The sequence below is a fragment of the Streptomyces sp. NPDC088747 genome (assembly GCF_044751025.1).
GTDB lineage: Bacteria > Actinomycetota > Actinomycetes > Streptomycetales > Streptomycetaceae > Streptomyces.
In genome coordinates, this window is the sequence record NZ_JBIVKZ010000013.1 from 228,192 (window position 1) to 285,862 (window position 57,671).

Below are 57,671 nucleotides of genomic sequence, written 5' to 3' on the forward strand. Positions count from 1 at the left end.
CTTTTCGAGGCCACCGGTCAGCTCGACGACACCTTCGAACACGAGGGCATCCACCTGCAGAGCTTCGAGAAGGGCGACTTGCTGGTCTGGGACAACCGCAGTCTCATCCACCGCGCCCGCCACACCACCACTCCTGAGCCGACCGTCTCCCACCGTGTCACCGTCCACGACGAGCGCAGGCTGCACGACGGGATACGCACCGCGTGACCGCGCACGTCGGCGACCGTGCCGAAGCCCCGCCGCAGCGGTCGTATGCCACCGACGAGGAACTGCTGGCCCGGGTGCTGGCGCCCTACAAGGCGCACTGCAAGTACCTGAGATCCGCCGAGGTCACGGCCGCCGCAGGACTCGCCTCGGCGCGCTGCGCCTTCGCGATCCCCGAGTCCTGCTACATCGACGACACCGGCCATCTGAACTCGGTCGAGGTCAACATCGCCTACAACCAGATGATGTACTACCTGGTCGCCAAGTCGGTGAAAGAGAAGTTGCTGACCGGGTTCGAGGACTGGACCCTCGACGACTTCTGGCGCCACCAGCTCCCGGACATCCTCATCGCCCGCTTCGCGTCCAACTTCCGGCGGCCCGTCAACCCCCGTGACTTCACCGGGGAGATGGAGTTCCGCTCCGTGACCCGGCGCACTCCCGGCGGCGGCAGTCCCTTCCTCCACGCCCAGACCGTGTTCCGCTACCAGGACGCCAACGGCGGCCGGAGCGACGGCGAGGCGACCCTCGCGTTCGTCAACGTCACCTGACCCAACGGAGGCAGAGCTTTCATGGAGACATCCACGGCGCCGCAGCACCAGGGCGGCAAGCTCCACCATCCCGAACTGAGCACCCTCGTCCAGACCGCGCGCTTCCACGCCGGCCGTCAGCCCGCGGCCACCGCGGTGATCTGCGAGGACCGCACCCTGACGTACGCGGACCTGCACCGCAACAGCAACCGCCTCGCGCACGCCCTCAAAGCCGCGGGACTCGCCGAGGGCGACCGGGTGGCCTACCTGGGCAGGGAGTCCGAGCACTACTACGAGATCCTCTTCGCCTGCGCCAAGACCGCCACCGTGCTGGTCCCGGTCAACTGGCGGCTCACCGCGCCCGAGGTCAGCCACATCCTCCAGGACTCGGGTACCCGACTGCTGTTCCTGGAGGAGGAGTTCGCCCCGATCGTCGAGGGCATGCCCACCGAGCCTCCCGGGACCGTCGTGCACCTGAGCGCGATCGAGACCTGGAGCGCCGAACAGCCAGACCGGGAAACGGAGTTCGACGCCAACCCCGACACCCCCCTCGCCCAGCTCTACACCAGCGGAACCACCGGCCTCCCCAAGGGAGTCGTGCTCGCCCACCGCAGCTTCTTCGCGATCCGGGACGGGCTCGCGAGCGAGCGACTGGACTGGATCGACTGGCGTACCGGTGACATCGCCCTGATAGGCATTCCCGGCTTCCACGTCGGCGGCCTGTGGTGGGCCACCCAGAACTTCAACGCCGGCACGACAGTGGTGGCGATGCGCGCCTTCGCCGCCGGGCAGGCCGTGGACCTCATCCGCGACCTCGGCATCACCACCGCCTGCGTCGTTCCGGCCATGCTGCGCATGATGCTCATCGAACCGGGGGTGAGCGCGAAGGACTTCACCACCCTGCGCAAGACCGTGTACGGCGGCTCCCCGATCTCGGAGGCACTGCTGGAGGAGAGCCTCGCGGTCCTGGACTGCGAGTTCGCCCAGATCTACGGCCTGACCGAGACCGGCAACACCGCCGTCTGCCTGCCCCCGGCCGCCCATGTCCCCGGCGGCCCGCTCATGCAGTCCGCCGGACATCCCTACCCGGGGGTGCGGGCCAAGGTGATCGACGACCAGGGCCGTGAACTGCCCCCGGGCGCGGTCGGCGAGGTCTGTCTGCACACCCCGGCCCGGATGGTCGAGTACTGGGGACTGCCCGACAGGACGGCGGAGACGCTCGTCGACGGCTGGATCCACACCGGGGACGCCGGCTACCTCGATGAGGACGGTTACGTCTTCATCCGCGACCGCATCAAGGACGCCATCCTCGTCGCCGGCGAGAACGTCTATCCCGCCGAGATCGAGAACGTCCTGGAGCACCACCCCGGCGTGGGGGAGGCGGTCGTGGTCGGCATTCCGGACGAGCGGTGGGGCGAGAAGGTGCACGCCTTCGTCGTGCCCGCCGCGGGCGACCGGCCCAGCCCCCGTGACCTGCACACCTTCCTCGTCGGGCGGCTGGCCGCGTTCAAACTGCCCGCGAGCTACGAGTTCACCGACCACATCCCGCGCAACCCGAGCGGCAAGGTCCTGCGGCGTGAGCTGCGCGACCGTTTCTGGAGCGACTCCGCGCGCAAGGTCAACTGACCGGCCCGCCCGCGCCGTTTCCGCCCCGGCGCGGGCGAACCGCCACACCACCGCACAGCACCGGCGTACCACCGGCACATCACCGGACGAGCACCGAGAGAGAGCCCCCATGCCCGAACCCCTCACCTTGGACGGCTTCCGCGCGGACCTGGCGGAGTGCCTGTTCCTGGAACCCGCCGAAGTCGATCTCAAGGACAGCCCGTTGGACTCCGGGCTGGACTCGCTGCGCATAGTCACCCTGCTGGAGCGCTGGCAGGCCGCGGGCGCCGAGGTGACCTTCGTCGAACTCGCCGAGCGCACCACCTTCGCCCAGTGGTGGCAGCTACTGTCCGAACGCCGGCAGGGAGCGGACCGTGCCGAAGCCTGAGCGCCGCCCGCTGCTGGCCGCCCAGGAGGGCATCTGGACCGGCCAGCAACTCGACGAGGACAGCCCCGCCTACAACACCGCCGAGTACCTGCGCATCGCAGGTCCGCTCGACCCGGATGTCTTCGACCGGGCCCTGCACCATGTCGTCGCCGAGACCGAGGCCCTGAACGTCACCTTCGACACCGACGGCACAGGCCGCCCCTGGCAGATCGACACCCCGGCCGGCGACTGGCAGACCCACATCGCCGACCTGACCGCCGAAACCGACCCGCACGCCGCCGCCCTGGCCTGGATGGACCAGGACATGGCCCGCCCCGTCGACCTCACCCGCGACCGGGTCTTCGGCCACGCCCTGCTGCGTACCGCACCGCGGGAGTTCCTCTGGTACCACCGCATCCACCACATCGCCCTCGACGGCTTCGGCCTGTCGCTGGTGGCCCGGCGGGTGGCCGAGGTCTACACCGCCCTCATGGCGGGTGAAGCCATCACCGGGAACGGCTTCGGCACCCTGGAGTCCGTCCGCGTCGAGGAACGGGGCTACCGCGAGTCCGCCCGCCGCACCACGGACCGGGCGTACTGGACCGACCGCTACGCCGACCGTCCGCCGGTGGCCACCCCGGCGGGCCGGTCAGCCCTGCCCGCCCGCACCTTCCACCGCCATGTCACCGACCTCGCCCCGGACCGGGTCGACACCTTGCGCGAGGTCGCCCGCCAACTGTCGGTCACCTGGTCGGAGGTGCTGCTCGCGGCCACTGCCGCCCAGTTGCACAGGGCGACCCGGGCACCGGAAATCGTCCTGAGCCTGCCGGCGATGGGCCGCCTGGGCTCGGTCTCCCTGCGGGTGCCCGCCATGGTGCGCAACATCCTGCCCCTGCGGGTGCCCGTCGCCCCCGGCGACAGCCTCCGCGACCTCGCCCCCAGGGTTTCGCGCGAACTGCGCGCCGGCCTCCCGCACCAGCGCTACCGCTACGAGCAGTTGCGCCGCGACCTGAAACTGGTGGGCGGGCAGCGCCGGTTGTCCGGGCCGGGCGTGAACATCATGCCGTTCGCGTACGGCCTGACGTTCGCCGGTCATCCCAGCACCGTGCACAACGTGTCCGCCGGACCGGTCGACGACTTGGCCGTCAACGTCTACGACCGCGGCGACGGCACCGGGCTGCGGGTCGCCGTCGACGCCAACCCCGACCTGTATACGCGGGCCGACACGGTCGGTTTCCAGGAGGGTCTGCTCGCTCTGCTGGAGGAGGCTCTCGCCGAACCGGACCGGCCGCTCGGCGCTCCGCACGCGCACGGGACCGCCCTCGTCCTGGACGGCGGCCCGCTGCCCGCACCGGCCCGCCCCGTGCTGAGCCTGATCGCCGACCACGCGGCCCACCGGGGCGGGGCCGTCGCCGTCGAGCACGCCGGAGACACCCTCACGTACGCCCAACTCCTCGGTGCGGCACGGCACATCGCCGACCGACTGAGCGCCCGGGGCGTCACCCGCGGCGATGTGGTGGCGGTCGCCCTGCCCCGTTCCACCGGCGCCGTCACCGCCGTCCTCGGCGTGCTGCTGGCCGGCGCCGCCTACTGCCCCCTCGACCCGAAGGCACCGGCAGACCGCACGGCCCGCCTGCTGGCGGACACCGCCCCGGCGCTCGTCCTGACCACCGGTGAGCGCGCGGGCGACTTCGCGGACTGTGCCGTACTCCCGCTGGACGCACCGGAGACCGCACACGTCGGCGTCACCGCGTCACAGAAGCCCGGTGCCGCGTCCGTCGGACCAACGGACCTCGCGTACGTCCTGCACACCTCGGGCTCCACCGGCCGCCCCAAGGGCGTGGCGGTCGGCCACGGTGCGCTGGCCCACTTCGTCGCCGCCGCCACCCACCGCTACGGCCTGCGCCGCGAGGACCGCGTCCTCCAGTTCGCCCCGCTGCATTTCGACGCCAGCGTGGAGGAGATCTTCCTGCCCCTGTGCGCCGGAGCCACCCTGGTGATCCGGACCGACGACATGACCGAGTCGGTGCCGCGTTTCCTCGACGCCTGCGACCGGCTCCGGGTGAGCGTCCTCGACCTGCCCACGGCCTATTGGCACGAGCTCGCCTACGCGGTCTCGACCGGCGCCGCCGCCCTGCCCGAGGGGGTGCGGACCGTCGTCATCGGTGGCGAGGCCGCCCTGCCCGAACGCGTCGAGCGCTGGCGCAAGGCGGTCGGCACCTCCGTGGCGTTGCTGAACACCTACGGTCCTACCGAGGCGACCGTGGTCGCCACCGTCGCCGACCTGCACGCGCCCGGCCTCGCCGCCGGCGACGTTCCCATCGGCCTGCCCCTGCCCGGCACCAGGGCGGCGGTGGCCGACGGCGAGCTGTACCTGCTGGGCCCCACCCTCGCCGACGGCTACCGTCCGGACGTGCCGGACGGCGCGCGCTTCGCCCCGCTCACCGCCCTCCCCGGCGCCCCCCGCGCCTATCGCACCGGGGACCTCGTCCGCGTCGGTGAGGACGGCCAACTGCGCTACCTCGGGAGGGCCGACACGGAGTTCAAGATCAGTGGGCATCGGGTGCAGCCCGCTGAGGTCGAGAGTGCTCTGCTCACCCATCCCGGGGTCCGGGAGGCGGTCGCGGCCGGACAGATCCTGCCCGACGGCACCCGGCGCCTGGTGGCTCACCTCGTGGCCGAGGGCGCGGTACCGTCCGCCACCCAGGTGCGGGAACACCTGCGGGCCCGGCTGCCGGCCGCGCTGATCCCCAGCGCCGTCGAGTTCGTCGAACGGCTGCCACGCACCAGCTCCGGCAAGATCGACCGGGCCGCGCTCCCCGAACCGGCCGCACACCAGGTCCCGGTCACCGGAAGCCCGTTGGAGCAGGCCATCACCGGCGTCTGGCGGCAGATCCTTGGCGCCGACGCCGTAGCCGTGGACGACGATGTCTTCGACGTGGGCGCCCAGTCCCTCCAGGCCATCCAGGCAGCCAACCGGCTCGGGGTGGAACTCGGCCGGGACGTCAAGGTCGCCTGGCTGTTTCAGCACCCCACCGCCGCCACCCTGGCCCGCTTCCTCGCAGACACGGAGCCTGACGCAGGGCAGCCGAGCTCCGCCCCGGCCGCGCTCCCGCCGAGCCTCCTGGCCGACGCCGAACTGGACCCGGGTATCCGCCCCGGCATCGGACGCGCTCCCGGTGACACTCCCCGGCGCGTCCTGCTCACCGGTGCCACCGGCTTCGTCGGCGCGCATCTGCTGGCCCGGCTGCTGGCCGACACGGAGGCCGAGATCGTCTGCCTGGTACGGGCGGACGGCGCGCCCGAGGCCACCGCCCGCGTCCATGCGGCCCTGACCCGGCACGGCATCACCCTCGACGCACGGGCGTCGACCCGACTGACAGCCCTGCCCGCCGACCTCGCCCGTCCCAGCCTCGCCCTGTCACGGGAAACCCTGTCCGATCTCGCCGCGAGCTGCGACGCCATCCTCCACAACGCCGCGACCGTCAGCATCATGCGCGACTACGCCACCCTGCGCGCCGCCAACACCGAGTCCACCCGGCAGCTCCTGCGCCTGGCGGCCGTACGCACGACCCCCCTGCACTACGTCTCCACGCTGTCCGTGGCACCGCCGGAGAGCCACAGCCCCGAGGTGCCGGAGGCGTTCCTGCCGCCCCACGAAGGTCTGCGCTCCGGCTACCAGCAGACCAAGTGGGCCTCCGAAAGGCTCCTGGAACAGGCGGTGGAACGCGGTCTGCCGGTCACCGTCCACCGGCTGGGCCGGGTTGTCGGGCCCTCCGGCACGGGATACGTCAACGAGCGGGACTTCCTGTGGAGCGTGCTGCGGGCGGGCATCCCGGCGGGGATCGTCCCGGAGCTGTTCGAGGACGAGGTGTGGACCCCGGTCGACTTCGTGGCCAGGTCCCTCGTCCACCTGTGCCTGCACCCGGCCGCGACGGCGCCCGGCCCGGTCTTCAACCACGCCACACTGCCCCGCGTACGGCTCGCGGACGTCTACGACCGGGTGCGGGAGTACGGCTATCCGGTACGGACCCTGCCGCTCGCACGCTGGCGGGAGTCGCTGCCCCGCTCGGCCGACGTCGCCGCCACGACACTCGCCTACTTCGATACCGCTGAACAGAGCGCCGCCACCGGTCTGCGCCTCGGCCGCGTCCACTCCGGCAACGTCCGCACCGGCCTCCAGGACAGCGGCATCAGCTGCCCGCCCATCGACCGTGACCTGGTCTTTCGCTACCTGGACCGCTGTGTGGCCGGGGCTGTGCTGCCCGCCCCCGAAAGGCTGCGCCGGCCCCGAGCCGGAATGCCCGCGAAATAGTGCGCAACTGCCGGGAACTCACAGCCACTTCGCCCCGACTACTACGACAGAAACCCTTCAGCCCATGAGCAAGTCCTCACGCAAGGAGCCCGCATGTCGATGAACCGGCCGGCCGCCGCAGCCCTGGCCGCGGCCCTCTGCCTGCTCACGGCGGCATGCGGCTCCTCGTCCGACGACCAGTCAAGCGCGAAGCCGACCGAAGCCGCGGCCGCGAACACGAAGAACGGCTACCCCGTGACGCTGGACAACTGCGGTCACAAGGAGACCTTCGAGAAGGCGCCCAGCCGGGTCGTCGTGATGAACGGCGCCTCCGTCGGCGAGGTCTCCACCCTCCTCGCCCTCGGCCTCGGAGACAAGATCATCGCCAACCAGCAGAGCTACGGCATGTCCGAGGTGCCGGGCCGGGCCGCCGCCATCGGGAAGCTCCCCACCGGGAACGTCAAGCCCAACGACGCCTACGACGTCCCCCGCGAGGCCATGCTCGGACTGCGCCCCGATCTCGTCCTGTCCACCACCTCGTACGGCTTCGACGGGAAGAACGGCTTCGCCGACCGGGACCAGCTGAAGGACGTCGGCGCCAACAGCTACGTCTCCCCGCAGGGCTGCGGCCAGGACAACTCGAAGATGACCATCGCCGACAGCTACACGCTGCTGCGCGACATGGGCAGGATCTTCGGCGTCAGTGACAGGGCCGAGAAGCTGATCGCCGCCTCCGAGAAGAACATCGCGGCGGTCTCGTCGAAGGTCAAGGACGAGAAGAAGCCGAAGGTCATGATCCTCTTCACCAACATGTCCATGGGCAGCAACGACTTCAGCTCGGTCGTGGCCAAGGGCATCTACAACGACATCCTCGCCAAGGCAGGCGGCAGCAACCCGTTCGAGAACGCCTCCAAGACCTCCTTCGCCGACCTGAGCAAGGAGAAGGTGGCCGCCACCGACGTCGACGCCCTCGTCGTCGTCGCCTACAACGACCCCGACCCGGCGGCCTACGCCGAGAAGCTGCTCAAGGAGTTCCCCCAGTGGCCGGCCGCCAAGAACCACACGTACGTGACGCTGTCCGACTCGATCTACATCGGCCCGAGCAACGACCTGGCCGTGGAGAAGATCGCCAAGACGCTGCACCCGGACGCCTTCTGACCCGGTTGAGGCTCCCGCTGGCGTTCACGCTCCTGCCCGTCGCGCTCGTCGCCACCATGATCGTGGCGGTCAGCATCGGCGCGGTGAACATACCCGTCGGTGACGTGTGGAGCATCGTCCTCCACCACGTCACCGGCGCGGGAACGGCGCCCTCCGACCCGGCGCTGGACCAGATCGTCTGGAACTTCCGCACCCCGCGGGTGGTCCTCGCGGCCCTGGTCGGCGCCGGCCTGGCCGTGACCGGAGCAGTCCTGCAGACCGTGGTGTCCAACCCGCTGGCCGACCCCATCGTGCTGGGCTTCTCCTACGGCGCCACACTCGGCGCGGTCCTCGTCATCACCCTGGGCGGCGGCGCCGCGCTCGCCGGGCTCGGGGTGTCGGCGTCGGCCTTTCTCGGCGCGGTCGCCGCGGGCGCCCTGGTGTTCGCGCTCGGCCAGCGGCGGGGACGGCTGTCACCGGTCCGGCTGGTGCTGGCGGGCGTGGCCATCGGCTACGTCTTCCTCTCCGCGACCAGCTTCGTCCAACTCCAGGCCACACCGACCGAGTTGCGGACGGTGATGTTCTGGATGCTGGGCAGCGTGGCCGGAGCCGAGTGGGACCAGATTCCCACGGTCACCGTGGTCGTGCTCGTCACCACCACGCTCCTGACCCTGTTCGGCCGCCGCCTCAACGTCCTGCTGGCCGGCGACGAGTCGGCCACCGCGCTCGGCGTCGACGTCAACCGGCTGCGGGCCATTCTGCTGGTCCTGAGCGCGCTGCTCACCGGCACGGTCATCGCCGTCGCGGGCAGCATCGGCTTCGTCGGCCTGATGATCCCGCACCTGGTACGCCTCACCACCGGCGCCGACCACCGCAGGCTCCTGCCCCTGACCGCCCTGCTCGGTGCCGTCTACCTGGTCCTGGTCGACCTGCTCTCGCGCACCCTGAACCGCCCCAACGAACTGCCGCTGGGCATCCTCACCGCACTGCTCGGCGCCCCCTTCTTCCTGTGGCTGCTGCGCCGCAACAAGGGTTTGGACTGACCGTATGAAACTGACCGTCGACCGGCTCCACGTCACGCTGGACCGCAACCCGATCCTGCGGGATGTGAGCCTGGAGGCCCGCAAGGGCGACATCGTCGGCCTCGTCGGCCCCAACGGCAGTGGAAAATCAACCCTGTTGCGTACGGTCTACCGCTCGCTGCGTCCGGCGGACGGGGCTGTCAAGGTGGGCGAGGACGACGTGTGGGCGCTGTCCCCCCGTGCCGCGGCCCGCCGTACCGCAGCCGTCCTCCAGGAGGCGGGCGGCAACACCACCGGTCTGACCGTCACCGAGATCGTGGCCCTGGGCCGTGCCCCTCATCACGGTCTGCTGGGCCGTGACGGGGCCGAGGACCACGCGGCCGTGTCCGACGCCATCGACCGCTGCGGTGTACGGCCGTTCGCGGACCGCGACTACGCCTCCCTGTCCGGAGGCGAACGCCAACGCGTTCTGCTGGCACGCGCGTTGACCCAGAACCCGCAGCTGCTGGTCCTGGACGAACTCACCAACCACCTCGACATCCGGGCCCGGTTCGAGCTCCTCGACCTCATCCGCGCCACCGGGATCACCACCCTCGCCGTCCTGCACGACCTCGACCTCGCCGCGCGCCTCTGCGACCATCTGGTCATCCTCCACGAGGGAACGGTGGCCGCGGCCGGGCCAGTCCTTGAGGTGCTCACCCCGGAACTCCTCGCCGATGTCTTCGGCGTCCGTGCGCGCACCGAGCGGCACGCCGACGGCATCGTGCGGATCACGTACGCGGCCCGCCCCCTCGCGAACGGTGAGCGTCAGGAGACGAACGGTGGGAGCGTGGACGACGACCAACGCCTCGCCGAGCCCGCCGACCGCCAACGACGTTGTAGAGCAGGTTCGTGGGTGTCACGGCCGGGCTCGGCACGCCCAGCACGCTGACCTGAACGGGCAGCAGGAAGACCGCTCCGGAGACGCCTACGGGCGCGGTGGTGACCGATATCAGCAGCCCGGTGGCGAAACCGAGCAGTCCCGTCGAGCACTCCACGACGTATCCCTCAGCACTCGTCGACCTGCACCCGGAACAGGCTCCCGATCAGGCATTTCCCGTTCTCGTTCTCGTGAACGATCCCGCACTGATCCAACCGCCTCGTGAGGCGGGGAACAACTGCCGTCCTCCCCCGTGACTCGTGAGCAGAGCCGGCCTGGCGTTCGCCTGGCTTGCGGTCAGGTACGGGTGTTGAGGTAGTGCACTTCCGGGTCCCACCGTTCCCGTGCCGGGTTCCTGCACCACTGGCACAGCGGGTAGCCGCCGGATCCGTACCGGTGGGTCTTGCGCCGGCAGCCGGCGCAGAGACCGACCAGGTCGCCGGGGCAGGCCAGTGCGCAGGGGTCGGGTTCGCTGAGGGGCGGCGGGGGAGTGGTGGTCATCGGCGGGGCCTCTGCTCTGGATGATCAGCGCAAGTTGCCCAGTTGGGATGCCCTGCAGACGGGCAGGGCCACCTGGCCGCGGCGCTGACGCCGTCACCTGGACGACGGACGGGCGGTTCCGGAACGTGTCGACTGCCATGACGGCCCGGAGTCTCTCGTTCCGGCTCACCCGGCGGGCAAACGGGCGGCCCCCGACCGCACGTCGGCGCGGGTCCGGGGCCAGTGACACCTGTCGCGCCGAGGCACCGGTTCGATGCCTCTTCGGTGCGCAGGACCGCAGAGCCGGTCGGCTACGAGGCGGTCTTTGTCCCGATGCCGTGGGCGAGGAGGCTCTCGGCAGTGTCCTCGATGGTGTCTTCGATAGGGCGCGCTCGCCATCCGAGCAGCTTCTCCGCCTTGGTGCTTGTGGCGTCGAGATCCCGGCCGAGCTGGTGCTTGAGCAGTCGCAGTTCCGGGTTCACGATGCTCAGCGTGCGTGCGGCCCAGAGGGGCAGTTCGCGGGTCGGGGCCTTCGCGGCGCGCTCACCGAGGCGGTCGTGCAGGATGCGTGCGATGTCGATGACACGCAGGCTGTGCCCGGCGATGGCCAGGAAGCGTTCGCCGGCGGCTGCCGGATCGGTCATCGCGCGCAGGTGCAGATCCGCGACGTCGCGTACGTCGACGAAGCCCATCCCGAAGGGAGGGCACGCAGGAACCTGTCCTTCGAGCATTCGGCGGACCAGACGCAGGGATGGCGGGTCGTCCAGGCCGAGCAGGGGTCCAAGGACCCCCACGGGGTGAACCGCCGCCAGTTCCAGGCCGCCGCCTTCGTCCTGGACGAACTGCCAGGCGGCGCGTTCGGCGAGGGTCTTGGACCGCTGGTAGGGCGGGATGTCGGTGTCGACGTCTGTCCAGTCCTCCTCGGTGAACGGGGTGGAGCGCGGGGGGTGCCCGATCCCGATGGCGCCGAAGGCGCTGGTCAGGACGGTCCGGCGCACACCGGCGTCGCGGGCTGCGCGCAGCACCCGCAGGACGCCCTCGCGTGCCGGAACCACCAGGTCGTCATCGTTGGCCGGTGTGTGGCGCAGGGTCGGCGAGGCGACGTGGAGGACGTAGTCGCAGCCGGTGACGGCAGCGTCCCAGCCGTCGGAGTGTTCGAGGTCGGCGCGTACGACCGTGAGTCGGTCGTCGTCGAACGGTGTGGCCGCGTGCAGCCAGGACCGCAGCGCCGGCTCGCGCCGCAGGTCGCGGACCGTGGTGCGGACGGTGTGCCCAGCATCCAGCAGGGCCTGGATGCACCAGCTCCCGATGAAGCCGGTTCCTCCGGTGACCAGTACTCGTGTCATCTGTCTCTCCTCATCTCTCGACTCGTGCGGTAACTCGTGCGGTAAGCGGTGGCAGCGGGTGCGTCGCTCGGTGGCGCTGGGCGGCGGCCACGCTGCTTCCGAGGAGCGCGTGGCCGATCATGATCGGGTAGATCACGGCGCGCTCGAACAGGCCGATGTTCCACATCCAGCCCGTGAACACGTCGGTCATGAAGAGGGGGAACGCGATCAGTCCGGCGGTGCCGAGAGTGATGCTCGCGATCGACCGGCCCCTGGTGAGACCGATGCGGGTTCCGCCGGCTCCGACGACGATCGCCATGATGTTTCCGGCGAGCATGACGCCCTGCGCGCCGAAGGTGTGGAAGGCGATCAGGCCGTTGTCGACGTTGGCGTTGGAGCCCTGGAAGATGCCGACGAGCGAGACCCCGACGCCGGCGAGGACGGCGAGGATCATGATGATGATCGGGCGGGCGCCCTTGCGCGGGTCGAACACGAGGAACGCGCCGACGATCAGGAGGCTGCCGTAGATCACCCAGCCGGTGTCCATGACGGCGCCGAGGAGGAGTGGGCGACCTGCCCGAATGCGCTCTGCGGCGGGCCGGTCAGGCCGAGGTGGCTGACCCAGGTGTCCAGGGGCGAGTACGGCGGGTCCTGCCATGCGGCGGCGGTGGGGAGCTCGGCGGCCCAGGACACGAGCGGGCCGACAAGGATGAGGAGGGCTCCGGCGCGGCCAGCGGCGCCGGAGCGGACGATGGGATTCACGCGAGAGCCATGCCGGGCACGCGTCGGCGGATGGCCTCCATCTCGGCCTCGTCCGAGACGCCCTGCCAGTCGTAGCGGGGGGTGTACGGGGCTTCCAGGGCGCGCACGTCGTCGTCGGTGAGGTCGATGTCGAGGGAGGCCACGGCCTCGTCGATCTGCCGGACCGAGCCGGCGCCGACCAGCGGCGCGGTGACGACCGGCTGGCGTCGCAGCCAGGCGAGCGCGACCTGCGCGCGGCTGACGCCGTGCGTGGCGGCGACCTTCCCGACGGCGTCGATGATCGCGTGGTTGGATGCCTCCTCGGCCGGCGAGTAGAGCAGGTCCGCGTAGGCGCCGTCCGTCTCGGAGCGCACCGTCGAGCGGGCGTCGTTCCATGCGCGGGTGAGGCGGCCGCGGGCCAGCGGCGACCAGATGATGGTGCCGACGCCCTCGTCCAGGCACAGCGGGATCATCTCGCGCTCCTCCTCACGGGCGAGGAGGTTGTAGTGGTCCTGCATCGACACGAACCGCGCCCAGCTGCTTTCCTTCTGCAGGCGCAGCGCCTTTGCGAACTCCCACGCGTGCATGGACGAGGCGCCGAGGTAGCGGACCTTGCCGGCCTTCACGAGGTCGTTGAGTGCTTCGAGGGTCTCCTCCCAGGGGGTGGAGTGGTCGTTGCGGTGGATCTGGTAGAGGTCGATGTAGTCGGTGCCCAGGCGGCGCAGCGAATGGTCGACCTCGGTCATGATCGCCTTGCGTGACAGCCCCCGTCCGTTGGGTCCCAGCCGCATGGGGTGGCGCAGCTTCGTGGCGATCACCACTTCGTCGCGGTCGGCGAAGTCCTTGAGCGCCCGGCCGAGGATCTCCTCGCTGGAACCGTTGGAGTACATGTTCGCGGTGTCGAAGAAGTTGATCCCCGCCTCCAGCGCGTGCTTGATGAGCGGGCGCGCGTCCTGTTCGCCCTTCGACCAGACGGGGTGCCCGCGGTCGGGTTCGCCGTAGGTCATCGCGCCGATCGCGATCGGGGATACGTCGAGGCCGGTCGTGCCGAGCTTGATGTAATGCATGACGCTCCTTAGAGTATGTGGAGAGCTCTCCAAATAACGTAGTGGAGAACTCTCCACTTAGCAAGGTGAGGTTCTGTGGTCCGCTCGGACGCCCGCGAGAACAGGGCGCGCATCCTCGCCGCCGCACGCGAAGCACTCGCGGCGGACGGCAGCACGTCGATGAACCAGATCTCCCAGCGCGCGGGAGTCGGCGCGGGCACCCTGTACCGCAACTTCCCCACCCGCGAATCGCTGGTCCTGGCCGTCTACCAGGACGAGGTGGCACGCATCACCGGCACCGCTCCCGACCTGTTGGCCCAGATGCCTCCACTGGAAGCACTCCGCCACTGGACGGTGGACCTCGTCGAGGTCATGCGCAGAAAACACGGCCTCGGCGACGCCCTCGGCCCGGGCGCGCACCAGGCGATCAGCGAGCAGAGCTACGGGCCGGTCATCGCCGCGATCACCCAGCTCCTCGACGCAGGCAAAAGGGACGGAAGCATCCGCCCGGACGCCGACCCGGGCGACTTCCTCCAACTCACCGGCGCGCTGTGGCGCGCAGCGTCCACCCCCGAGGACCGGGCGCCCCACATGCTCGCGCTCATCCTCGACGGACTCCGCACGCACCGGTAGGCACCGTGCACGCGACAGTGCCCGTCAGATGAACGACTCTTCTGCGGAATCAGATTCGTCAAGCTCGCGTTGCTTTGCCCTGTCGGACGCCGATGACCGGTAGGAGCTGAGCTGTGCCGGGTGCCGTGATCTGCCGGGGTGTCGGCCCGGCCGGGGGCGGGGTATCGGCGAGTCCGCCGAGGAACCGGTCGATCGCGGTCTGGCCATGAGTGAGGGCGGCTTGCTCGTCCTCGGTGAGCGGGATCGAGACGGCCATCCTCTGCCCGTCTTCCGAGAGGCATCGCACCGCCCCGGGGCTCAGCTTGTCACTGGCTGGCATCCATTGGGTCAGAACGAAGCCCACCCAGCCGCGCATGCCGGCAGGCCGAGCGGCAGGTGACGACCGAACCCGGAGGCTCAGATAGGAGTTTTCCCCGGTAACTACGTGACAACCGCGACACACAACCGCGAACAACCGTGGATGTCAGCGGACCATCAGCGCAGGTGACGGGCGCAGCAGGCCCAGGAAGATGACCGTCCCCAATTGCTTCGGGACGAAGAGGTCGTGGGGTCAAATCCCGCCACCTCGACAGCTGAAACTCCAGGTCAGGCCCGGTACTGAGAGATCAGTACCGGGCCTGATTTGCGTTGGGGGCCAGACCAGCCGGTAGCCGACCTCCGGGAACAGACACATCGCGAGCAGGAAGTAGACGCCGACCCGCGATGGCAGATCCCGTAACCGGCGCTGCACGCACCGATTCCCATCCAGCACGGCCTCGACGAGGTCGAACGGAGACCTCCGTCAACTCGCCCAGATGGCCGGGCGCGAACCGGCCTTGAGTAACGGTGAACTCACGGGCGACACTTGCCAGGCCGGGTGGTAGAGCACAATGGCGCGTGGGCAGCGGTACTTCTCAATGGCCGGAAAGTCTTGGCGGACTGGCCGATCATCCCGCCCAGCACTCCGACCCTCGGCGCTGGCGCCGAAGACGACGGGCGCGGAGTGCGTGGGGCGGTGTGGATCAGCCTGAGGTGTCCTATTCGCAGGACGACTGTCGTCATTACCAATCGGCGAGCCTCATCCACGAGTCGCGATAGGGCTGTTGCGGGCCATCGCCTTGGCCGGTCAATTGAGAGAGGCAACTGCGGCAGTCCAGCACGAGGACGTGGTCGGGGCCCAACGCCTCGGAGACATCGGCAAGCAGTGCGTCGAACCGAGTGATCGCCGCTTCCTCGTCCCCACACGAACCGGTCCACAGGGCGGCCTCGAAGCGGGCGTTGAGTATCACCGGATGTACGGCGGGAGTACCGTCGTGCCTGTCTGCGATCACGGCTTCGGCGATCCGCAGGGCCTGTTCAGGTTGTCCGGCCTGGCCGGTGACGTGTGCCAGGCCGGTGCGCGCCGCGAGGGTGAGCAGATGCTGGGCACCGAGGATACGGGCGTGGTCGGCCGCGACGCTCTCGAAGAGGGGCAGGCCGTGGTGCTCGGTGTCACCCGCGATCATCGTCCAGTAGGCGAGATTGCGCCGCACGTCCAGGATCAGCTCCACTGAGCCCAGACCTTTTCCTATGAGGTGGTCGTCCAGGGCCTCCCAGAGGCGTACCGCGCCGTCGGCATCGCCGTCGTAGCCTGTCCAGACGGCGACCTCGAATCGGCAGGACAACGTCGTCGGGTGGTTCTCTCCCAGGAGGCGGATACCGTCGGCCTCCGCCTCACGTGCCAGCTGAAGTGCCAGGGCCGTATCACCGGACTGCCCTGTCGACCGCGCGACGACGATGCGCGGGGTAAGTGCCTCGCCGGGGCTGAGGACAGCGCTGTCGGCGACCGCCTGCCGGGCGATCTCAAGCGCCTCGGAGTGCCGGCCGGCCAGACCGGTCATGAACGCCAACTGGTCTGTCAGCCCGACGAGTTGCGTCGACCCGACGTTCGCCGCGTCGGCGCGGGCGACGGCGATGGCCGATCGGAGCGTGTCCATCGCGGTATCCAAGTCGCCCCTGACCAGGCCCTGGCACGTCGCGACACCTATCGCCGCCATCACATGTCCCCCGTGGAGGGCCATGACGAAAGCGGCTTCTGCGTGATCCCACTGCTGATACCAGTCGTAGGCGGCCCATCCGAGGTAGGCGGCCTCCGCCGGCTCCGCCTGGCCGATCAGCTCCCGCCAGGTCTCCCCAGGGATGGGCGCCGGGGGCAGGTCGGCATCGACGACGTCGGGAAGGTAGTCGAAAGCCACGTAATGATCGGGGCCCTCGGGCATGAGCAGGCCCGTGGTGGCGTACACGGCCCGCGTGGCCCAGTCGAGGGCTTGCTCCCAGGACTCCGGCCGCAGCCTGGCACCGCCGCGTTGTCGCAGGTAGGGCTCGTGCAGAATCCGAAGAGCCGCAGGTGTCAGGCCACGGTAGAACCCTGCCCGCCGGGCGTCGACAGCCGCGGCGACGATGGCGGCCCCGCGCGGATGAGTGCTGGGCGCCCACCCGTCCTGCCAAGCCGCGAGCAGTTTAGGGCCGGCCGCCAGGTACTCGGCCAGTCCGAACTGGTCGCAGTGCTCCAGCGCAGCGGCAACGCGCGGATCATCGGCGAACGCCCGCGCCCGCTCCACCTCAGCAGCGGTCCAGGTCCGGTCGATCCGAATCTCGGTCGCACGGTCCAGAACCTCGCGCTGCTCCCGGGCCATCTCGGCGCTTGTGGCATCGCCGGACATGCCGTCTGTGAGGAAATGGGCACGCTCCTGCGCCCGCATGGTGGCGAGGACCACGACATGTCGGGTGCCATCACCGAGAAGCCTCTCCAGCAGATGCGCCGTCAGCCCGTCGCTGCCCAGATACTTTTGAAGGTCATCCAGCCAGACGACACAGCGCCGTTCCCGCTGAACGACTTCCACCGCCGCACGGAGTCCCGGCCGGTTCCGGGGGCGGATGAACGCGTGATCGGGCAGGCACGCGCGCATCGCTTCGAAGGCCGCACGGGACTTCCCCGCTGTGGACTCACCGACGACCACGACGAAACCCCCACGCTGTACGGCTCTTTCCAGTTCCGGGCTTCGGTCCCTGCGGACGAAGGGAGGTGTACGGGCCGGGGACGGGACGCCGGATTCATCGGATTCCATGGGCGCGGCAGCGTAGACGCCAACGCGGACAGGATCGGCAATCTCCCGGACACGGCGCCCGCCCTGGTCGTGGAAGAACAGTTCATCGGCGAGCCGACGGGACTGCTGGGCATCAGTGTCGAGCCTGCTGGTGGCCCGGGTCGACAACACTCCGACAACCACACCAACACCCGCGACCAACACAGAACCTGCCGTACCTGGCCAGACATCCGCCACGGCCGACAGCACGGCGGCGATCACCGCCGCCACGACCACGAGCCCCCAGCCCCCGATACGCAGCCAACGTGAACGGACTCTCCCCATCGCGCCCCTCGTGACCTACCCAGCGCCGAAACCATCCGATCGTCGAGTGGTCTCCCTCCAGCGAGTATGAAGACTGCCGACGAGATGAACACCGGAGTTACCAGGATGACGCTTCACGGAATCACGGCCAGAACCAATTACGTGACGCTCCACACCGGGAATTCGTCCTGATCTCCGAGTGCCAGGGGCTCAGTCGGGCGTGGAGGGAGGACCGGGATGCCGAGGGCGATGGGGTTGCGGTGGGCGAGTCGCGCGGCGTCTGGCTTCGTTGTAGCGCTCCGAGACGGCTTCCCCCACCAACTGGGTGGGAACGCCGCACCGCAGCGCGGGCAGAAGATCTTCTCCAGGTGGGCGCCGCGGAAGACCACCTCGACGCTGTCATGCCACTTGGCTTCGAGGCCATGGTGGGCGTCGTCGTCGGGAAGCATCCCGGACAGCACGGCCGCAGCACGATCCGCCGCATCCTTGCTCGGCTGCCAGTACGGGTCAGTCGGAATGACCGTCAGGTAGTTGTCACTCATCGCCAGCCTCACCGTGCCCGCTCTTCATTCACCGACCCGGCGAACCTATCCGGTCGCAGCACTAGGCAGACCGGTAGCGCCAGGCGTTCTCGCGGCCGTCATCACGGTGCAGATGTTGAGGCTCATCGGTTTTGGGCGTGGCTGTCCGGGGCGATCGCCTGCTTACCGGCGCGGCCCTGATGCCTATCCGAAGATCGGCAGCGCCCGGCACCGACGAGCATCGATACCGACCGCCTTGATCCCTCGTTGGTGTTGGTGGGACGAGCCCACTACACGGTGACCTCTCGTTGCCGTCGGGAGGACTTGAGGCAGCCGCGGCATAGCCGAGAAGGCCAGAGCTCTCACTCCGGAATGGTCAGACCGAACTCACGCAGCTGGGGCAGACAGGTGTCGAGACAAGCCTCCACGGAGATGGCGTCCGTGCGCACCAGTAGGTCTTCGTGGAACGGGGCCCCGCTTGCGACGAATGTCCACGACTTCGTCCCGTCGCGCATGCGCTCGGCATCAGCCTTGAACAGAACCGTGACCCCCTGCTCGGCCAACGACTCCATGACCCGCACCACGTCCACCGAGGCCCCCTTGCGCCTGTAATCGAACAGCCAGCAGAGCTACAGGAAGCCAACCCAATGTTCCGGCCGCGATACCCCGCTGACTTTGGCTGAGGCTGGGTGGTGGTTCTCCTCTGGCGCTGTCGAGGTGGAGGTCGTGGCTGGCGATGATCAGAGCAACGTCGTGTCCAGGCTTGGCCAGAAGTTTCGCGCACGATCGGCCGCAGGGGGAGTTGGCCCCCGGCTCCCTCCTGCGACCAGACGATCTATCAGTTCGGTACGCCGAGGACGGTGGTCCACCAGATGCCGGGTGAGGTGTAAGAGGTGGCGGTTTGCAGGACCACTCCGAGCACGGCACAGGCTGTCGAGATTGCCGCTGTCCAACCAAGCCCGACGTCGCCGTGGTCATCGAGCTTGGGGAGGATGACTGGAGTGATGAGCACGAGCCCGGCGCAAAGGCCCCAGCCGATAGGCACGAAGAAGATGCCGATCATCCAGCACAGAAGCCCTTGCCAGAATGGAGGCACCGAGGTGATGAACACGGTGAATCCTGCCGCAGTGAGGTACGCGAAGGCAGGGCCGGGCAGGTACAAGAGAATGCAGGCGCTGCCGCGGGCCACCGCGGAGACGTGCTTCGGCGGCAACGGCTTCCTGAGTCTCAGGTGGGACTGGTTGCGGGGGTTCAGCGTTGCCCGACCGGATGGGCACAAGGAGAGAGGGATTCTGGTCTGGCGCCGTTGATCCGATGACCTCCTGGGCGGCCTTGAAACCGGTGCCTACGAGCTCTATCTGCCTTGCATTTTCGGCGGCGGGCGCATCTTCCATCAGGACTTCTATCTGCCTGGCCCGGATGGCGAGCTCGAGTTTCAGCAGCCGGGCTTCCTCCCGGGCCTGGTCGAGTTCCGCCGTGAGTTCTCGGATCATGACACTGGCTGCTTCGAGGTGCCTGTCACGGTCTTTCAACTTCTCCCGGACTTTGCGTAGTTCTCTTCTGGTCTCCTCGACCTCTCCATGAAGAAGGTCGATCTGGTCTTGCAGCGAGCCTCCCCGGTGGGCAGCCGAAGAGTGCAGCGCGCGAAGCTTTTGAACGAACTGCTCATCCAGGGGGTGGCCTTGGGCGGAGGCAAGGGCCACCAACCGATTCCGGAAGTCCACGGGAGCGACGCGCTGGCCGTTGAAATAGCGGCTGACCGAGGCCGCGGACGCGTGTGTCGCTTTGGCCAACGTTCGCGTAGCGAGAGTGGCGATGCCGACGTGCATGAGCTGCCGAAGAAGAAGGCCGCGGCCAGGAAGACGGCCACGAAGTCGGCGAAGAAGGCGGCCGTCAAGAAGACCGTCGCGAAGAAGACGCCGCGGGCGGCGAAACGCGGCGCGTGAACTGGCCGGTAGCTGTTCTCACCCTTACGGATGTTGTGTCCTGGGGTTCTGGCCGGGCTGATGCGGGAGGGCTTGATTGCTGTGTCCGGAACGTCAAGGAGGCTGAGTGCCTCACCACCCGCTTCGCCGGTCGGCTGCGGTGCGGGGTAGGGCGAAGTGTTCGAGCAGTAGCCCCTCCCGGACGGACCAGGGGCAGATCTCGACCTTCTTGGCTCCGCACGCCTCCATGACCGCCCGTGCGATCAGCGCTCCGGCCAGGGACTGCTCAGCACGGTGTCGGGAGATGCCCGGGAGTTTGGCGCGGCGGGACGGATCCGCACCGGCCAGCAGAGAGACTGACGCGTTTAGCTGAGGAAGTGCCAGTTGCCGTCTGGCCCGTGGTGCTCTTCCTTGGCCGGCGGCGAGTCGGGAGAGTTGTTCGAAGGTCTTGGAGCAGGCCAGCACCCGCCCTCCGGGTTCGAGCTGCGGCAGACCAGGTACGGCTTCCAAGGACCGGCTCAAGTGCTGCCGGATCTCGGCCAGGCGGCGCGGGGAGGGAGCGATGCCGCCGGGAAGCCAGTCCCGGGTGATCCTGCGGGCGCCCAGCGGCAGCGAGTGGACGGCGCGAGGCTGTTCCCCGATGCCGGAGGCGATCTCCACCGTCCCGCCACCGATGTCCAGGACGAGCAACTGCCTGGCTGTCGGGCCTGCCCACTGGCGGGCGGCCACGTAGGCGAGGCGAGCCTCTTCTGCGCCGCTCAGCACCCGTAGACGGGTACCGGTGGTGCGTGCCACACGGGCGATGATCTCGTCGCGGTTGGGCGCGTCCCGGATGACCGAGGTCGCGAACGCGAACACCTGCGATCCGTGCAGACGCGGGTGGTCGGCGACAGCCTCGGCCACTGCCCGCTCGACGCTCTTCATGCCGACCTTCTCCAGCCGTCCCTTGTGGTCGAGGGTCTCGTGCAGTCTCAGCCGTATCTTGCGGGAGAACACCGGCTCCAGCACCGTACCGGCGTGTCGCTGCACCACCGTAAGCAGAGCACTGTGGCACCCGACATCGAGCACACCCGCCTGCCGCATTCCCTCATCCTCCTCCTGGCCCCGCGCTCGACCGGATCTGGTCCTTCTCCGATCCTCCGACGGTCCTGGCGACGCCGCGACGAGGAATCCAGTCCACTGAGGGAGCCTATCGTCACCACTCGTGCGACCTCCGCCAGTGGTGCTGCAGGCGGTGGACGGGGGCGTCGCCTTCACGGCTGATCTTGGTGGTTGAGGTTCGGTTGCTCGCCGGGGGTGAGTCGGCTCTCGAAGGCGATCTGGACGGCGCTGTCGATGCGCTTCAGGGCGGGGCCTCGATGGGCAGGCGTCCGCAGGCCTGACGGCCTTGCGTATCCGCGCATTGACGGCGGCCCGTTCGGCGGAGGCGTCGGAGAGAGTGCCCTTGTCCTCCGGACGCGATGGCGTTCGCCGAGCAGATGATGGTGCGGATCTCGACGTCGCAGGAGAGGAAGGGCACAGACTCGGCCCAGGCGCTCTCCCTGCACGTTATGTGGAATCTGGTGCCGCAGGATGCGTCTCGTATCCTGCGGCGTTCCTACGTACTGAGGAGATCCGTTGGGCAGCGGTGGTACCGGAAGGAGAAGTGGCCGGCCCCCAAGAGTTGGGTCGACGCTTCAGAACGCCGTCGTGGAGCACGGAGCCAGCCTCGGAATGGACGTCGAAGTGGTTGACCGAGACCCGGAAGAGCGGGGATCTCACGTCGCGAGAAGACGCTGGGTGGTCGAGCAAAGCACCGGTTGGATCATGATGTACCGTCGCCTCGCCCGCGACTAGGAGACCCTCAGCACCAGCTCCGAAGTCATGATCCACATCACCTCGATCGGCAACCTGGCCAAGCGCATAACGGACGATGCCACGCCAACCTGGCGAGGAACCCATTAGGGATACAGGTCAATACACCTAGATCAAATATTCTTTCAGAAAGGCCCCGTGTAATAGCGCTTCCTGGATTCGACCTCGGCTTTCAACAGAGGGCCGGCGAACTTCTTGAAGCGGAGCCACGGTTGGATGTAACCGAGCAGATGGTCCGTGATGCGGACACTCACCATTTCTGTCACGGCGGGCCTTCCGCTTCCGAGGAGGCGTTCGATCACGGTGGCGCACCGGCGGGCCAGATCCACGTCGAGTTCGTCGTTCGCGAAGAGCTGCCCGAAGGCGCGGCCGACGAGGACATCGCTGGCCAGCTGGTACATGCCTACACCATACGGACTGCCGGCGGTGTCCAGATCCGCGCTGAGGCGCCTCTCCTCCTCCTCCAGTGCGGTGATGAGGGAACGGCCTTCCGGAAGTTCCTGCCAAAGCACTTCGCGCACAAAGCGGTGGCCGCTCAGCTCCGGGGGCGAGCCAGTCAAGGACATTCTCCTGCCGAAAGGGTGGTCCGGTGGAGCTGGAAGACTCCACCGGACCGGACGGTCATTCGAGCATCAACGCTACGCGATGTCTCTTGGGTCGGGACAGTCGCCCATCGAGCAAGACGTATCGCCTTGCACCGCCGATTTGACCCCCTCGTAGATGAAGAGCAGATCGCCGACGATTCCCAACGCGCCCATGACCCTGGGCAGTTTCGGCTCGTTCGTCAGGCGCGGTTTGCCCACCACCCTGCCGTTGTACATCTTCGCCTCCCAGGTCGCACCAGTGATGGAGGCCATCGAGGGTGACGCGATCGTCTCGTTCACCGCGACTCGAACCGAGCTTGCGATGTCCGAGTTGCTCTTGAGGACTTGGGTGATCTTTCCGCCTGTGTCCTTGTGGTCCAGCGCGCCGAAGATCTCCTTGGCCTCGCCCAGCGCAATTTTGCGGTCCTCCGGTGTCAGGGCCGTCTCTCCCTTGCGGTCTGCCTCAAGGAGCTTCTGCAGTCGCCTCAGCTGGTCGGCGGCATCCGCGATGTGCCATTTCCCAACTGTCTGCTCCCCCGTGTCCAGCTCGCTGATGAGTGCCGTGGCAACCTTGCCGTTCCCGACCTCGGGAACTGAACCCGGCTTGATGTAGATCTCCGCGAGGATCCTGCGAAGTTCCTCGTGCTGGACTGCGGGCGCCTTGGCCGCCTTGGTCAGGTTGACGCCCTTGCCGCTGGCAGTCGTGGGCGGTGTGCCGCTGCAGCGGCACACGTTGGGTCCGGCGCCGCACTCCTCCCAGCCGCCCTGGCAGTCCGCCAGCCGCAGACCCGTCGGATCCGCGAAGTTGACCGGGTCGTTGTTGCTGTAGCTGTACGCCGACATGCTCTGCGGGTCATCCGGCACGCTCAGCGGGTCGGGACTGAGGAACCGCCCCAGCGACGCGTCGTACATGCGGGCACCCAGCAGCGACAAGCCCGTGCTGTCGTCCTCCGCCTTGCCGAGGAAGCCGCGGTCCGTGCCGGCGGCCAAAGCCGTGCTGCCACGCTGCTCACCAAAAGGCTTGTAGCGGCGGCGCTGCACCGTGCCGTCCGTCGCCTGGACAGTCAGCTGGCTGGAGGCCTGGGTGTCGGACAACAGCCAGGTGAGCTTGCCGTTGGTGGTGGTGTTCGACGTGCGCATCGCCAGCGAGGCGCCGCCCGCGTTGTAGTAGCGGGTGGCGGTGAGCCCCGTGCTGGTCTTGTGCACCTCCTGGCCGTCCAGGTAGAGCACGTTCTCGGCCGGGCTGGTGCGCAGCAGGACACTGCCCTCGGCGTCGTGGACATACGTGCTCGTCTCGTCCCCGGTCTGCTTCTCCTGTGTGACGCTGCTGACCCGGTGCAGCGCGTCCCACACCAGTGTGGTGTCCACGCCGCTGACGGTGCGGGAGGTCAGTTGGCCGACGCTGTCGTAGCCGTAGCCGTCCGTGCCGCCCGAGGACTTGACCACGCTGGTGACAGCATGCGGGCGGGCCGTGTCGGCGGTGTACGTGGACTCGTCCGCGCTGTAGCCCGGGTAGTGGTAGTCGCGGGACACCGTGCTGCCTGCCGCCGAGACCTTGGTTGTGACGGACTGCAAGTTGCCGAGCGAGTCGTAGCCGTAGGAGTTCTGGTAGGGGTCCGCCCCGGAGAAGTCGGACTGCGGGGTGGTCGTGCAGGTGGTCGCCGCGGTCGTCCATGCACCGGTGAGCCGGCGCAGGTCGTCGTAGGTGTAGCACTGCTGCTGACCCGCGTTGTTCTCCCGGACAGCGGTGATCAATCCGCCGCTGTTCCTGGTGTACTCGTCGTCCTGGACCGTGCTGGTAGTGCTGCCGGTGGTGGTACGGCTGGTCAGGGTCTTGAGCCAGTCGGTGCCGCGTGTGTCGTCGTACGTGACGGCGCGGGTCACGGTCGCGCCGGTGGCCGACGTGCCCAGCTGACGTGAGGTCAGCCGGCCGTAGTCGTCGTAACTGGCGTTGTTCAGGTAGGTGGCCAGCGGGCTGGCGACCTTGCGCAGCAGTCCGTAGGCGTCGTAGGTGGAGGTGACCGTCTCCTTGGGCAACACCCCGAGGTCGGGTTGGTCGACGGCGGTCAGGTGGTCGGCGAGGTCGTAGTGGTAACTGGTCGTGTAGCTCTTGTCCAGGCCCGAACCGTCTGCGGGGACGGTCAGGGTCTTGGCTGTCACACGGCCCCGGGCGTCATAGCCGCCGATGGCCGACGTGTACGCCTTGCCACCGCTGTGGCTGACGGTGCTCGCGACCTGTCCCTTGCCTCCGGGGGCGGTGTCGTAGGCGACCTGGGTGAGCAGCGTGGAACCCTGCGAAACCGTCGTCAACCGGTCAAGGGAGTCGTACTGTTTGACGACCGTCTGACCGTTGCCGTCGAGCTCGGTCTCGATATTGCCGTTGAGATCGTAGGACGTGGTGATCTTCCCGGTATCGGGGTCCTCACTGACCAGGCCCTGCCCGGGAAAGTTGTAGGTGTAGTGAGTGGTGTTGCCCTTCGAGTCGTGAACGTACTTGAGCTCGCCCTTGCGGGTGTACTCGTACGTCGTGGTGTAGCCGGCCGAGCCGTTGCGCTCGACCGTCTTGATCTTCTGGCCGTACACGTCGGTGTAGGTGTCGGTGGACTGCCCGACCGCCGGCTTGACCGTGGTGACGTCCGCGCCGGTGTACGTCGTGACGATCTTGCCGGCGGCCTGCTCGAGTCCGTTGACCTGGATCTGGCTCAGAGTGGTGCGCCCGGCCCAGTCCACGACGACGTCGTTGTAGGAACGCAGGCTGGAGACCGCCGGGTTGACCGGGCCGTCGGTCACCGCTCCGGTGCTGTAGAAGGGTGCGGACGAGCCGGCCACGTTGCCGGAGGAGTCGTACCGGGTGGCGGTGACCGTCCGGCCGGTGCCGTTGGGGGCCGGTACCTGCACCTCCCGGGTCCGGCCCAGTCCGTCCAGGTAGGTGACGGTGGTCAGATCGACCGTAGCGCTCTGCGCCGCCTTGGATGTCACGCGGAGTATGTCGCCCTGGGCGACGTCGGGCACACCGGTGCTGCTGTCCGCCGTGCGGATGTAGTAGCTGTACGACAGGGACGCATGTCCGTCCGGGGCGGCTGCGGCCTCGGTCGGCTTGAACACCTTGGTCAAGCGGCCCACCGCGTCGAAGACCTGCTGGGTCTCGTTGCCGTTGGGGTCGACGACCTTCCAGGGCTGGCCCCAGAACCGGGAGTAGTAGGTGGTCGTGGACATCGGCGTGCCGGCGCCGGAGTCGTCCGGGTCGGGAGTGGTGACCTTCACTCCGTCGACTGGCCACGAGGTCACCGGGGCGTAGCTGGTGGTGGTGAGCTTGTTCTTGCCGTCCCAGGTCTTGACGCGCCGGCCTGCGGCGTCGAACTCCGCCTTGTTGGTGCGGTACGTGGTGGCGTCCGTGTACGTGCGCGCTTCGGTGGCGTTGCCGTCGGTCAGGGCGGTGTCGTTGCCGGCCAGCGAGGTCGCGCCGTCGTAGAGCGTGGTGATCCGGCGGTCGAGGTGGAGCGTGTCCTGACCGTTCGCCTGGTCGGTCGCCTGCGCGCTGCATGACACGTTGTAGTGCCGCTCGTCGTCCTGGTAGACCATCCACCGCTTGGTGCCGGTGGAGTCGTCGGTCAGGTCGGACGTGTTGTAGCCACGGCCGTACTCGGTGCACTGGTTGTCGGAGACACCCGCCTCTCCCTGGTCGTCGACGCGCAGCGGCAGACCGAACGTGGTGGAGGCCGCCTCGTTGTCGTCGTACTCGTTCTCGACGCGGTGCCGACGCCAGGTGGACTTGTCCTCGGTCGACGTGGAGATCTTGGTGTACGTGTCGGTCGCGGATTCGCGGACGAAGCGGGCGTCGGGAAGGCCGGTGTACTGGGCGGTGTTGTGGACCCAGTATTCGTGCCAGGCGCGCTCCTGCGAGGTTCCGGCGTCATCCTGCTTGGAAGTCTCCAGGACCTGGCCCGCGAGCCAGGGCGAGTCGGGGTACGCCTTGTTGTCGGAGTCCTTCACGGCCACGCTGCGGGTGGCCGCCGGATCGGTCTTCGAGGTGCGGTCGCCGTCCAGGCCACGGTAGAGCCAGTGGTAGGTGGCGTGCGCGTTCTCTTGCGCCCCGGTGCTGACCTTGACCTTGCCGTAGCCGCGCCAGTCGGACCAGCTCTCGTTCTGATCCTTTACCAGCGGGTCGGCGGTGAAGCGCCAGCCGGGGGCGCCGTCGTACTCGTACGTGGTGGTCATCATCGGGTCGCCGTCACCGGCGTCGCCGGGGTCGATGTCGACCTGTCTGACCACGAATTTCTTGAACCAGCCGGTACGTTCCTCGGTCTCGCCCTCGGGCGTCCACTTCTGCCAGAAGCACTCGTAGGCGTTCTCGGGCTGCGAGGGCAGGTTGTTCTCGTCGCACTGCCGGTCGACAGTGCCATTCTCATCGGTGGCGTGCCCGTAGGTGACGGCGACCGTGGATCCGGTGTCGGTGAACACCTTGTTGACCCGGCGGAAGTTGAGCTCGCCGTCGCCGACCTTGTTGTCCTGCCATTCGCCGTTGAAGTTGATGGTGGGCAGGGTGATGTCGTCACCGGAGTAGCCGCGGCGCTGGATGTAGTCCAGCCACAACTGGTCCCCGACCGCGCCGGACGGGTCCATCAGCGCGTACTTCATCTGGTACTGCTGGACCAGGTCCCAGCCGGAGGTATTGGTATCCCGGACGTTCACCTTGATGTCCCAGAGCAGGTCGCGCTGGAAGAACGTCGGGTAGTACGTCTTGCCCGCACAGGCGGAGTCGTCGGAGCTGCCGTCGCAGATCAGGTCGACCGGTACATCCGGGTACGACTCCGGTTTGGAGTCGATCGACGGGCAGGCGGTGGTGACCGGGTTGCCGAGCGGGTCCTTTTCCTCCATGCGCTCGACGCAGCGATTGACGTGCTGGAAGTCGACCATGGCGGGCAGCTGTGCGCCCGATATCTGAGAGGCCCAGCCGTAGTCGATACGCTCCAGATAGGAACCGGCGTCGTACTTGCGGGCCTTGTCGGATCCCGCGACCGAACGGTAGTAGTTCGTTTCCTTGGCGTAGAAGTAGGAGTTCTCCACCTCGTTCGGGGTGACCACACGGTCGAGGTTCCAACGCCAGGCCTGGTTGCAGTAAGTCGGCTGACCGCCGTTGTAGCAGGGCTCACCCGGGTCGTCGCCGATGACCGGCACCGTCAGCACGGAACGCGTGGGCTCGCGGACGTTGTCGTTGTTGAGTCGCTCGGTGCGGCCCCAGCCGAAGTAGTAGCGGGTGCCGTCCTGCGTGGTGATCACCCAGAACTCGTCCGAGTTGTCGGGGTTGGCCGGGCTGCCCTTGAGGTGCTGGATTTTCCAGCCCGCGTCACTCTGCAGATGCCAGGACCCGTCGCCTGTACCGTCTTTCACCAATTGGCTGGTTACACCGTTGAGGCTGATGTTGTACACGGCGCCCGACGGATCGTCGGTTGGGTTCGGGGAGGCCCAGCACAGGTCGCCCCACTGCTGGTTCTGGTCGGGACCGTGTCCGTCCTCGATGCAGTTCTTGTACCGGCGCTCGACATATCCGACGTTCAGGTCCCACCCCGTCCCCACCCAGGAAGCCTGGTTGTTCGAGGCGGACGTACGCCCGTCGATACCTTGGGAGTTGTAGCTCAGGGCCAGGTCAGGCGCGACACCCATCGGCGGTTTCGGCACACTGATAGGCACCTGGTATGTGAAGGCACCCGAGCCAAGGCCCACTTCCCACTTGCCGGTCGGGTCCATCGGAGTGGCCCGGTAGTCACCCGCGTCCGACGACGAGCCCGACGTCAACGCGTACACCGTCGGCTCGCCGAGCGCGGCCATCCCGGAGTACGTGGCCACCTCGGGCGCCGCCGAGACCGTCGCCGTCACCGTCTGGCCCGCGGCGTCGTTGCGTTGACCGGCCACAACCTCGCCGTCCGAGCAGCCCGCCCTGCTGGGCGTGGTGACAGCACACCGGGGCAGCTTCACCAGGCGCAGTCGAGAGCCGAACCCACCGCCGTAGGCGTGGGCAAAGCCGGAGTAGTCGATCGATACTTCGAGCGGGCCGGCTGTCGCCGTCCCGTCCGCCCGAACCACAGTGAGGCCCACACCCACGCCGCCAACCGGGGCGATTTGCTTGCGGTCCAGAACCTCGATGCGCACTTTGGCCGGGCGCATGATGCTCTCCTGGCCGCTTCTGGCCGCAGCCTTGCTTGCCGCCGCCCTGACCGACACCACTGCGGGAGCCGTGTCGGTCGGCTTGATACCCCGGGCTGCGGCAGTGCGCGCTGGCACGTCGACCGTCGCTCCGCCGCCCTTCGGCCACACGACCTTCGGGGCCTTCGTCCGCGTCGGCTCCGCCGGCGCGTCCACCCCCTTGTCCAACTTCTGTGACGGCACGGGCGGTTTGTTCCCGTCCGGCAATGCCACGGCCGCCGTAGGCGTCATCACGACAGCGGTCAGCAGCCCTGCCAGCAGCCCCTTGGCTGCCAACAGAGCTGTGCCACGAGACTTGTTGAGTCTCACATCCCCCACCCATGTCCGGTCCCACCCATCACGGGTCAGCGATCACCAACCCGCGACCATCGCACGTGCGTTCCCATGAGCAACTGTACGAAGGCTGTGGAGAGATCGGACTTTAAGTGGAGTTCCTTCCCTGGTCCAGACCCAAGTGACACGTCAGCAACAGCAGCCCCAATAAACATCAAAGGCCTGCCAACTTTCTCACTGGAAAAATGTGAAGCGTCTCTGCCAAGATCACCTCCAGTCCGTACACAGGTCCGTCACGCCCAGCACGAAGAACCGCAAGGTGTAGTGACCGGCCATTGGGGAGGGTTGGACATGAGACGTGCCCGAAGCACCGCAATCAAACGCGTCGGCACCGTATTTGCGGCCACAGTCGTCACCTGCGGCCTCGGCATGGCTACCAGCAGCACACCGGCGTTCGCGGCCGAGACCGGGCCGGTCTTCAACCAGCCCAACGGCACGATCGCAGAACAACAAGCCATCCGCACCACGTTCCTCGACGTGATACGAAACGCGGAGCCCGGCGGCACCCTCAAACTGGCGATGTACCACTTCTGGGACAGCACGATCGCCCAGGCATTCGTCGACGCCCATGCCCGCGGCGTCGAAGTCCAGATCGTGCTGGACAGCAGCGAGACATCCTCGTCCCACGACGACGGGGTCACTTACCCCATGCTCCGTGACGCGCTCGGCACGAGCACCTCGTCGCCGTCCTTCGTCACCACTTGCCCGGCTGGCGTCTCCTGCAACTCGACCGTGAACCCGTCGATCAACCACAACAAGTTCCTGATATACGACTACGACAACGGCGCCTACTCCACGGTCGTCCAGTCCTCCTCGAACCTCTCACCGTCCAGTTACTCGAAGTTCTGGAACGACGCGATGGTCATCGACAACGATCACGGGGCCTATCTCGCGTACACCGCCTACTTCGACAAGCTGAAGGCCAAGAACCCGGCGAACTGGGCCTACCTGACCCCCACTCCATACAGCCCATACGCCTACTACTTCTTCCCCCGCCCCGCCGACGACCCACGCCCCGGCGACACCGTGACCGGCATCCTCGACAACGTCACCTGCACGTACACCGAAGACGGCGCGACCAAGCACTCCACGGTGCGTGTGGGCATGTACAAGTTCACCCGGCAGGCGGTGGCCGACAAACTGAAGGCAATGAAGACGGCCGGCTGTGTTGTCGACATCGTCTACACCGAGATGGACAGTACCGAGTCCACGGGCAGCGCCGGGACCTGGGAGAAACTGCACTACACCGGGGGCCCCGTGCTGCGCTGTTTCAGCTGGGACGACGACGGGGACGAGGCAACCGACGCCAGCCCCACGCCCCGCCAGATCATCCACTCCAAGTTCCTGCTGATAGAGGGCAAGTACTCGGACAAGACCGACCGCAAGGTCATGTGGACCGGCAGTCACAACTACACCGGCCCGGCGCTCACGAAGAACGACGAGTCCCTGCTGAAGATCGACGACACCTCGGTCTACAGCGCCTATCTCGCCCGATACACGGCTGCCCGCACCGCGGCCAAGCCCGGCACCAGCGACAACACGCCCGCCTGCAAGGGCGTCACGACCACCCCCGAAACCTGATCACAGGGCCTTCCAGACTGGCGCCCCAAAACTCCGTCGGCCGAAACTGTGCGGCTCTGGCCCGGATTCTCCGAATCCCAGGAACGGAGCTGATGGACATACGGTGCCTTGCGTGCGGCATGTCCGCTTCCGCCGCAGGGCCAGACGGCTTGGGTGAGCGGCTCGCGGAGCTCTGCCCGGTCGTCCAGGCGCTGCCGCCGTCGGCGGCCCTGGTGGAGGTCAAGGGTGCCCTGCGCTACCGCCAAGTGGACCCGCGGAGGCTGGCGGAGATCGTGCGGCTGCGGAGGGTCACCCGCCTCGGTGTCGACGTGCGGATCGGGATCGGGCCGACCATCACCGTCGCGGCCACCGCATCCCGGCAGATCACATCGCCCGGTGGCATCCTCGCCGTCGAACACGACCAGGTCGCCGCCTGGATGGCGCCGCTGCCCGTGGAAGCCGTCCATGGCATCGGCCCCCGCCAGGCAGCCATCCTGCGGAACCACCGGTCTCACGCTCAGGGGCGAGGATCTGGTCGACGTCGATCAGGTTGCGCAGCAGATCAGCCTGGCTACGGTGTCGACAGCGTCGGGGTACTCGCCGCGCTGCCGTCGGCCACTGTGCAGCGCAGAACGGCCTCACGAACATTCGCTACTCTCCGCGCAGGCCAGTGCCCCCGCCTGCGCCTCAGCAGTAGCGCTTTCGCGGTCAACGCCCGCGGATCGCAGGAATCGGGACGCGGCTCATTCTCCCCAGATTCTCCCCAGCGACCTTGAAGGCCTCGTCGGAGCCTGTGACGAGGGCCGCCCTGTCGCGCGGAAGCGCTTCCTCGGGCAATTACTCAGAGCCAGTCTTTCCGCTTGAAGATAACGTACAAACTGGTACATACAATGGCCATCAGGAGGAGCGCGAACGGATATCCGAACACCCAGTGCAACTCCGGCATGTGGTCGAAGTTCATCCCGTAGATCGTCCCGACCAGCGTCGGGGCGAAAAGGATCGCCGCCCAGGACGAGATCTTCTTGATCTCCTCGTTCTGTTCGAAGCCCGCTTCCGCCAACGCGCGCATCTCGGCGTTCTGTTGCTGGGTGACCAGGGTGGCGTTGACGGTGAGGATCTCGGTGAGGGCCTGGCGGAAGCCGTCGACGCGTTCGCTGGTGTGGGTGACGTGGTCGGCGACGTCGCGGAGATAGCGCTGGAGTTCCTCGTCGGTGCGGTACTTGGCGAAGCCGGCCATCAGGGCGTGCAGCATCCCGACCAGTGGGCGGGTGGCGCGCTGGAACTCGACCATCTCCCGGGAGAGTTCGTAGATACGGCGGGACACCGCGGGGTCGCCGCGGAAGACCTCGGTCTCGATCTCGTCGATGTCGTTCTGGACGCCGGACACGACCGGCACGTAGCCGTCGACCACGGAGTCGAGGATCGCGTAGAGCACCGCCTCGGGGCCGAGTTTCAGGAGCTCCGGGGTGTCCTCCATGCGGCGGCGCACCGCCGAGAGGTCCGGCGCCGCGCCGTGCCGGACGGTGATCAGGAAGTCAGGGCCCACGAACACGTGCAGCTCGCCGAAGTCGACCTCCTCCACCGCGTCCAGATAGCGGGCCGCGCTGAGGACGACGAACAGCGTCTCGCCGTACCGCTCCAGCTTCGGGCGCTGGTGTGCCTCCATCGCGTCCTCGACCGCGAGCGGGTGCAGGTCGAACTCGGCTGCCAGGGAGAGGAGTTCGTTCTCCGTCGGACGGGCCAGGCCGATCCACGCCATGCCGTCCGGCTGCTCGCGCAGCTCGCGGAAGGTGTCGGCGAGGGTCTCCGGGGTCGCGACGCGTACCCCGTCACGGTAGAGCGCCGCCTGTACGACGCTGCCGGCGTCGTCGGGTTCCGGCGGCGCCGGGTCGGAGCGAGGCGTCGACGTGGGGGCGGGCGGACCGGCCGGTGGGGTCAGGGCCCGCCTCCAGACCGACTTCCTGGCACCCTTCGAGGCCGGTCGGACACGTCGCTCGGGCATCGCGGCTGCCTCCCCTGTCGTCTGTCCTCGTGTGAAGCGTGCCGCACGAGGCGTGCGCGTGGTCGAACGTACGTCTTGGTGATCACCGAGCAGGATATACGGGTCAAATGTCCTCGGCGCGAGGGTAGGACGGCATCAAGGGTACGGATTCCCCGCGAAACGCGGACAGAACCTGTCCGCAAGCCCCGCTAACGTGCGGAGCATGACGACGAAGACCTCCGCGGCCCCCGTGCTCGGCCCCCGCGCCCTGAACCGTGCGACCCTCGCCCGGCAGCTCCTGCTGAGCCGGTCCGAGCTCGGGGTGAAGGACGCCGTCGAGCACCTCCTCGGTCTCCAGGCGCAGAACGTCAGGCCGCCGTACTACGCGCTCGCCGCCCGCCTGGACGGCTTCGCCCCCGAGGCGCTGTCGCGGCTCATGGCGGACCGCGAGGTCGTCCGACTCGTCACCATGCGCTCCACCATCCACACCCACACCGCCGACGACGCCCTGATCCTGCGCCCGCTGGTGCAGGCGGCGCGCGAGCGGGAGCTCAACCAGTTCCGCAAGGGGCTCGAAGGCGTCGACCTGGACCGGCTCGCCTCGATCAGCCGGGAGCTGGTGGAGACCGAGCCGCGCACCATGAAGCAGCTGCGCGAGGCACTGCTCGCCGAGTGGCCCGACGCCGACCCGTTCGCGCTCTCCGTCGCCGCCCGCTGCCGGCTGCCGCTCGTCCAGGTCACCCCGCGCGGCCTGTGGGGCAGGAGCGGGCAGGTCGCGCTCACCACCGCCGAGCACTGGCTCGACCGCCCGTCCGAGCCGGCGCCCGCCCCCGACGCGACCGTGCTGCGCTACCTCGCCGCCTTCGGGCCCGCCTCCGTCAAGGACATGCAGACCTGGGCGGGCCTGACCCGGCTGCGTGAGGTGTTCGAACGCCTCCGGCCAGGGCTCCTCACCTTCCGCGACGAGAACGGCGTCGAACTCTTCGACCTCCCCGACGCGCCCCGCCCCGACGCCGGCACCCCGGCCCCGCCGCGTTTCCTCCCCGAGTTCGACAACCTGCTCCTCTCGCACGCAGACCGCTCCCGGCTGGTCTCCGCCGACCTCAAGGGCCGTACCTGGAAGGGCAACCAGGCGTACCGCGTGCTGCTCGTGGACGGTTTCGTGGCGGGACTGTGGCGGCAGGACGAGGAGGTGCTGACCATCGAGCCCTTCGGCACGCTCACCAAGTCCCGGCGGAAGGAGGTCGTGGAGGAGGCCGAGCGGATGGCCGGGGTGATGGCAGGGGCGGCGGGCGGCCCGTCGGCGTCGTCCGCCGACATCCGGTTCGGGACGGTCGTCAGGTAGGGCTCGCAAGCCCGTGCCCCGCGGACTCAGTCCCGCCCCGTCACCGCCACCGTCACGCCCAGGCCGATCATCGTGCAGCCGCCCGCGCCGCCGATCAGCGAGAGGCGGCGGTCGGACCGGGCGAACCAGCTGCGCGCGGCCGAGGCGGTCAGGCCCCACAGGGTGTCCGTGACGAGGCCGATGGAGATCGGGATCAGGCCCAACAGGAGCATCTGCAGGGGGAGTCGGCCCGCCGAGTGGTCCACGAACTGGGGGAGTACGGCGACGAAGAAGACGATGCCCTTGGGGTTGGTGACGCCGACCAGGACGCCGTCGAGGACCGTACGGAGATCGCCGCGGGCCGGGGCTTCCCCGGCCTTCGGCGTGATCGCCGAGGCGCTCAGCTCCTTGCGGTGCCGGAACGCCTGTACGCCGAGCAGGACGAGGTAGGCGGCCCCGGCCAGCTTCACGGCGAGGTAGAACGTCACCGAGCGCTCGACCAGCGAACCGATGCCGACGGCGACCGCGACGACGAGCAGGTACGAGCCGACGACGTTGCCGAGGGCGGTCGCGACCGCGGTGCGCCGGCCGTGCGCGAGGGCCCGCCCGATGACGAACAACACGCTCGGGCCGGGGATCACGATCACCAGCAGCGACATCGCGGCGAAGGCCAGGAAACGGTCGGTGGACACCATGGGGGCCATTCAAGCAGCCTGCTCGCGGCGACGGGCTCGCGAAAGGACGGATCTGCCGCGCGGGGCCCGACAGGCGTGTGCCCGTCGGCGGTTCGGGCTGTGGGGGAAGCCGACCGCCGACGGGCAGGTAGTGGAGAGGGGGCGCTGCGGGCCGCTCGTGGAGGCCCGCAACGCCCCCCGGCTAGCACCTGAGGGGTACTCAGGAGTTCATCGGTGCAAGCGGGTTGCCCCGCGGATCAGGAGTTGACCTGCGTGGTCACCAGGCTGGAGAAGGTCGTCAGGCGGGTGTAGACACCCGGGTAGCCGGCCTCGGCGCAGCCTTCGCCCCAGGAGGTGATGCCCGCCAGGACGCCGCCGATGAGCAGCGGGCCGCCGCTGTCGCCCTGGCAGGTGTCGACGCCGCCGGAGGAGTATCCGGCGCAGACCATGTCGCTGGCGATGAAGTCGGAGCCGTACGAGCTCGCGCAGCTGGTGTTGGAGACGATCGGGACGGTCGCGGTCCGCAGCTGGTTGGAGGAGCTGCCGTTCGCGGAGGTGGTGCCCCAGCCGAGGACCCGGGCGGTGGCGCCGGTCGCGTAGACGCCGGTCTGCGAGGAGGTGACGTAGGACGCCGGGGTGTACGACATCGCCGTCGACAGGGTCAGTACGGCCACGTCGTCGCCGTTGGTGGCGTCCGTGTAGCCGGGGTTGATCCAGATCTTGCTGACTCTGCTGACCGTGCCGTTCGTGCCGTTCAGGTATGTGCGGCCGCCGACCACGCGGACGCTGCTGGTGGTCTCGCCGACCATGCAGTGGGCGGCGGTGACGACCTTCGTGGGCGAGACGAGCGTGCCGCCGCAGAACTGGTTCTGCGAGGCGTCCGTGATCTGCATGACGAACGGGTACGCGGTCGTGGTGGTCGTCGTGCCGCCCACGATGGGCTGGGGAGCGGCGACGGCACCGGGTGCGCCGAGCAGTGCCGTCGTGGCGGCGGCTGTCGCCACGCAGAGCGCGGCGGTCTTCTTGGCGCGGTTGAGCCCGAACATGGTTCTCCTCGGAGTTTGCCGGTGGGGGGACGCGCGGGTGTGGGGGGTGCTGCACGGCGCCGGTGGGGCCGGTGCCGTGTGCCCGGGCGAGCGGCACTGGGATCAGGCTAGAAGCGGTGACCCTCCATCTCCAATGAGGGAACCCCCTAGTGGAGTTGGGGGAGGGATAACCCTTGCTGTGGGACAGCTGGGTTTAGCTTGTGATGCCGTCCGGTTGGTCCGGTATCCGGGCCGACGTCCAGTCCCGGCCTCCCCGGACAGAACCGGACGTCAGCCTGGCAGAACCGGACGTCAGCCCAGTCAGAACCGCACATCAGCCCGGACGGTGCCCGACCGCCAGCCGGACTATGTCCACCCGTGAGCGGATCCCCAACTTCCGGTACACCCGGGTCAGCGTGGCCTCCACCGTCTTCACGCTGATGAACAGGCGCGCGGCGATCTCGCGGTTGGTGGCGCCCTCCATGACGAGCGAGGCCACCTGCCGTTCGGTCGCGGCGAGGCTGTCGAGCGCGGCGGACGCGAGGCCGTCGAGGTCGCCGGAGGCGAGCAGGGCAGGCGCGGGAAGCGCCGCGGCGGCCACCTCGACCTGCCGCAGCCACGGCAGGGCGCGGCAGCGGCGGAAGAGCCGGGTCGCCTCCTCGTACGAGGTGGGGCCAGGCGTGAGAGTGCGCAGGCCGGCGAGCGCGTACGCGGCCCTGGCCTCCTCAAGTCCGTAGCCCAGTTTGCCGAGCCGGTCCTGAGCCGCCGTCAACTGCCGGATCGCGGCGACTTGTTCGCCGCGTGCGGCGCGTACGAGGGCCTCGACGCGGTCGAGTACCGCGAGCACGCTCTCGCGGCCCAGCCGCAGCGCCCGGTGCCGGGTCTCGTCGATGACGTCCTGCGCCTCGGCCTGTTCGCCGATCCGCACCAGCGCCTCGGCGAGATCCCCGTGCCAGCGTCCCCGGGCCGGGTCGACGACCCCGAGGCCCTCCTCCAACTCCCGTACGCGGCGCAGTGACTGGACCGTCGCGGGCGCGTCGCCCGCCACGAGCTGAGCGTGTCCGAGGGCGCCGAGCGCGCGCGACAGGTACATCAGGTCGCCGTCCTCCTCGGCCCGGTCCACGGCCTCCCGGGCCAGCGTGAGGGCCCTGTCCACATCGCCGCCCGCGGCCTCGGCGAGCGAGGTCAGCATCGCGGTGGCCGCCTCGCCGATCCCCGTGTCGCGGGCCAGCCGCAGGCTCTCGCGGGCGAGGTCGAGCGCCCGGCCGCAGTGTCCGGAACGCAACTCGGTCTCCGCCAGGGCGCGCAGGAAGTGCACCTCGCTCTCGACCATCCCGCGCCGGCGCACCTCGCGCAGCAGCGCGGTGAGGGTCGTCCGGGCCTCGGCGAGCTGGTCGCCCATGATCAGCCAGCGGACGCGGGCGGCACCGGCGCCGTTGTGGTCGCAGGCCACCCGGGGGTCCTGCGGTTCGCGCATCGCCCGCTGAATGGTCGCCGGGGCGCCCGGGTGTCCCATCAGGGTCTCCATCTGCGCCTGGAACGCCAGCGCGAGGAGTTCGGTGGGCCGGTCCCCGGCACGGGCCGCGAGCCCCGCGGCGCAGGCGGCCTCCTCGCGGGCCTTGCTCATCTCGCCCTCCACGAGCAGGGCACGCCAGGCCAGTTGGTAGCGGACGACGGCGAGCAGCCGGGGGTCCTCGCCCGCGTCCGCGAGCGCCTGCGGGAAGACGGCGTCGACCTCCGCCATGGCCTGCCCGGCGGCGTCGATGACGATCATCCAGGCGCGTACCCGGTCGGCGGGCGCGGTGGCACGCGTCAGCACCTGACGGGCGATGTCCCGTGCGAGGTCCGTCTCGCCGGCCGTGAGCGCGTCCTCGGCCGCCTGGAGCCTGCGCTCGTCGGGGCCCGGCACGGTGTCCGGCGGGGTGTGCCGGGCGGCGAGGAGTCCGAGTCCCGCCGCGATCGAGGGCGCGCCCCGGTCCCGGGCCACCGCCGCCGCCTCGCCGAGCCGGGCGGCGACCCCCGGGTCCGTACCCGTGGCGGCCAGGGCGAGGTGCCGGGCCCGCTCGATGGGGTCGGAGGCCGCGGTGGACAGCGCGGCGTGCGCGGCGCGCCGCTCCTGCGGGCTCGCCTCCGCGTACAGGGCGGCGGACACGAGAGGGTGCGCGAACCGGATGACGGGGGCCTCGCGCTCCGTCGCGAGCAGACCGAGCGCCGCCGCCGAGGCCGTCTCCGCCTCGGCGTTCTCGCGCCCGGCGGCGTGCAGCAGGGCCAGCGTGGGCCGCGCCCCGGCGCTCGCCACCAGCAGGGTGCGGCGGGCTTCCAGTGACAGCATCTCCAGCCGGTTCAGGACGAGCGCGCTCAACGAGGTCGGCACCGGCAGGGGTTCACCGGGGCTCGGCGGGGTCGGACTCTCGGCGAGGGCGCGGCCCAGTTCCAGCGCGAAGAGCGGATTGCCGCCGCTGGTGCGGTGGATGTCCCGCACGATCGAGCGGGACAGACCGGTGTAGCCGCGCCTGCCGAGGAGTTCGGCGACGTGCGCGCGGGAGAGCGGGCTGAGCCGCACGGCCAGGGTGTCCGGAGGGGACGCGCGTAGATAACGGTCATGCTGCTGCCCTTGCGGTTCCGTTTCGGTGCGTACGGCGCACAGCATCCGTACGGGCATGCCGCCGAGCCTGCGGGCGGCGAAGCCGAGCAGTTCGGCGCTGGCCGGGTCCAGCCACTGGAGGTCGTCGGCCACGATCAGTACGGGTCCCCGCGCGGCCAGCGCCCGGAACGCCGACAGGACCGCGAGCCGCAGCGCGAGACCGTCGCGTTGCAGGGTGGATTCGCCGCGGCCGGTGAGCGCCGACTCCAGGGCGGTGCGCTGCGGTCCCGGCAGCCGCTCGGAGACCTCGTCGGCGACCAGGCCGAGGAGGTCGGCGAGTGCGAGGAAGGGGAGATGGGATTCGGACTCGGTGGCGGAGCAGCGCAACACAGTCCGTGCGGATTCGGTGTATTCCGCGACCAACGCCCGCAGGACGGTCGACTTTCCTATTCCCGCGGGGCCGTGCACCAGCACACTGCCGCCGCCGGAGAGCTGTTCACGTGCTCCCGCGAAGAGCTCCTCCTGGCCGATGACCAGGTCGGGGCGGGGTCTCGCAGGTTCCTTGAAGTCCCCTCGCACGGTCACCGCTCCCCTCGTGTCGTGTCCTGACCAATATTAGGCAATGTCCCATTGAATTTCGGACGGTCGGGACGGTGAGGGAAATAACAACCTGGCGGTATAAGGCATTTCAGTGTGTCGACGCTTGAATGAGAAAGCGCCAGGAATCCGTCGGCGGTTACGGCAGGAGCCCGGCCCGGCGTGCCGCGACCACCGCTTCCCACCTGGTGTGGGCACCGAGCCTGCGCATCGCCGACCGCAGATATCCCTTCACGGTCTCCGGGCGCAGCCCCAGCCGCTCAGCCGCCGACGCGTTCGTCGCGCCGGCCGCCACACACGCCAGAACGTCCAGCTCACGCGGTGCGAGGTCGACCGGCCGGGAGTCCGCGTCCGGTGACACCGCGCCGGCCAGCCGCCCGCAGACGGAGAGGAGTTCGCCCCGCAACGCCGGGTCGAGGATCCGCGGTGCCAGCGCCCGCAGCGCCCCGTGGGCCTCCCGCACCTCCTCCCAGGCGGCGACGTCCGCCGCGGGGCCCGGATTCCGCGCGAGGGCCAGCAGCGCCTGCGCCTCGTCCCGTACGACGAGTGCCTGTTCCACGTCCCGGGCCGCCTCGACCGCCGCGCCGAGCGTGCGGTCGCCCAGCGGCTGGGCCGTGCGCAGGGCGCCGTACAGCACACCGCGCACCCGGCGCCGTACCACCACCGGGACCGCGAGCACCGAGCGCAGCCCCTCCATGGCGACCGCCGTGTCGTACTCGTGGCTGATCTGCCGGGAGGAGGAGTAGTCCGTCACGGCGCACGGCCGGGCGAGCGCCACCGACTTGCCGCCCAGGCCGTTGCCCGTCGACACCGCCAGCGCGCGGAGCGCGGCCGTCGCCGTCCCGCTGAGCTGGCTGATACGCACCTGTTGGCGCCCCGGCTCGACCAGGCCGCCGAAAGCGACCGGCAGTCCCGTGGCGCGCCGCAGACGCGCCAGTGCGCCCCGCACCTCCACTGCCTCGGCTGTGTCAGCTGCCACTGTTCGCCCCTTCGTCGCGGCGCACCCCCGTTCGGGGGTGGTGAGACCTGCATCACGGCATACACGATGGTAGGCGGCTGTCCGGTGACGAGGAGGACACATGACGGTGACGACGAGCGCGACGGAGCGGTTCCGCGCCGCACGGGACTTCCTGCTGGCACACCGCGAGGACTACGCCACGGCCTACGAGGGCTTCGAGTGGCCGCGCCCGGAGCGCTTCAACTGGGCGCTCGACTGGTTCGACGTCATCGCCCGGGACAACCTCCGCACCGCCCTGCACATCGTGGAGGAGGACGGCGCCCGGACCCGCATCTCCTTCGCCGACATGTCGGAGCGGTCGGACAGGGTCGCCAACTGGCTCGCCGCGCAGGGCGTCCGCGCCGAGGACCGCGTCCTCGTCATGCTCGGCAACCAGGCCGAACTGTGGGAGACGGCCCTCGCCGCGATGAAGCTGCGCGCCGTCGTCATTCCGGCCACCACCCTGCTCGGCCCCGCCGACCTGCGCGACCGGGTCGGACGCGGCCGGGTCCGGCACGTGATCGCCCGCGCCGAGGACGCGGAGAAGTTCGACGGGGTGCCGGGCGACTACACCCGGATCGCGGTCGGCGCCGCGCGCCCCGGATGGCGCCCGTACGAGGAGGCGTACGCCGCCGACGCCGCCTTCGAGCCCGACGGCCCCACCCATCCGGACGACCCGCTGATGCTCTACTTCACCTCCGGCACGACGGCCCGCCCCAAGCTCGTCGAACACACCCACCTCTCCTACCCGGTGGGCCATCTGGCGACGATGTACTGGATCGGGCTCGGGCCCGGCGACGTGCATCTGAACATCTCCTCGCCCGGCTGGGCCAAGCACGCCTGGTCCAACCTGTTCGCGCCGTGGAGTGCGGAGGCGACCGTCTTCATCCACAACTACACGCGCTTCGACGCGGGCCGTCTGATGGCGGAGATGGACGGCGCGGGTGTGACGACCTTCTGCGCGCCGCCCACCGTGTGGCGCATGCTCATCCAGGCCGACCTGTCCCAACTGGCCACGCCGCCGCGCGAGGTGGTGGCCGCGGGGGAGCCCTTGAACCCCGAGGTCATCGAGCGGGTACGGCGGGTCTGGGGCGTCACCGTCCGCGACGGCTTCGGGCAGACGGAGACCGCGGTCCAGGTCTCCAACAGCCCCGGGCAGCCGCTGAAGACGGGCTCGATGGGACGGCCGAGCCCCGGGTTCCGCGTCGTGCTGCTCGACCCGGTGTCGGGCGCGCCGGGTGTCGACGAGGGCGAGATCGCGCTCGACCTCTCCACCCGCCCCGTGGGCTTGATGACCGGCTACCACGGCGACCCGGACCGTACCGCCGAGGCGATGGCGGGCGGCTACTACCGCACCGGCGACATCGGTTCCCGCGACGCCGACGGATACATCACCTACGTGGGCCGCGCCGACGACGTGTTCAAGGCCTCCGACTACAAGATCTCCCCCTTCGAGCTGGAGAGCGCTCTGCTGGAGCACGAGGCGGTCGCCGAGGCCGCCGTCGTGCCCGCCCCGGACGAACTGCGCCTGGCGGTCCCCAAGGCCTACATCGTCCTCGCCGCCGGCTGGGAGCCGGGCCCGGACACCGCCAAGGTCCTCTTCGAGCACTCCCGCACGGTCCTCGCGCCCTACAAGCGCCTGCGCCGACTGGAGTTCGGCGACCTCCCCAAGACCGTGTCCGGCAAGATCCGCCGCATCGAGCTGCGCGAGGCCACGGCCGCGGGCTCCGACGCCGAGTACCGCGAGGAGGACTTCCGGTGAGCGGGCCGTCGTACGCGCACGGCACGGGCACGACCGCGCTGCTGGGCGACACGATCGGCGTCAACCTGGACCGGGCCGTCGAGGCCTGGCCCGACCGGGAGGCGCTCGTCGACGTGCCGTCCGGGCGGCGTTGGACCTACGCCCGGTTCGCCGCGGACGTGGAGCGGCTGGCGTGCGCGCTGCTCGCCGAGGGCGTCGCCAAGGGTGACCGTGTCGGCATCTGGGCGGTCAACTGCCCGGAGTGGGTGCTCGTCCAGTACGCCACCGCCCGCATCGGCGCGGTCATGGTCAACATCAACCCCGCCTACCGCACCCACGAGGTCGAGTACGTCCTGCGGCAGGCCGGGATCTCGGTGCTGTTCGCCTCCCTCAGCCACCGGACGAGCGATTACCGCGCGATGGTCGAGGAAGTGCGGGGCTCCTGCCCGGAGTTGAGGCGGACCGTCTACATCGGGGACCCGGGCTGGGACACGCTGCTGAGCAGTGGGACATCCGACCGGCGGGACGAACTCCGGGACGAACTCCGGGTCCGCGAGGGCGAGTTGTCCTGCGACGACCCGATCAACATCCAGTACACCTCGGGGACCACCGGCTTCCCCAAGGGAGCCACCCTCTCCCACCACAACATCCTCAACAACGGCTATTTCGTGGGCGAGTCGATCGCCTACACCGAGCAGGACCGGGTCTGTGTCCCGGTGCCCTTCTACCACTGCTTCGGCATGGTGATGGGAAATCTGGCGGCCACCTCGCACGGCGCCTGCCTGGTCGTTCCCGCGCCCTCCTTCGACCCGGCGGCGACCCTGCGCGCGGTCCAGGACGAACGGTGCACGTCGCTCTACGGCGTACCGACCATGTTCATCGCGGAGTTGAACCTCCCCGGCTTCGCCGAGTACGACCTCTCCTCGCTGCGCACCGGCATCATGGCGGGCTCGCCCTGCCCCGTCGAGGTGATGAAACGGGTGGTCGCCGAGATGCACATGGCGGAGGTGTCCATCTGCTACGGCATGACGGAGACCTCGCCGGTGTCCCTCCAGACGCGCCGGGACGACGACCTGGAGCACCGCACCGGCACGGTCGGCCGGGTCCTGCCGCACATCGAGGTGAAGGTGGTCGACCCGGTGGACGGCGTGACGCTGCCCCGCGGGTCGGCGGGCGAACTGTGCACCCGCGGCTACAGCGTCATGCTCGGCTACTGGAACGAGCCCGAGAAGACCGCGGAGACCGTCGACGCGGGGCGCTGGATGCACACGGGCGATCTCGCGGTGATGCGCGAGGACGGGTACGTCGAGATCGTCGGACGCATCAAGGACATGATCATCCGCGGTGGCGAGAACATCTACCCGCGCGAGATCGAGGAGTTCCTGTACGCCCATCCGAAGATCGCCGACGTCCAGGTGGTCGGCGTACCCCACGAGCGCTACGGCGAGGAGGTCCTCGCCTGTGTCATCCCGCGCGACCCGGCCGACCCGCCGGCCCTCGACGAACTGCGGGCCTACTGCCAGGGGCGGCTGGCGCACTACAAGATCCCGAGCCTGCTGCGGATCCTGGAGTCCTTCCCGATGACGGTGTCCGGAAAGGTGCGGAAGATCGAGCTGCGGGAGTCGTACGGGGAGTGAGGGCGGGGAATGGGCGTGAGGGCGGGAGGGAGAGCGGGGTTCAGGCGCCGGCCGCGATGAGTTCGTCGGCCGGGCTGTTCACCGGCTGGGGGGTGCCGGTCAGGTCGAGGACGAAGAGGGGGACGCCGAGGGTGTCCGCGCGGGAGCGGGCGTCGTCCGCGAAGCCCGAGAGGGAGAAGTACACACACTCCGCGGACTCCGTCATCGCCGTCAGCCACAGGCACTCCACGTCGCGCAGCGAGGCGGGGCGGACCGTGGGATCCACCTGGGCCAGGATTCCGCGGGCGGCCAGCCCGATGCCCGTCGGGGGCCGCTGGTCCGCACGTCTGATGTCCCGGTAACCGAGCCAGCGCAGATACAGCGCGGCGGCGGTGACGGCGTCCCGGGCGGTACGGATGGTGACCGGCTGGAACGCCGGGCGCGGCACGGGCGGGGTGTCGTCGTGCGGGTGCTCCGGGTGCTCCGGGTGCTCCGGGTGCTCCGGCTCCGGGGTGCGGGCCCGCTGTGTGCCGGTGTCCGGGACGGCCACGACGGCCGTGTCCTCGACGGCTGTGTCCTCGAAGGCCGTGTCCTCGTCGGTGTCGTGGGTCGCCTCGGCGACGCCGCCCGGTGTGAGCGGCGCGCGCAGCGGACGGCGTACCCCTCGAACCGGTATCCGCAGCTCCGTCCCGCAGGAGCAGCCCAGCTCGGGCGCGGGCCACTGGTCCTCGCGGCCGCAGGCCGAACAGCGGACGGTGACCCAGTCCTCGTCCCAGGTGCGGTGGGTGACGGCCGCGGGTTCCGCGAGGCGGTCGAGCGGCGGCGTGACGGGCGCGCCGCACACGCAGGGATAGGACAGCGCCGCGTACAGATGCTCTCGGCGGCAGGCCGGGCACCGCACCGGCACGCTCTCGGCCATGGCCCACTCCAGGACGTCAGGTCGCTCTCGGACAGCGCGTCCATCGTCCTCCAGTGAGGGTGCCCGCGGCAGGGAAACGACCGGACAGCCACCGCTGGATCCGGCCGCACCCGCTCTTGACGGCTCTCGGCACCCCGGCCTACATTGCTTCCAGATAGTAGAAGTTAGTTTCCGCAATACGGAATTCGGACAGGGAAGCCGCTGCGGAACCGCAAACGGAATCAACAGCTCTCCGCGGGCGCGACGGGAGCGCGAATCCGACAGCCGAAGCAGGAGTACTCCATGGCTCGTATGACCGCTGCCCGCGCGGCAGTCGAGATCCTCAAGCGCGAGGGCGTCAGTGACGCGTTCGGCGTCCCGGGTGCGGCGATCAACCCCTTCTACGCGGCCCTCAAGGCCTCCGGCGGGATCAGCCACACCCTCGCCCGCCATGTCGAGGGCGCCTCGCACATGGCGGAGGGCTACACCCGGACCCATCCGGGCAACATCGGCGTCTGCATCGGCACCTCGGGACCGGCCGGCACCGACATGATCACCGGGCTGTACTCCGCCACCGGTGACTCGATCCCGATCCTCTGCATCACCGGCCAGGCACCGACCGCCGTGATCCACAAAGAGGACTTCCAGGCGGTCGACATCGCCTCCATCGCCAAGCCGGTGACGAAGATGGCGATCACCGTCCTCGAACCGGCCCAGGTCCCCGGCGTCTTCCAGCAGGCCTTCCACCTCATGCGCTCGGGGCGTCCCGGCCCGGTCCTCATCGACCTGCCCATCGACGTCCAGCTCGCCGAGATCGAGTTCGACCCCGAGACCTACGAGCCGCTCCAGGCGTACAAGCCGGCCGCCACCCGTTCCCAGGTCGAGAAGGCGATCGCGCTGCTCAACGAGTCGGAGCGTCCGCTGATCGTCGCCGGCGGCGGTGTCATCAACGCCGACGCGGCCGAACTCCTCGTCGAGTTCGCCGAGTTGACGGGTACGCCGGTCGTGCCGACCCTGATGGGCTGGGGCATCCTCCCCGACGACCACGACCTGAACGCCGGCATGGTGGGCCTGCAGACCTCGCACCGCTACGGCAACGCCACCTTCCTGGAGTCCGACTTCGTCCTCGGCATCGGCAACCGCTGGGCCAACCGGCACACCGGCAAGCTGGACGTCTACACCGCGGGCCGCAAGTTCGTGCACGTCGACATCGAGCCCACCCAGATCGGCAAGATCTTCGCCCCGGACTTCGGCATCGCCTCCGACGCCAAGGCCGCGCTGAAGCTCTTCGTCGAGGTCGCGCGAGAACTGAAGGACGAGGGCAGGCTTCCCGACCGCGGCGAGTGGGCCGCGTCCGCGCAGGAGAAGCGGGCGACGCTCCAGCGCCGTACGCACTTCGACGACATCCCGATCAAGCCGCAGCGGGTCTACGAGGAGATGAACAAGGCCTTCGGCCCGGAGACCCGGTACGTCACCACCATCGGGCTCTCGCAGATCGCCGGCGCCCAGATGCTGCACGTCTACCGCCCGCGGCACTGGATCAACTGCGGTCAGGCGGGCCCGCTCGGCTGGACCGTCCCGGCCGCGCTCGGCGTCGCCAAGGCCGACCCCCAGGCGCAGGTCGTCGCGCTCTCCGGCGACTACGACTTCCAGTTCATGATCGAGGAACTGGCCGTCGGCGCCCAGCACCGGATCCCCTACGTCCATGTCCTGGTGAACAACGCCTACCTGGGCCTGATCCGGCAGGCGCAGATCGGCCTGGACATCAACTTCCAGGTCAACCTGGAGTTCGAGAACATCAACTCGCCGGAACTGGGCGTCTATGGCGTCGACCACGTCAAGGTCGTCGAAGGCCTCGGCTGCAAGGCGATCCGGGTCACCGACCCCAGCGAGCTGGGCGCCGCGTTCGAGCAGGCCAAGAAGATGGCCGCCGAGTTCCAGGTCCCCGTCGTTGTCGAAGCCATCCTGGAGCGTGTCACCAACATCGCGATGAGCAGGACGAACGACATCAGCAACGTCGTCGAGTTCGAGGAGATCGCGACCGAGCCGGGCCACGCGCCGACCTCGATCAGGACGCTCAAGGTCTGACGCGCGCCGCTCTCGATTCGCCCGTACGACCGTGAAGGGGCGGCTCGCCCGATGGGTGAGCCGCCCCTTCCGCATGCCATGGCTTCCCCCGCCCATGGCATCCCCCGTCCGGGGCCCCGCCGCCCCCGGGGGTCGTTCCGCCTCCGTCGGCTAGAAGGCCGCCCCCGCCGCCCCGTGCCCGCCGCCGCCCGGGTTCGGCGAGGACCGCTCGCCGTCGGCCGCCCCACCGCGCCCCAGCAGCCCCGCGTCCTGGGCGAAGCGCGGCGCCAGGACGGTGAGGGCCTCGTCGCCGTGGAGGGCAACCGCGTACAGGATGTCCTCCGTCGAGAGTCCCTCCCGCCCGCCGGGAAGGGGCAGTTGGGCTCGCAGGTCGTCAAGTGTGCGCCGGGCGGCCCGGGTCCGGCCGCGGGGGAAGCCGCGCAGCAGCCCCGCCGCGATCAGCTCGGCACGCAGTTCCGCCAACGACGTCCGGACACGCGGCTGCTCCAGCAGATCCCGTATCCCCGCCGGACGCCGGTGGAGGGAGACGTGTACCGCCTTCTCCAGCGGGCTCCCCGAGCGCGTGGCCACGCCGGAGGTCCGCAGCGTGCCGCGCCGTGCGGGATGGGCCGAGCCCTCGATCAGCAGGGCGAGTGCGGCGACCTTCAGGGCGGTGAGCGGGCCGCCGCGCAGCAGCGCGAGTGAGTGCGGGTTGAGCCGAACCGGTTCCGGACCGTCCATCGTGACCCCCAGAGTGAGGCCCGCCGCCCCCGTGCCGGCGGGCCTCATGTGCCGAGAATGTGCCCACAAGCGGGGGAAGTTGAAGCCCCCGGTGCAGTGTTCAGAGCTTGATTTGAGGGTTCCGTACGCCCGCTACGCCCGGAGCCGTAGGCATCCGGCGCGTCCCCGGCAGGTTTCCGGCGGGTCTCCGTGGCCGGGGCTCACTCCCCGGGGTGCTCCGACAGGCCGGGCCATTCGTCGGGTCCGCCGCCCTGCCAGTCGATGATGTCGCTCTCCTCGACCTCGATCGCGTCCAGGTCGTGACCGACGTCCGCGCGGCGCAGGATCTCGACGACGTCGTCCAGGTGGTAGGCGACACCGAGCGTCTCGTCCCCCATGGTGACCCGCCGCGATCCGTCCAGGCCCGGGGTGTGCACGACGATGCTGGGATAGTCCATCTCCCCAGGCTGCTGCGCCCCGGCCCGATCCGCACCCCGAGTGCACGACGAAGCGCCGGGTACGGGGCCGTCCGTACCCGGCGCTCCGTACCCGGCGCTCCGGCCGGACGAGCTCTGCGGTTGTTGCCGTCCGACGGCGCGAGGCTGGGCGCGACAGGACATTCGCGCCGCCGGACGGAGTCGGTGGGGACGGGTTCGGTGCCGGTGGACCGGCCCGAGCCGGTGGTCCGGGCGTGTCCTCTGATCCGGAGGGAGCCGGTGGTCCGGAGGGAGCCGGTGGTCCCGGCTCGGCCGGTGGTCGTGCTGTGCGGCTGGGACCGCGGCGGATGCGATGGAACCGGGGCGGCCTTCCCTCAGGTCGAGAAGGGAGCCCCGGAACCTTGACCACCGCACTGGCTCACACACCGCCGCGGTCCTCGGCCTGCCCGTCCGCCGGCCGTGTGGCCACCCCTCATCCGGGTCCACGCGGTCGGCGGCGGGCGCGCGTCCGGGATCAGACCTCCCGTCAGATCCCGTACGCAGCCTGTGAGTTGGAGGTCAGTCCTCGCGCAGGGCGTGGACCGCCTCCGCCACGCGCCTGCCGTACTCCGGGTCGGCGGCGTGGAAGTGGGCGAGGTTCTTCTCGATCACGTCGTCGCGGGAGACCTGGGAGAGGCCGCCGGCGATGTTCGCGACCAGCCGGGACTTCTCCTCCGCGGACATCAGGCGGTACAGCTCGCCCGCCTGGAAGAAGTGGTCGTCCTTGGTGTGCAGGGGAGCCTCGTGCGTGCCCGTGTGGCCGTTCACCGCGAGCGGGGACGACAGCGGGCGGCCGGTCTCGACCGGGCCCCCGTACGAGTTGGGCTCGTAGTTCCTGGCATGCCGGCCCTGGGAGTTGACGGCCATGAGCCCGTCACGGCCGTAGTTGTCCGCGGCCGTCGCCCTCGGGGCGTTCACCGCGAGCAGCGTGTGGTTGACGCCCAGGCGGTAGCGGTGCGCGTCGGCGTAGGCGAACAGGCGGCCCTGGAGCATCTTGTCCGGCGAAGGACCGATGCCCGGAACGAAGTTGTTCGGGGAGAACGCGGCCTGCTCGACCTCGGCGAACACGTTGTCGGGGTTGCGGTCGAGCACCAGTCGGCCCACCCGCCGCAGCGGGTAGTCCCGGTGCGGCCACACCTTGGTGAGGTCGAAGGGGTTGAAGCGGTAGTCGGCCGCCTCCGCCGCCGGCATGATCTGCACGTGCAGGGTCCAGGACGGGTTCATCCCCCGTTCGATGGCCTGGAGCAGGTCCGTCTGGTGGGAGTTGGGGTCCCTGCCCGCCAGCTCGGCGCCCTGCTCGCTGGAGAGACTGCGTACGCCCTGGTTCGTCTTGAAGTGGTACTTGACGAAGAAGGCCTCGCCCTCGGCGTTCGTCCACTGGTAGGTGTGCGAGCCGTAGCCGTTCATGTGGCGGTAGGAGGCCGGGATGCCGCGGTCGCCCATCAGGTAGGTGATCTGGTGCGTCGCCTCGGGGGAGTGCGCCCAGAAGTCCCAGACGTTGTCCGGCTCCTGCCTGCCGGTGAACGGGTCGCGCTTCTGCGAGTGAATGAAGTCGGGGAACTTGACCGGGTCCTTGACGAAGAAGACCGGGGTGTTGTTCCCGACGAGGTCGTAGTTCCCCTCCTCCGTGTAGAACTTCAGCGCGAAGCCGCGGGGGTCACGGACCGCGTCCGCCCCGCCGAGGTTGTCCGCGACCGTGGAGAAGCGCAGGAAGACCTCGGTGCGCCTGCCGACCGACTTCAGGAAGTCGGTGTGGGTGAAGTCCGTGACGTCGTCGGTCACTTCGAAGTAGCCGTACGCCCCGGAGCCGCGGGCGTGCACCACCCGCTCCGGGATGCGCTCACGGTTGAACCGGGCGAGCTTCTCCAGCAGGTGCTGGTCCTGGAGAAGCAGCGGGCCGCCGACGCCGGCGGTGGCGGAGTTCTGGTTGTCGGCGACCGGAGCGCCGGACTCGGTCGTAAGCACGCGCTTCGACATCGTGACCTTCCGTACGAGGATCAGCGGAAACCTTCTTCCGCTTGGTGGAGCTTCCGCTGGGTGGAGCCTAGGTTCGGGGCGAACCGGACGTCAACAGTTTGTTGAAGTGGTGGGCATGGATCCGGGCCACGGCGGCGCATGGGCGCGACAGGACAGGTGTCAGCGCCGCCGTGGCCCGGAAGTCTCGAAGGGGTCAGACCTGGGCGCCGGAAAGGCGCTCCACGGCCCGCAGCAGGGCCGAGTGGTCCAGGCCGCCGTCACCCTGCGCGCGCAGACTGGCGACCAGCTGGGCCACCACGGCGCCGACCGGCAGGGCCGCGCCGACGTTGCGGGCGGCGTCGGTGACGATGCCCATGTCCTTGTGGTGCAGGTCGATTCGGAAGCCCGGCTTGAAGTCGCGGTTGAGGAAGTTGTCCTTCTTCCGCGTCAGCACGGTCGAGCCGGCGAGTCCGCCGTTGAGGACGTCCAGGGCGGCCGTCAGGTCCACGCCCGACTTCTCCAGGAAGACCACGGCCTCGGCGCACGCCTGGATGTTCACGGCGACGATCAGCTGGTTGGCGGCCTTCACGGTCTGGCCCGAGCCGTGCGGACCGCACAGCACGATGGTTTTGCCGAGGGCGTCGAAGACCGGCGCCGCCTCGTCGAAGTCGGCCCGGTCGCCGCCCACCATGATGGACAGCACGGCCTCGACCGCGCCGGCCTCACCGCCGGACACAGGGGCGTCCAGCACCCGGATGCCCTTCTCCGCGGCGGCCTTCGCGAGGTCCACGGAGGTCTGCGGGGTGATGGAGGACATGTCGATCAGGAGGGTGCCGGGCCGCGCGTTCTCCAGGATGCCGTCGGGGCCGTACGCGATCGCCTCGACGTGCGGGGACGCGGGCACCATGGTGATCACCACGTCGGCGTCCCGCACGGCCTCGGCGATCGAGCCCGCCGCGGTGCCGCCGGCGCCGGCCAGCCGCTCCAGCTTGTCCTTCTCCAGGGTGAAGCCGGTGACGTCGTATCCGGCCTTGATCAGGTTCTCGGACATGGGGGAGCCCATGATGCCGAGACCGATCCACGCGACCGACGGGCGGGCCGGGTGGGGGGAAGCTGCGGGGTTGCTGCTCATGAGGGTGCCTCTCTGACTGCTGCGATACGTCGGTGAGTTGCCGCTCAGCGGGCGGCTCGGGCCGCCCGGGGCAGCCACTCGAAGGACTCGGCGCTCGGCCGGTCGCCCGGCTTGTACTCCAGGCCGACCCAGCCCTCGTAACCGGCCTTCGTCAGCTGGTCGAGGAGGTCCTCCAGCGGGAGCGAACCGGTGCCGGGCGCGCCGCGGCCCGGGTTGTCGGCGATCTGCACATGGCCGGTCCTGGCGGCGAACCGCTCGATGACCGACGGCAGGTCCTCGCCGTTCATGGACAGGTGGTAGAGGTCCATGAGGAACTTGGCGTTGCCCAGGCCGGTGGCTTCGTTGACCTTGTCGACGATCTCGACGGCGGCCGGGGCGGTGACCAGCGGGTAGAGCGGCGACTCGGGCTTGTTGAGGGCCTCGATCAGCAGGATCGCGCCGATGCGGTCGGCCGCGCGGGCCGCCAGTACCAGGTTCTCCAGGGCGAGTTCGTCCTGCTCGGCCGGGTCCACGCCCTCGACGCGGTTGCCGTACAGGGCGTTGAGCGCACGGCAGCCGAGCGACTCGGCGAAGTCCGCGGCCACGTCGATGTTGGCGTGGAACCGCACCGACTCCTCACCCGGGATCGACAACGCGCCGCGGTCCGGGCCCGGCAGCCGGCCGGCGTAGAAGTTCAGCCCCGTGAGCTGGACGCCCGCGTCCTCGATCGCCCGCTTGAGGGCGTCGAGCTCGGACTGCTCGGGGGTGGGGGAGTCGACCCAGGGCCACCAGAGCTCGACCGCCATGAAGCCCGCTGCGGCGGCGGCCGCGGGGCGCTCCAGGAGCGGGAGCTCCGTGAAGAGGATCGACAGGTTGACGTTGAAGCGCTGGTCCGCGAATCCCATAGGGGGTCGGCGCTCCCTTCCGTATCAGCGGGGCGGTGTGCTGGCGGTTCTGGCTGATTCCGTATTGCGGAAGTTCGTTTCTGCTTAATGGAAGATTGCCGCCGTGTGTCGGGGGTTGTCAAGAGGGGGCTGCCGGAAAATCGACGGCGCGCAGTAGGTTGAGCGCGTGCGATTGAGAGTGGAGTTCACGACCGAGCCCTTCGACCTCGACGAGGCGCCGCCGCACGCGCTGGTCGCCCGTGAGGTGGTCGAGTCCGCCGAGCTGGACGCCGTGGACGTCGGCCCCTTCGGCAACACCGCGGAGGGCGGCGCGGACGCGGTGCTCGGCGCGGTCGACGCGCTGCTGCGCAGGACCCTGGAGGCGGGTGCCACCCGGGTCTCGTTGCAGGTGAACGTCGTCGAGGAGGGGAAGCGGTGACCGCGTTCGGGGACGACCCCTTCGTCTCGGCCGTCAAGCCGCTCGTCGACGCCATGGGGGGCGAGATGCTGCCGCCGGACCAGGCCGGCCTCGACGACGTGGTGCTGTCCTGGGAGGGCGCGGACGTCGTCGCCGTCCGCCTGCCCCAGCTCGCCGACTCGCTCGATCACATCCTGGCCGCCCTGGAGCGCAAGCGGGGCAAGCCGCTGGCCGACCTGGACCGCAAGGCCAAGCAGGAGGTCGTACGGATACTGGAGGCGCGCGGCGCCTTCTCCGTGCGGCACGGCGTGGAGACGGTGGCGAGCGCCCTCGGGGTGAGCCGCTTCACCGTCTACAACTACCTGAACCGTGAGAAGGGCGTCTGACCAGGTACGACACACCTGGAAGCGGCCGAGTCCGGTCCCCCGTCGGCCCCCGCCGCCCGTAACGTCCGGGCGGCGGTTTTTGTTACCCGAAGTTTTCAACAAAGTGTTGACGTGATGTTTCCGAGGGCGTTAGCTATCCGCAGCCCGTCCAGCAACAAGGCCACGGAGGCTCCCGTGACTTCGAGTTCCTCGACACCGGGCCTGGCCCGGTTCAACGCCATGGAGGAGCACGCGGCAGCCGCCGCCCTCCACGAGGCGTGCGCCTCAACGGCATGGGGGAGCGCACTGCTCGCCCGCCGCCCCTTCGCCAGTCTCGCCGACCTGCTCGCCACGAGCGACGCCGTCATGGCCGGGCTGACCGACGCGGACCTCGCCCAGGCGATGGCCGGACATCCGCCGATCGGCCGGCCCAAGCCCGGGGACCCGACCTCCTCCCGGGAGCAGCGCGGTATGGCCGGCGCCTCCGAGGCGCTCAGGGAGGAGATGCTCGAACTCAACCTGGCGTACCAGGAGAGGTTCGGACACGTCTTCCTCATCTGCGCCACCGGCAGGACCGGCGAGCAGATGCGCGACGCGGCCAGGGAACGGCTCGGCAACCCGCCGGAGCGGGAACGCGAGATCGTCCGCATCGAGCTGGGCAGGATCAACCGCATCCGGCTCGGCAATCTCGTACAGGAAGACGACGCATGAGCACCGACCGCACAGCCTCCGTGTCCACGCACGTCCTGGACACCAGCGTCGGACGCCCCGCCGGGGGTGTCGCCGTCTCACTCGCGGCCCGCGCCGGAACCGCCGCGGACTGGCAGGCGCTCGGCGGCTCCGCGACCGACGCGGACGGCCGGTGCAAGGACCTTCCGGCGCTGCCGGAGGGGACGACCCACGTACGGCTCGACTTCGAGGTCGAGGCGTACTTCGAGAAGAAGCAAGCCGATGCGCAGCAGGACGCCCCCGCGAATCGGGACAGCGGTGCGACCGGAGCGTTCTTCCCCGAGGTGGCCATCACCTTCGCCGTCAGGCCGGGCGAGCACTACCACGTACCGCTGCTGCTCAACCCGTTCGGCTACTCCGTTTACCGAGGGAGCTAGCAGACATGACCGACAACCCCCGCCCTGGGCGCCCTGTGATCCTGGGACAGAACCAGTACGGCAAGGCCGAGAACCGCGTCGTCAAGATCACGCGGGACGGCGACACCCATCACATCAAGGACCTGAACGTGTCGGTCGCGCTGAGCGGCGACATGGAGGAGGTCCACTACTCGGGCTCCAACGCGAACGTCCTGCCCACGGACACCACCAAGAACACGGTGTACGCCTTCGCCAAGGAGCACGGCATCGAGTCCGCCGAGCAGTTCGGCATCCACCTCGCCCGGCACTTCGTGACGAGCCAGGAGCCCATCAAGCAGGCGCGGATCCGGATCGAGGAGTACTCCTGGGAGCGCATCGAGACCTCGGACGCCAACTCGAGGTTCATCGGCGCCGACGAGGTCAAGCACTCCTTCGTACGCAAGGGCCAGGAGACCCGGGTCAGCCAGATCACCTACGACGGCTCGTCCTGGGAGATCATCTCGGGCCTGAAGGACCTCGTCGTGATGAACTCGACCAACTCCGAGTTCTGGGGCTACGTCAAGGACAAGTACACGACGCTGCCCGAGGCCTACGACCGCATCCTCGCCACCCAGGTCTCCGCCCGCTGGCGCTTCAACTGGTCCAGCGACGACCAGCAGATGCCCAACTGGGAGAAGTCCTACGACCAGGTCAGGAAGCACATGCTCCAGGCCTTCGCGGAGACGTACTCGCTCTCCCTCCAGCAGACCCTGTACCAAATGGGCTCGCGGATCATCAACCACCGCGGCGAGATCGACGAGGTCCGCTTCTCGCTCCCGAACAAGCACCACTTCCTGGTCGACCTGAAGCCGTTCGGCCTCGAGAACGACAACGAGGTCTACTTCGCGGCGGACCGGCCGTACGGCCTCATCGAGGCGACCGTCCTGCGTGACGGCCTCGAACCGCGGATCCCTGTCGACCTCACCAATCTCTGACCCCTGCCCGGTGCCCCCGGCCGGCCGGGGGCACCCCCTCCTTCGGCACCCGTGGCCTCCCCGCCGCGGCACTCAAACCTCCAGGGTCCTGCCGTGCCCACCCCCGAGAACGAAGAAGGACGCACCATGGCAGCATCGGCGGAAGTCCAGCGGATCGTCATCGAGAACTGTGCGATCGCGACGGTGGACGCGGGCGACACCGAGTACGCGACGGGCCACGTCGTCGTCGCGGGCAACCTCATCGAGTCGCTCGGCGCGGGCAGCGCCCCGCAGGACCTGGAGAACGTCGTACGCCGCATCGACGGCACCGGCCACCTGGTGACCCCGGGCCTGGTCAACACCCACCACCACTTCTACCAGTGGATCACCCGGGGCCTCGCCACCGACCACAACCTCTTCAACTGGCTGGTCGCCCTCTACCCGACCTGGGCGCGCATCGACGAGCCGATGACGTACGCGGCGGCGCAGGGCTCCCTCGCCATGATGGCCCGCGGCGGAGTCACCACCGCCATGGACCACCACTACGTCTTCCCGAAGGGCTCCGGCGACCTGTCCGGCTCGATCATCCGGGCCGCGCGCGAGACGGGCGTCCGCTTCACCCTGGCCCGCGGCTCCATGGACCGCAGCGAGAAGGACGGCGGACTGCCGCCGGACTTCGCCGTCGAGACCCTCGAAGGGGCGCTCGCCGCCACCGAGGCGACGGTCGACGAACACCACGACCCCTCCTTCGGCGCGATGACGCAGGTGGCCGTCGCACCCTGCTCGCCCTTCTCCGTCTCCACCGAACTGATGCGGCAGGGCGCCGAGTTGGCCCGCCGCAAGGGCGTACGGCTGCACACGCACGGCTCGGAGACCGTGGAGGAGGAGCAGTTCTGCAAGGAACTGTTCGGCATGGGCCCCACCGAGTACTTCGAGTCGACCGGCTGGCTCGGCGAGGACGTGTGGATGGCGCACTGCGTCCACATGAACGACTCCGACATCGCCGCCTTCGCCCGTACGAAGACGGGTGTGGCCCACTGCCCGTCCTCCAACGCCCGTCTGGCGGCCGGGATCGCACGCGTCCCCGACATGCTCGCGGCCGGCGTCCCGGTCGGCCTCGGCGTCGACGGCACCGCGTCCAACGAGTCAGGCGAACTGCACACCGAACTGCGCAACGCGCTCCTCGTCAACCGCCTCGGCGCCCACCGCGAGGCTGCCCTGAACGCCCGTCAGGCACTGCGCCTCGGCACCTACGGCGGTGCTCAAGTCCTGGGCAGGGCGGCCGAGATCGGCTCCCTGGAACCCGGCAAGCTCGCCGACCTCGTGCTCTGGAAGCTGGACACCCTGGCGCACGCCTCGATCGCCGACCCGGTGACCGCGCTGGTCTTCGGCGCGGCGGCCCCGGTCACCCTCTCGCTCGTCAACGGCCGTCCGGTCGTCGAGGACAGCCGGCTCCTGCACGTCGACGAGGACGCCATCGCCCGCTCCACCCGGGAACAGGCACAGCGTCTCGCGCGTATCGCCGCGCGGGCCTGACGGTCCGGCCCGGCCCGCGTCGCCGCGCGGGCCGGACCAGGTCCCGCCTGACGCGCGTCGCCGCGCGGGCCCGACGGTCCGTGACGCGCCCGGCGTACAGGCCTGAACGCCGGGCCGGCGCCCATCGCCGTACAGGCCCGGACAACCCAAGATCTCCGGCCGAGGGGGACGGCCCCCGGCCGGTAGCCGTGGACCCGAGCGGGGTCCATGGCGGCCGTCGCCGGGGCGCGCATGGACGTGCGCGCCCCGGAACGGTCCCCGTTCCCCCGAACGGCCTCCGTCCCGGTCCCTCCCCCCGACCAGGCATCGCCCGCGCGGGGGGACCCATGACCGCGCATCACCTCCCTGAACCCCGCGTCAACGCCGACGTGTAACCGACCGGAGGAGCCGCCGTGGCCGCCCAGCAGCCCGAGCCCAGCACCGATGCACAACCAACTGGCCAATCCAAGCACCCAGTTGACGAGAAGCTCCCGCCCCTGAAGATGGCCACCACCGGCCTTCAGCACGTCGCCGCCATGTACGCGGGTGTCGTCGCGCCACCGCTGATCGTCGGCGCCGCCGTCGGTCTCTCCGCCACCGAACTGACCTTCCTCACCGGCGCCTGCCTGTTCACCGCAGGCCTAGCCACCTTCCTCCAGACCCTCGGCATCTGGAAGATCGGCGCCAGGCTGCCGTTCGTCAACGGCGTCACCTTCGCGGGCGTCGCCCCGATGACCGCGGTCGTCGCCTCCACCGACGACAAGAGCGACGCGCTGCCGGTCATCTTCGGCGCCGTCATCGTCGCGGGAATCCTCGGGTTCATAGCCGCCCCCTTCTTCAGCAAGGCGGTCCGCTTCTTCCCGCCCGTCGTCACCGGCACCGTGATCACCCTGATCGGCGTCTCGCTCCTCCCGGTCGCCTTCGGCTGGGCGCAGGGCCCCGACCCTGCCGCGCAGGACTACGGTTCGCGGACCTACCTGGGGCTCGCGGCCGGCACCCTCCTCATCGTGCTGGTCCTGCGCCGCTTCACCCGCGGCTTCGTCAAGCAGATCGCCGTACTGCTCGGCCTGGTCGTCGGCACGCTCCTCGCGATCCCGTTCGGCGTCACGGACTTCGGACCGGTCGCCGACGCGTCCGTCGTCGGCTTCCCGACCCCGTTCCACTTCGGCGCACCGCAGTTCCAGATCGCCGCGATCGTCTCGATGTGCGTGGTGATGGTGGTCTCGATGACCGAATCGACCGCGGACATGCTGGCGTTGGGTGAGATAGTCGAGCGCCCCGCCGACGAGCGGACCATCGCGGCGGGCCTGCGCGCGGACACCCTCGGCTCGGCGATCAGCCCGCTCTTCAACGGGTTCATGTGCAGCGCCTTCGCACAGAACATCGGCCTGGTCGCGATGACGAGGATCCGCAGCCGGTACGTCGTCGCCACGGGCGGCGGTTTCCTCGTGCTGATGGGCCTGTGCCCCATGGCCGCGTCCCTGATCGCCGTCGTACCGCGTCCGGTGCTCGGCGGCGCGGGCGTCGTCCTGTTCGGCTCGGTCGCGGCCAGTGGCATCCAGACCCTCGTACGGGCCGGCCTGGAGAAGGACAACAACGTCCTGATCGTCGCGGTGTCGCTGGCCGTCGGCATCATCCCGATCACCGCGCCGGAGTTCTACCACGCCTTCCCGGAGACGGCGAAGATCGTCCTGGACTCGGGGATCTCGACCGGATGCGTGGCCGCCGTGCTCCTCAACCTCGTCTTCAACCACCTCGGCAAGGGGCAGGACGCGGACGACGTGACCCATCCCATGGAGGCGGGCGAGGAGATCGCCGGGCAGCGCAGCGGGGCGATGGCGCGCTGACCCGGCCGGACCGTCCGGCGAACGCCGGACCCTCGCACGGACCGGCCGGGTCCGCCTGTCCCGCCTGTCCTTGTCCGCCCCGCCGACTGTGACGCGCGCCCGGGTTCAGGTCCGGGCGCGCGTCCCAACGACCGCGCGGCGAGGGCGAGTCGGCCTCGGCGCGACCGTGCGGCGGAGGCGAGCCGGCC

General features: G+C 69.4%; 47 protein-coding genes and 2 pseudogenes (1 of these 49 only partly in view). 23 read left to right on the top strand and 26 right to left on the bottom strand.

Annotation, left to right across the window (positions count from 1 at the left end):
- The 8 genes from ACIP79_RS28400 to ACIP79_RS28435 form a co-directional block, all read left to right on the top strand.
- On the top strand, window positions 1–207 hold the 3' end of the coding sequence (locus ACIP79_RS28400) for a TauD/TfdA dioxygenase family protein (RefSeq protein ID WP_401227640.1). The gene continues 684 nt to the left of window position 1, outside the view; only the last 207 of its 891 coding nucleotides appear in the window; its start codon lies beyond the left edge, outside the window; its stop codon occupies window positions 205–207.
- Window positions 204–752 carry an FcoT family thioesterase gene (locus ACIP79_RS28405; RefSeq protein ID WP_401227641.1) on the top strand — a complete coding sequence of 183 codons (549 nt, stop codon included), beginning with the start codon at window positions 204–206 and terminating at the stop codon, window positions 750–752. Before ACIP79_RS28400 ends, ACIP79_RS28405 begins: the two co-directional genes overlap by 4 nt.
- 21 nt (window positions 753–773) lie before the next feature.
- Window positions 774–2,357, top strand: a complete 1,584-nt coding sequence (locus ACIP79_RS28410) for a long-chain-fatty-acid--CoA ligase (RefSeq protein WP_401227642.1) — start codon at window positions 774–776, stop codon at window positions 2,355–2,357.
- 109 nt (window positions 2,358–2,466) lie between these two features.
- A complete protein-coding gene (locus ACIP79_RS28415; RefSeq protein WP_401227643.1) occupies window positions 2,467–2,724 on the top strand; it encodes a phosphopantetheine-binding protein in 258 nt (85 codons plus the stop codon).
- Window positions 2,711–7,018: an amino acid adenylation domain-containing protein gene (locus ACIP79_RS28420; protein ID WP_401227644.1), complete on the top strand. Its 4,308-nt coding sequence runs from the start codon at window positions 2,711–2,713 to the stop codon at window positions 7,016–7,018. The genes ACIP79_RS28415 and ACIP79_RS28420 overlap by 14 nt, the downstream gene beginning before the upstream one ends.
- A 93-nt stretch (window positions 7,019–7,111) precedes the next feature.
- A complete protein-coding gene (locus ACIP79_RS28425; RefSeq protein ID WP_401227645.1) occupies window positions 7,112–8,155 on the top strand; it encodes an ABC transporter substrate-binding protein in 1,044 nt (347 codons plus the stop codon).
- A 56-nt stretch (window positions 8,156–8,211) separates the two neighbouring features.
- A complete protein-coding gene (locus ACIP79_RS28430) occupies window positions 8,212–9,177 on the top strand; it encodes a FecCD family ABC transporter permease (RefSeq protein WP_401227715.1) in 966 nt (321 codons plus the stop codon).
- Between the two features lie 4 nt (window positions 9,178–9,181).
- On the top strand, window positions 9,182–10,087 hold the full coding sequence (locus tag ACIP79_RS28435) for an ABC transporter ATP-binding protein (protein WP_401227646.1): 906 nt from the start codon (window positions 9,182–9,184) through the stop codon (window positions 10,085–10,087).
- On the opposite strand, the pseudogene ACIP79_RS28440 reads toward ACIP79_RS28435, so the two are convergent.
- From ACIP79_RS28440 to ACIP79_RS28465, 6 genes and pseudogenes are all read right to left on the bottom strand, one after another.
- Window positions 9,987–10,193, bottom strand: a pseudogene (locus tag ACIP79_RS28440) (sulfite exporter TauE/SafE family protein); the annotation flags it as partial. The gene ACIP79_RS28435 and the pseudogene ACIP79_RS28440 overlap by 101 nt on opposite strands.
- A 179-nt stretch (window positions 10,194–10,372) precedes the next feature.
- Window positions 10,373–10,576: a hypothetical protein gene (locus tag ACIP79_RS28445; protein ID WP_401227647.1), complete on the bottom strand. Its 204-nt coding sequence runs from the start codon at window positions 10,574–10,576 to the stop codon at window positions 10,373–10,375.
- A gap of 290 nt (window positions 10,577–10,866) precedes the next feature.
- Window positions 10,867–11,901, bottom strand: coding sequence for an SDR family oxidoreductase (locus tag ACIP79_RS28450; RefSeq protein ID WP_401227648.1), 1,035 nt, complete (start codon window positions 11,899–11,901; stop codon window positions 10,867–10,869).
- Between the two features lie 10 nt (window positions 11,902–11,911).
- Window positions 11,912–12,427, bottom strand: a complete 516-nt coding sequence (locus ACIP79_RS28455; protein WP_401227649.1) for a hypothetical protein — start codon at window positions 12,425–12,427, stop codon at window positions 11,912–11,914.
- Window positions 12,409–12,642, bottom strand: coding sequence for a hypothetical protein (locus ACIP79_RS28460; RefSeq protein ID WP_401227650.1), 234 nt, complete (start codon window positions 12,640–12,642; stop codon window positions 12,409–12,411). The genes ACIP79_RS28455 and ACIP79_RS28460 overlap by 19 nt, the downstream gene beginning before the upstream one ends.
- Complete coding sequence (locus tag ACIP79_RS28465) at window positions 12,639–13,688, bottom strand: aldo/keto reductase (RefSeq protein WP_401227651.1); 1,050 nt, start codon at window positions 13,686–13,688, stop codon at window positions 12,639–12,641. The genes ACIP79_RS28460 and ACIP79_RS28465 overlap by 4 nt, the downstream gene beginning before the upstream one ends.
- Before the next feature lie 75 nt (window positions 13,689–13,763).
- Between ACIP79_RS28465 and ACIP79_RS28470 the strand changes: the two genes are divergently transcribed.
- Complete coding sequence (locus ACIP79_RS28470; protein ID WP_401227652.1) at window positions 13,764–14,300, top strand: TetR/AcrR family transcriptional regulator; 537 nt, start codon at window positions 13,764–13,766, stop codon at window positions 14,298–14,300.
- Between the two features lie 58 nt (window positions 14,301–14,358).
- Here the strand turns inward: ACIP79_RS28470 and ACIP79_RS28475 are convergent, their stop codons facing one another.
- From ACIP79_RS28475 to ACIP79_RS28500, 6 genes are all read right to left on the bottom strand, one after another.
- Complete coding sequence (locus tag ACIP79_RS28475; RefSeq protein ID WP_401227653.1) at window positions 14,359–14,556, bottom strand: hypothetical protein; 198 nt, start codon at window positions 14,554–14,556, stop codon at window positions 14,359–14,361.
- Between the two features lie 294 nt (window positions 14,557–14,850).
- Entirely contained in the window at window positions 14,851–15,051 is a 201-nt protein-coding gene (locus tag ACIP79_RS28480) for a transposase domain-containing protein (RefSeq protein WP_401227654.1), read from the bottom strand.
- Window positions 15,052–15,340: 289 nt separating this feature from the next.
- On the bottom strand, window positions 15,341–17,635 hold the full coding sequence (locus tag ACIP79_RS28485) for a hypothetical protein (protein ID WP_401227655.1): 2,295 nt from the start codon (window positions 17,633–17,635) through the stop codon (window positions 15,341–15,343).
- 191 nt (window positions 17,636–17,826) lie between these two features.
- The gene (locus ACIP79_RS28490) at window positions 17,827–18,210 is read right to left on the bottom strand and encodes a hypothetical protein (RefSeq protein WP_401227656.1); all 384 of its coding nucleotides are present in this window, start codon (window positions 18,208–18,210) and stop codon (window positions 17,827–17,829) included.
- Between the two features lie 341 nt (window positions 18,211–18,551).
- The gene (locus tag ACIP79_RS28495) at window positions 18,552–18,779 is read right to left on the bottom strand and encodes a hypothetical protein (RefSeq protein WP_401227657.1); all 228 of its coding nucleotides are present in this window, start codon (window positions 18,777–18,779) and stop codon (window positions 18,552–18,554) included.
- Between the two features lie 248 nt (window positions 18,780–19,027).
- The gene (locus ACIP79_RS28500; RefSeq protein WP_401227658.1) at window positions 19,028–19,402 is read right to left on the bottom strand and encodes a hypothetical protein; all 375 of its coding nucleotides are present in this window, start codon (window positions 19,400–19,402) and stop codon (window positions 19,028–19,030) included.
- A 367-nt stretch (window positions 19,403–19,769) separates the two neighbouring features.
- On the opposite strand from ACIP79_RS28500, the gene ACIP79_RS28505 reads away from it, so the two are divergent.
- On the top strand, window positions 19,770–20,135 hold the full coding sequence (locus ACIP79_RS28505) for a hypothetical protein (protein ID WP_401227659.1): 366 nt from the start codon (window positions 19,770–19,772) through the stop codon (window positions 20,133–20,135).
- 111 nt (window positions 20,136–20,246) lie between these two features.
- Here the strand turns inward: ACIP79_RS28505 and ACIP79_RS28510 are convergent, their stop codons facing one another.
- Window positions 20,247–21,146, bottom strand: coding sequence for a Ppx/GppA phosphatase family protein (locus ACIP79_RS28510; protein WP_401227660.1), 900 nt, complete (start codon window positions 21,144–21,146; stop codon window positions 20,247–20,249).
- Window positions 21,147–21,791: 645 nt separating this feature from the next.
- Between ACIP79_RS28510 and ACIP79_RS28515 the strand changes: the two are divergent.
- Window positions 21,792–22,058: pseudogene (locus tag ACIP79_RS28515) on the top strand (IS5/IS1182 family transposase); the annotation flags it as partial.
- Between the two features lie 35 nt (window positions 22,059–22,093).
- Here the strand turns inward: ACIP79_RS28515 and ACIP79_RS28520 are convergent.
- Window positions 22,094–22,528 carry a hypothetical protein gene (locus tag ACIP79_RS28520; RefSeq protein ID WP_401227661.1) on the bottom strand — a complete coding sequence of 145 codons (435 nt, stop codon included), beginning with the start codon at window positions 22,526–22,528 and terminating at the stop codon, window positions 22,094–22,096.
- 78 nt (window positions 22,529–22,606) lie between these two features.
- The gene (locus ACIP79_RS28525) at window positions 22,607–28,717 is read right to left on the bottom strand and encodes an RHS repeat domain-containing protein (RefSeq protein ID WP_401227662.1); all 6,111 of its coding nucleotides are present in this window, start codon (window positions 28,715–28,717) and stop codon (window positions 22,607–22,609) included.
- Window positions 28,718–29,458: 741 nt separating this feature from the next.
- Between ACIP79_RS28525 and ACIP79_RS28530 the strand changes: the two genes are divergently transcribed.
- Window positions 29,459–30,670 carry a phospholipase D-like domain-containing protein gene (locus tag ACIP79_RS28530; RefSeq protein WP_401227663.1) on the top strand — a complete coding sequence of 404 codons (1,212 nt, stop codon included), beginning with the start codon at window positions 29,459–29,461 and terminating at the stop codon, window positions 30,668–30,670.
- 820 nt (window positions 30,671–31,490) lie between these two features.
- Here the strand turns inward: ACIP79_RS28530 and ACIP79_RS28535 are convergent.
- Complete coding sequence (locus ACIP79_RS28535; RefSeq protein WP_401227664.1) at window positions 31,491–32,651, bottom strand: magnesium and cobalt transport protein CorA; 1,161 nt, start codon at window positions 32,649–32,651, stop codon at window positions 31,491–31,493.
- Window positions 32,652–32,853: 202 nt separating this feature from the next.
- On the opposite strand from ACIP79_RS28535, the gene ACIP79_RS28540 reads away from it, so the two are divergent.
- The gene (locus ACIP79_RS28540; RefSeq protein WP_401227665.1) at window positions 32,854–33,975 is read left to right on the top strand and encodes a winged helix DNA-binding domain-containing protein; all 1,122 of its coding nucleotides are present in this window, start codon (window positions 32,854–32,856) and stop codon (window positions 33,973–33,975) included.
- 26 nt (window positions 33,976–34,001) lie between these two features.
- Here ACIP79_RS28540 and ACIP79_RS28545 read toward each other — a convergent pair whose 3' ends face one another.
- The 4 genes from ACIP79_RS28545 to ACIP79_RS28560 all read right to left on the bottom strand — a co-directional run bounded on the left by ACIP79_RS28545 (window position 34,002) and on the right by ACIP79_RS28560 (window position 39,813).
- Window positions 34,002–34,649 (bottom strand): LysE family translocator, encoded by a 648-nt coding sequence (locus ACIP79_RS28545; RefSeq protein ID WP_401227717.1) that lies wholly within the window; start codon window positions 34,647–34,649, stop codon window positions 34,002–34,004.
- Between the two features lie 236 nt (window positions 34,650–34,885).
- Complete coding sequence (locus ACIP79_RS28550; protein WP_401227666.1) at window positions 34,886–35,674, bottom strand: S1 family peptidase; 789 nt, start codon at window positions 35,672–35,674, stop codon at window positions 34,886–34,888.
- Between the two features lie 313 nt (window positions 35,675–35,987).
- Window positions 35,988–38,822: an AAA family ATPase gene (locus ACIP79_RS28555; RefSeq protein ID WP_401227667.1), complete on the bottom strand. Its 2,835-nt coding sequence runs from the start codon at window positions 38,820–38,822 to the stop codon at window positions 35,988–35,990.
- A 151-nt stretch (window positions 38,823–38,973) separates the two neighbouring features.
- On the bottom strand, window positions 38,974–39,813 hold the full coding sequence (locus ACIP79_RS28560; protein WP_401227668.1) for a response regulator transcription factor: 840 nt from the start codon (window positions 39,811–39,813) through the stop codon (window positions 38,974–38,976).
- Between the two features lie 100 nt (window positions 39,814–39,913).
- Here ACIP79_RS28560 and ACIP79_RS28565 point away from each other — a divergent pair, with 100 nt between their 5' ends.
- Window positions 39,914–41,593 carry an AMP-binding protein gene (locus tag ACIP79_RS28565; protein ID WP_401227669.1) on the top strand — a complete coding sequence of 560 codons (1,680 nt, stop codon included), beginning with the start codon at window positions 39,914–39,916 and terminating at the stop codon, window positions 41,591–41,593.
- On the top strand, window positions 41,590–43,209 hold the full coding sequence (locus ACIP79_RS28570; protein ID WP_401227670.1) for an AMP-binding protein: 1,620 nt from the start codon (window positions 41,590–41,592) through the stop codon (window positions 43,207–43,209). Before ACIP79_RS28565 ends, ACIP79_RS28570 begins: the two co-directional genes overlap by 4 nt.
- Before the next feature lie 40 nt (window positions 43,210–43,249).
- Here the strand turns inward: ACIP79_RS28570 and ACIP79_RS28575 are convergent, their stop codons facing one another.
- Entirely contained in the window at window positions 43,250–44,107 is an 858-nt protein-coding gene (locus ACIP79_RS28575; protein WP_401227671.1) for a hypothetical protein, read from the bottom strand.
- 282 nt (window positions 44,108–44,389) lie between these two features.
- On the opposite strand from ACIP79_RS28575, the gene gcl reads away from it, so the two are divergent.
- A complete protein-coding gene (gene gcl / locus ACIP79_RS28580; RefSeq protein WP_401227672.1) occupies window positions 44,390–46,174 on the top strand; it encodes a glyoxylate carboligase in 1,785 nt (594 codons plus the stop codon).
- Between the two features lie 150 nt (window positions 46,175–46,324).
- Here gcl and ACIP79_RS28585 read toward each other — a convergent pair whose 3' ends face one another.
- From ACIP79_RS28585 to ACIP79_RS28605, 5 genes are all read right to left on the bottom strand, one after another.
- Window positions 46,325–46,942 (bottom strand): TIGR04222 domain-containing membrane protein, encoded by a 618-nt coding sequence (locus tag ACIP79_RS28585; RefSeq protein ID WP_401227673.1) that lies wholly within the window; start codon window positions 46,940–46,942, stop codon window positions 46,325–46,327.
- A gap of 152 nt (window positions 46,943–47,094) precedes the next feature.
- Window positions 47,095–47,331 (bottom strand): hypothetical protein, encoded by a 237-nt coding sequence (locus tag ACIP79_RS28590; RefSeq protein ID WP_401227674.1) that lies wholly within the window; start codon window positions 47,329–47,331, stop codon window positions 47,095–47,097.
- 537 nt (window positions 47,332–47,868) lie between these two features.
- A complete protein-coding gene (locus ACIP79_RS28595) occupies window positions 47,869–49,326 on the bottom strand; it encodes a catalase (protein WP_401227675.1) in 1,458 nt (485 codons plus the stop codon).
- Window positions 49,327–49,519: 193 nt separating this feature from the next.
- The gene (locus tag ACIP79_RS28600) at window positions 49,520–50,437 is read right to left on the bottom strand and encodes a 2-hydroxy-3-oxopropionate reductase (protein WP_401227676.1); all 918 of its coding nucleotides are present in this window, start codon (window positions 50,435–50,437) and stop codon (window positions 49,520–49,522) included.
- Window positions 50,438–50,481: 44 nt separating this feature from the next.
- Window positions 50,482–51,321, bottom strand: a complete 840-nt coding sequence (locus tag ACIP79_RS28605) for a TIM barrel protein (RefSeq protein WP_401227677.1) — start codon at window positions 51,319–51,321, stop codon at window positions 50,482–50,484.
- A 166-nt stretch (window positions 51,322–51,487) separates the two neighbouring features.
- Here ACIP79_RS28605 and ACIP79_RS28610 point away from each other — a divergent pair, with 166 nt between their 5' ends.
- From ACIP79_RS28610 to ACIP79_RS28640, 7 genes are all read left to right on the top strand, one after another.
- Window positions 51,488–51,739, top strand: coding sequence for a hypothetical protein (locus ACIP79_RS28610; RefSeq protein ID WP_383687119.1), 252 nt, complete (start codon window positions 51,488–51,490; stop codon window positions 51,737–51,739).
- Window positions 51,736–52,104: a helix-turn-helix domain-containing protein gene (locus ACIP79_RS28615; protein ID WP_387187309.1), complete on the top strand. Its 369-nt coding sequence runs from the start codon at window positions 51,736–51,738 to the stop codon at window positions 52,102–52,104. The genes ACIP79_RS28610 and ACIP79_RS28615 overlap by 4 nt, the downstream gene beginning before the upstream one ends.
- Window positions 52,105–52,278: 174 nt before the next feature.
- Window positions 52,279–52,794: a 2-oxo-4-hydroxy-4-carboxy-5-ureidoimidazoline decarboxylase gene (gene uraD, locus ACIP79_RS28620; RefSeq protein WP_401227678.1), complete on the top strand. Its 516-nt coding sequence runs from the start codon at window positions 52,279–52,281 to the stop codon at window positions 52,792–52,794.
- Window positions 52,791–53,189 (top strand): hydroxyisourate hydrolase, encoded by a 399-nt coding sequence (gene uraH, locus ACIP79_RS28625; protein WP_401227679.1) that lies wholly within the window; start codon window positions 52,791–52,793, stop codon window positions 53,187–53,189. The genes uraD and uraH overlap by 4 nt, the downstream gene beginning before the upstream one ends.
- Before the next feature lie 5 nt (window positions 53,190–53,194).
- The gene (gene pucL / locus ACIP79_RS28630; protein ID WP_401227680.1) at window positions 53,195–54,142 is read left to right on the top strand and encodes a factor-independent urate hydroxylase; all 948 of its coding nucleotides are present in this window, start codon (window positions 53,195–53,197) and stop codon (window positions 54,140–54,142) included.
- Between the two features lie 126 nt (window positions 54,143–54,268).
- Window positions 54,269–55,657 (top strand): 8-oxoguanine deaminase, encoded by a 1,389-nt coding sequence (locus ACIP79_RS28635; RefSeq protein WP_401227681.1) that lies wholly within the window; start codon window positions 54,269–54,271, stop codon window positions 55,655–55,657.
- A gap of 482 nt (window positions 55,658–56,139) precedes the next feature.
- Window positions 56,140–57,483 carry a nucleobase:cation symporter-2 family protein gene (locus ACIP79_RS28640; RefSeq protein WP_401227719.1) on the top strand — a complete coding sequence of 448 codons (1,344 nt, stop codon included), beginning with the start codon at window positions 56,140–56,142 and terminating at the stop codon, window positions 57,481–57,483.
- Window positions 57,484–57,671: the final 188 nt, after the last annotated feature.

Coding starts and splice junctions, on each gene's coding strand:
- ACIP79_RS28415 (WP_401227643.1), top strand. CDS start 2,467: ATGCCCGAACCCCTCACCTTGGACGGCTTCCGCGCGGACCTGGCGGAG.
- gcl (WP_401227672.1), top strand. CDS start 44,390: ATGGCTCGTATGACCGCTGCCCGCGCGGCAGTCGAGATCCTCAAGCGC.
- ACIP79_RS28435 (WP_401227646.1), top strand. CDS start 9,182: ATGAAACTGACCGTCGACCGGCTCCACGTCACGCTGGACCGCAACCCG.
- ACIP79_RS28530 (WP_401227663.1), top strand. CDS start 29,459: ATGGCTACCAGCAGCACACCGGCGTTCGCGGCCGAGACCGGGCCGGTC.
- ACIP79_RS28605 (WP_401227677.1), bottom strand. CDS start 51,321: ATGGGATTCGCGGACCAGCGCTTCAACGTCAACCTGTCGATCCTCTTC.
- ACIP79_RS28550 (WP_401227666.1), bottom strand. CDS start 35,674: ATGTTCGGGCTCAACCGCGCCAAGAAGACCGCCGCGCTCTGCGTGGCG.
- ACIP79_RS28600 (WP_401227676.1), bottom strand. CDS start 50,437: ATGAGCAGCAACCCCGCAGCTTCCCCCCACCCGGCCCGCCCGTCGGTC.
- ACIP79_RS28505 (WP_401227659.1), top strand. CDS start 19,770: ATGAAGAAGGTCGATCTGGTCTTGCAGCGAGCCTCCCCGGTGGGCAGC.
- pucL (WP_401227680.1), top strand. CDS start 53,195: ATGACCGACAACCCCCGCCCTGGGCGCCCTGTGATCCTGGGACAGAAC.
- ACIP79_RS28475 (WP_401227653.1), bottom strand. CDS start 14,556: ATGGCCGTCTCGATCCCGCTCACCGAGGACGAGCAAGCCGCCCTCACT.
- ACIP79_RS28545 (WP_401227717.1), bottom strand. CDS start 34,649: ATGGTGTCCACCGACCGTTTCCTGGCCTTCGCCGCGATGTCGCTGCTG.
- ACIP79_RS28640 (WP_401227719.1), top strand. CDS start 56,140: ATGGCCACCACCGGCCTTCAGCACGTCGCCGCCATGTACGCGGGTGTC.
- ACIP79_RS28535 (WP_401227664.1), bottom strand. CDS start 32,651: ATGCCCGAGCGACGTGTCCGACCGGCCTCGAAGGGTGCCAGGAAGTCG.
- uraH (WP_401227679.1), top strand. CDS start 52,791: ATGAGCACCGACCGCACAGCCTCCGTGTCCACGCACGTCCTGGACACC.
- ACIP79_RS28540 (WP_401227665.1), top strand. CDS start 32,854: ATGACGACGAAGACCTCCGCGGCCCCCGTGCTCGGCCCCCGCGCCCTG.
- ACIP79_RS28585 (WP_401227673.1), bottom strand. CDS start 46,942: ATGAGGCCCGCCGGCACGGGGGCGGCGGGCCTCACTCTGGGGGTCACG.
- ACIP79_RS28450 (WP_401227648.1), bottom strand. CDS start 11,901: ATGACACGAGTACTGGTCACCGGAGGAACCGGCTTCATCGGGAGCTGG.
- ACIP79_RS28430 (WP_401227715.1), top strand. CDS start 8,212: ATGATCGTGGCGGTCAGCATCGGCGCGGTGAACATACCCGTCGGTGAC.
- ACIP79_RS28425 (WP_401227645.1), top strand. CDS start 7,112: ATGTCGATGAACCGGCCGGCCGCCGCAGCCCTGGCCGCGGCCCTCTGC.
- ACIP79_RS28575 (WP_401227671.1), bottom strand. CDS start 44,107: ATGGCCGAGAGCGTGCCGGTGCGGTGCCCGGCCTGCCGCCGAGAGCAT.
- ACIP79_RS28445 (WP_401227647.1), bottom strand. CDS start 10,576: ATGACCACCACTCCCCCGCCGCCCCTCAGCGAACCCGACCCCTGCGCA.
- ACIP79_RS28410 (WP_401227642.1), top strand. CDS start 774: ATGGAGACATCCACGGCGCCGCAGCACCAGGGCGGCAAGCTCCACCAT.
- ACIP79_RS28525 (WP_401227662.1), bottom strand. CDS start 28,717: ATGCGCCCGGCCAAAGTGCGCATCGAGGTTCTGGACCGCAAGCAAATC.
- ACIP79_RS28565 (WP_401227669.1), top strand. CDS start 39,914: ATGACGGTGACGACGAGCGCGACGGAGCGGTTCCGCGCCGCACGGGAC.
- ACIP79_RS28465 (WP_401227651.1), bottom strand. CDS start 13,688: ATGCATTACATCAAGCTCGGCACGACCGGCCTCGACGTATCCCCGATC.
- ACIP79_RS28455 (WP_401227649.1), bottom strand. CDS start 12,427: ATGGACACCGGCTGGGTGATCTACGGCAGCCTCCTGATCGTCGGCGCG.
- ACIP79_RS28490 (WP_401227656.1), bottom strand. CDS start 18,210: ATGAGTGACAACTACCTGACGGTCATTCCGACTGACCCGTACTGGCAG.
- ACIP79_RS28635 (WP_401227681.1), top strand. CDS start 54,269: ATGGCAGCATCGGCGGAAGTCCAGCGGATCGTCATCGAGAACTGTGCG.
- ACIP79_RS28590 (WP_401227674.1), bottom strand. CDS start 47,331: ATGGACTATCCCAGCATCGTCGTGCACACCCCGGGCCTGGACGGATCG.
- ACIP79_RS28595 (WP_401227675.1), bottom strand. CDS start 49,326: ATGTCGAAGCGCGTGCTTACGACCGAGTCCGGCGCTCCGGTCGCCGAC.